Origin of the sequence: Variovorax sp. E3 (genome assembly GCF_016082275.1) — a bacterium.
In the GTDB taxonomy this organism is placed as follows: Bacteria; Pseudomonadota; Gammaproteobacteria; order Burkholderiales; family Burkholderiaceae_C; genus Variovorax.
Genome location: NZ_MOWM01000029.1, coordinates 1 through 54745 on the forward strand (window position 1 = coordinate 1; position 54745 = coordinate 54745).

At 63.2% G+C, this 54745-nt stretch carries 53 protein-coding genes and 7 pseudogenes (1 of these 60 cut by a window edge); 41 read left to right on the top strand and 19 right to left on the bottom strand.

Annotated features, from left to right (window positions below; translation table 11 throughout):
• On the top strand, window positions 1-214 hold a 214-nt coding region (locus tag BMG07_RS13000), incomplete at its 5' end, for a cupin domain-containing protein (protein ID WP_198084919.1).
• Window positions 215-446: 232 nt separating this feature from the next.
• On the opposite strand, the gene BMG07_RS13005 is transcribed toward BMG07_RS13000, so the two are convergent.
• Entirely contained in the window at window positions 447-800 is a 354-nt protein-coding gene (locus tag BMG07_RS13005) for a hypothetical protein (protein ID WP_198084920.1), read from the bottom strand.
• Between the two features lie 207 nt (window positions 801-1007).
• Here BMG07_RS13005 and BMG07_RS44855 point away from each other — a divergent pair.
• Window positions 1008-1414, top strand: a pseudogene (locus tag BMG07_RS44855) (tripartite tricarboxylate transporter substrate-binding protein).
• A gap of 71 nt (window positions 1415-1485) precedes the next feature.
• On the opposite strand, the gene BMG07_RS13015 reads toward BMG07_RS44855, so the two are convergent.
• From BMG07_RS13015 to BMG07_RS13035, 5 genes are read right to left on the bottom strand one after another with little or no spacing between them, the layout of a single operon-like run.
• Window positions 1486-2013, bottom strand: a complete 528-nt coding sequence (locus tag BMG07_RS13015; protein WP_198084922.1) for a DUF4286 family protein — start codon at window positions 2011-2013, stop codon at window positions 1486-1488.
• 14 nt (window positions 2014-2027) lie between these two features.
• On the bottom strand, window positions 2028-2555 hold the full coding sequence (locus tag BMG07_RS13020; RefSeq protein WP_198084923.1) for a carboxymuconolactone decarboxylase family protein: 528 nt from the start codon (window positions 2553-2555) through the stop codon (window positions 2028-2030).
• A complete protein-coding gene (locus tag BMG07_RS13025; RefSeq protein ID WP_198084924.1) occupies window positions 2555-3511 on the bottom strand; it encodes a tripartite tricarboxylate transporter substrate binding protein in 957 nt (318 codons plus the stop codon). Before BMG07_RS13025 ends, BMG07_RS13020 begins: the two co-directional genes overlap by 1 nt.
• A 36-nt stretch (window positions 3512-3547) precedes the next feature.
• Window positions 3548-4348 (bottom strand): SDR family NAD(P)-dependent oxidoreductase, encoded by an 801-nt coding sequence (locus tag BMG07_RS13030; protein ID WP_198084925.1) that lies wholly within the window; start codon window positions 4346-4348, stop codon window positions 3548-3550.
• Window positions 4345-5184: an amidohydrolase gene (locus tag BMG07_RS13035; protein ID WP_198084926.1), complete on the bottom strand. Its 840-nt coding sequence runs from the start codon at window positions 5182-5184 to the stop codon at window positions 4345-4347. The genes BMG07_RS13030 and BMG07_RS13035 overlap by 4 nt, the downstream gene beginning before the upstream one ends.
• 70 nt (window positions 5185-5254) lie before the next feature.
• Between BMG07_RS13035 and BMG07_RS13040 the strand changes: the two genes are divergently transcribed.
• Both BMG07_RS13040 and BMG07_RS13045 read left to right on the top strand, forming a co-directional pair.
• Complete coding sequence (locus BMG07_RS13040) at window positions 5255-6139, top strand: LysR substrate-binding domain-containing protein (RefSeq protein WP_198084972.1); 885 nt, start codon at window positions 5255-5257, stop codon at window positions 6137-6139.
• Window positions 6140-6263: 124 nt separating this feature from the next.
• Window positions 6264-7121: an alpha/beta fold hydrolase gene (locus BMG07_RS13045; protein WP_198084927.1), complete on the top strand. Its 858-nt coding sequence runs from the start codon at window positions 6264-6266 to the stop codon at window positions 7119-7121.
• A gap of 42 nt (window positions 7122-7163) precedes the next feature.
• Here the strand turns inward: BMG07_RS13045 and BMG07_RS13050 are convergent, their stop codons facing one another.
• Entirely contained in the window at window positions 7164-7910 is a 747-nt protein-coding gene (locus BMG07_RS13050; RefSeq protein WP_269758915.1) for an IclR family transcriptional regulator, read from the bottom strand.
• 247 nt (window positions 7911-8157) lie between these two features.
• Between BMG07_RS13050 and BMG07_RS13055 the strand changes: the two are divergent.
• The 4 genes and pseudogenes from BMG07_RS13055 to BMG07_RS13070 all read left to right on the top strand — a co-directional run bounded on the left by BMG07_RS13055 (window position 8158) and on the right by BMG07_RS13070 (window position 13476).
• A pseudogene (locus tag BMG07_RS13055) lies at window positions 8158-9164 on the top strand (tripartite tricarboxylate transporter substrate binding protein).
• Between the two features lie 20 nt (window positions 9165-9184).
• Complete coding sequence (locus BMG07_RS13060; protein WP_198084929.1) at window positions 9185-9985, top strand: enoyl-CoA hydratase/isomerase family protein; 801 nt, start codon at window positions 9185-9187, stop codon at window positions 9983-9985.
• A gap of 5 nt (window positions 9986-9990) precedes the next feature.
• Entirely contained in the window at window positions 9991-12084 is a 2094-nt protein-coding gene (locus BMG07_RS13065; protein WP_374221273.1) for an acetate--CoA ligase family protein, read from the top strand.
• Window positions 12085-12142: 58 nt separating this feature from the next.
• A pseudogene (locus BMG07_RS13070) lies at window positions 12143-13476 on the top strand (MmgE/PrpD family protein).
• Window positions 13477-13616: 140 nt separating this feature from the next.
• Here the strand turns inward: BMG07_RS13070 and BMG07_RS44860 are convergent.
• The 3 genes from BMG07_RS44860 to BMG07_RS13085 all read right to left on the bottom strand — a co-directional run bounded on the left by BMG07_RS44860 (window position 13617) and on the right by BMG07_RS13085 (window position 15259).
• Entirely contained in the window at window positions 13617-13877 is a 261-nt protein-coding gene (locus tag BMG07_RS44860) for a type IV toxin-antitoxin system AbiEi family antitoxin domain-containing protein (protein ID WP_374221274.1), read from the bottom strand.
• Window positions 13878-14120: 243 nt separating this feature from the next.
• Window positions 14121-14585 carry a hypothetical protein gene (locus tag BMG07_RS13080; RefSeq protein WP_198084930.1) on the bottom strand — a complete coding sequence of 155 codons (465 nt, stop codon included), beginning with the start codon at window positions 14583-14585 and terminating at the stop codon, window positions 14121-14123.
• A gap of 356 nt (window positions 14586-14941) precedes the next feature.
• Entirely contained in the window at window positions 14942-15259 is a 318-nt protein-coding gene (locus tag BMG07_RS13085) for a type II toxin-antitoxin system ParD family antitoxin (protein ID WP_198084931.1), read from the bottom strand.
• Between the two features lie 820 nt (window positions 15260-16079).
• Here BMG07_RS13085 and BMG07_RS13090 point away from each other — a divergent pair.
• Complete coding sequence (locus tag BMG07_RS13090; RefSeq protein ID WP_198084932.1) at window positions 16080-17759, top strand: bifunctional 3-(3-hydroxy-phenyl)propionate/3-hydroxycinnamic acid hydroxylase; 1680 nt, start codon at window positions 16080-16082, stop codon at window positions 17757-17759.
• A complete protein-coding gene (locus tag BMG07_RS13095; RefSeq protein ID WP_198084933.1) occupies window positions 17756-18829 on the top strand; it encodes a S9 family peptidase in 1074 nt (357 codons plus the stop codon). Before BMG07_RS13090 ends, BMG07_RS13095 begins: the two co-directional genes overlap by 4 nt.
• An 883-nt stretch (window positions 18830-19712) precedes the next feature.
• Here BMG07_RS13095 and BMG07_RS13100 read toward each other — a convergent pair.
• From BMG07_RS13100 to BMG07_RS13115, 4 genes are all read right to left on the bottom strand, one after another.
• Window positions 19713-20312 carry a tyrosine-type recombinase/integrase gene (locus BMG07_RS13100; protein ID WP_198084934.1) on the bottom strand — a complete coding sequence of 200 codons (600 nt, stop codon included), beginning with the start codon at window positions 20310-20312 and terminating at the stop codon, window positions 19713-19715.
• A 163-nt stretch (window positions 20313-20475) separates the two neighbouring features.
• Complete coding sequence (locus tag BMG07_RS13105; RefSeq protein WP_307866948.1) at window positions 20476-21510, bottom strand: beta-propeller fold lactonase family protein; 1035 nt, start codon at window positions 21508-21510, stop codon at window positions 20476-20478.
• Window positions 21492-21734, bottom strand: coding sequence for a hypothetical protein (locus tag BMG07_RS13110; protein WP_198084936.1), 243 nt, complete (start codon window positions 21732-21734; stop codon window positions 21492-21494). The genes BMG07_RS13105 and BMG07_RS13110 overlap by 19 nt, the downstream gene beginning before the upstream one ends.
• A 259-nt stretch (window positions 21735-21993) precedes the next feature.
• On the bottom strand, window positions 21994-22170 hold the full coding sequence (locus BMG07_RS13115; RefSeq protein ID WP_198084937.1) for a hypothetical protein: 177 nt from the start codon (window positions 22168-22170) through the stop codon (window positions 21994-21996).
• 218 nt (window positions 22171-22388) lie between these two features.
• On the opposite strand from BMG07_RS13115, the gene BMG07_RS13120 reads away from it, so the two are divergent.
• The 4 genes and pseudogenes from BMG07_RS13120 to BMG07_RS44865 all read left to right on the top strand — a co-directional run bounded on the left by BMG07_RS13120 (window position 22389) and on the right by BMG07_RS44865 (window position 25151).
• Entirely contained in the window at window positions 22389-23504 is a 1116-nt protein-coding gene (locus BMG07_RS13120) for a serine hydrolase (protein WP_198084938.1), read from the top strand.
• A complete protein-coding gene (locus tag BMG07_RS13125) occupies window positions 23504-24079 on the top strand; it encodes a hypothetical protein (protein ID WP_198084939.1) in 576 nt (191 codons plus the stop codon). Before BMG07_RS13120 ends, BMG07_RS13125 begins: the two co-directional genes overlap by 1 nt.
• Window positions 24080-24446: 367 nt before the next feature.
• Window positions 24447-25088 (top strand): annotated as a pseudogene (locus BMG07_RS13130) (IS3 family transposase); the annotation flags it as partial.
• Window positions 25089-25091: 3 nt separating this feature from the next.
• Entirely contained in the window at window positions 25092-25151 is a 60-nt protein-coding gene (locus BMG07_RS44865; RefSeq protein WP_374221275.1) for an IS3 family transposase, read from the top strand.
• A 72-nt stretch (window positions 25152-25223) separates the two neighbouring features.
• Here the strand turns inward: BMG07_RS44865 and BMG07_RS13135 are convergent, their stop codons facing one another.
• The 3 genes from BMG07_RS13135 to BMG07_RS13145 all read right to left on the bottom strand — a co-directional run bounded on the left by BMG07_RS13135 (window position 25224) and on the right by BMG07_RS13145 (window position 29652).
• On the bottom strand, window positions 25224-26213 hold the full coding sequence (locus tag BMG07_RS13135) for an alpha/beta hydrolase fold domain-containing protein (RefSeq protein WP_198084940.1): 990 nt from the start codon (window positions 26211-26213) through the stop codon (window positions 25224-25226).
• Window positions 26214-26347: 134 nt separating this feature from the next.
• The gene (locus tag BMG07_RS13140) at window positions 26348-28171 is read right to left on the bottom strand and encodes an FAD-dependent oxidoreductase (RefSeq protein ID WP_198084941.1); all 1824 of its coding nucleotides are present in this window, start codon (window positions 28169-28171) and stop codon (window positions 26348-26350) included.
• Window positions 28172-28257: 86 nt separating this feature from the next.
• The gene (locus tag BMG07_RS13145) at window positions 28258-29652 is read right to left on the bottom strand and encodes an MFS transporter (RefSeq protein ID WP_198084942.1); all 1395 of its coding nucleotides are present in this window, start codon (window positions 29650-29652) and stop codon (window positions 28258-28260) included.
• A 102-nt stretch (window positions 29653-29754) separates the two neighbouring features.
• Between BMG07_RS13145 and BMG07_RS13150 the strand changes: the two genes are divergently transcribed.
• The 3 genes and pseudogenes from BMG07_RS13150 to BMG07_RS13160 all read left to right on the top strand — a co-directional run.
• Window positions 29755-30225, top strand: a complete 471-nt coding sequence (locus BMG07_RS13150; protein ID WP_198084943.1) for a MarR family winged helix-turn-helix transcriptional regulator — start codon at window positions 29755-29757, stop codon at window positions 30223-30225.
• A 205-nt stretch (window positions 30226-30430) separates the two neighbouring features.
• Window positions 30431-30853, top strand: a complete 423-nt coding sequence (locus BMG07_RS13155) for a transposase (RefSeq protein ID WP_269758916.1) — start codon at window positions 30431-30433, stop codon at window positions 30851-30853.
• Window positions 30854-30908: 55 nt separating this feature from the next.
• Window positions 30909-31298 (top strand): annotated as a pseudogene (locus BMG07_RS13160) (enolase C-terminal domain-like protein); the annotation flags it as partial.
• Window positions 31299-31435: 137 nt separating this feature from the next.
• Here the strand turns inward: BMG07_RS13160 and BMG07_RS13165 are convergent.
• Complete coding sequence (locus tag BMG07_RS13165; RefSeq protein ID WP_269758917.1) at window positions 31436-32338, bottom strand: LysR family transcriptional regulator; 903 nt, start codon at window positions 32336-32338, stop codon at window positions 31436-31438.
• A gap of 144 nt (window positions 32339-32482) precedes the next feature.
• Between BMG07_RS13165 and BMG07_RS13170 the strand changes: the two genes are divergently transcribed.
• From BMG07_RS13170 to BMG07_RS13180, 3 genes are all read left to right on the top strand, one after another.
• Window positions 32483-33235 carry an SDR family oxidoreductase gene (locus BMG07_RS13170; protein ID WP_198084945.1) on the top strand — a complete coding sequence of 251 codons (753 nt, stop codon included), beginning with the start codon at window positions 32483-32485 and terminating at the stop codon, window positions 33233-33235.
• Between the two features lie 42 nt (window positions 33236-33277).
• Window positions 33278-33898 carry an isochorismatase family cysteine hydrolase gene (locus BMG07_RS13175; protein ID WP_198084946.1) on the top strand — a complete coding sequence of 207 codons (621 nt, stop codon included), beginning with the start codon at window positions 33278-33280 and terminating at the stop codon, window positions 33896-33898.
• A gap of 64 nt (window positions 33899-33962) precedes the next feature.
• Window positions 33963-34646: a glutathione S-transferase family protein gene (locus BMG07_RS13180; RefSeq protein WP_198084947.1), complete on the top strand. Its 684-nt coding sequence runs from the start codon at window positions 33963-33965 to the stop codon at window positions 34644-34646.
• A gap of 519 nt (window positions 34647-35165) precedes the next feature.
• On the opposite strand, the gene BMG07_RS13185 is transcribed toward BMG07_RS13180, so the two are convergent.
• Window positions 35166-35939, bottom strand: a complete 774-nt coding sequence (locus tag BMG07_RS13185; protein WP_269758918.1) for an IclR family transcriptional regulator — start codon at window positions 35937-35939, stop codon at window positions 35166-35168.
• Window positions 35940-36035: 96 nt separating this feature from the next.
• Between BMG07_RS13185 and BMG07_RS13190 the strand changes: the two genes are divergently transcribed.
• The 21 genes and pseudogenes from BMG07_RS13190 to BMG07_RS13280 all read left to right on the top strand — a co-directional run.
• Window positions 36036-36947 carry a citryl-CoA lyase gene (locus BMG07_RS13190; protein ID WP_198084976.1) on the top strand — a complete coding sequence of 304 codons (912 nt, stop codon included), beginning with the start codon at window positions 36036-36038 and terminating at the stop codon, window positions 36945-36947.
• A gap of 75 nt (window positions 36948-37022) precedes the next feature.
• The gene (locus BMG07_RS13195) at window positions 37023-38201 is read left to right on the top strand and encodes a thiolase family protein (RefSeq protein WP_198084949.1); all 1179 of its coding nucleotides are present in this window, start codon (window positions 37023-37025) and stop codon (window positions 38199-38201) included.
• Between the two features lie 11 nt (window positions 38202-38212).
• Window positions 38213-39129 (top strand): annotated as a pseudogene (locus BMG07_RS13200) (SDR family NAD(P)-dependent oxidoreductase).
• A 30-nt stretch (window positions 39130-39159) separates the two neighbouring features.
• Window positions 39160-40248 carry an acyl-CoA dehydrogenase family protein gene (locus tag BMG07_RS13205; protein ID WP_198084950.1) on the top strand — a complete coding sequence of 363 codons (1089 nt, stop codon included), beginning with the start codon at window positions 39160-39162 and terminating at the stop codon, window positions 40246-40248.
• Window positions 40245-41381 carry an acyl-CoA dehydrogenase family protein gene (locus BMG07_RS13210; protein ID WP_198084951.1) on the top strand — a complete coding sequence of 379 codons (1137 nt, stop codon included), beginning with the start codon at window positions 40245-40247 and terminating at the stop codon, window positions 41379-41381. The genes BMG07_RS13205 and BMG07_RS13210 overlap by 4 nt, the downstream gene beginning before the upstream one ends.
• A gap of 45 nt (window positions 41382-41426) precedes the next feature.
• Window positions 41427-42218, top strand: coding sequence for an enoyl-CoA hydratase/isomerase family protein (locus BMG07_RS13215; protein WP_198084952.1), 792 nt, complete (start codon window positions 41427-41429; stop codon window positions 42216-42218).
• Window positions 42219-42270: 52 nt separating this feature from the next.
• Window positions 42271-43470, top strand: a complete 1200-nt coding sequence (locus BMG07_RS13220) for a CaiB/BaiF CoA-transferase family protein (RefSeq protein ID WP_198084953.1) — start codon at window positions 42271-42273, stop codon at window positions 43468-43470.
• Between the two features lie 13 nt (window positions 43471-43483).
• Window positions 43484-44220 (top strand): annotated as a pseudogene (locus tag BMG07_RS13225) (nitroreductase).
• Window positions 44221-44356: 136 nt separating this feature from the next.
• Window positions 44357-44632: an acyl-CoA dehydrogenase family protein gene (locus BMG07_RS13230; RefSeq protein ID WP_269758919.1), complete on the top strand. Its 276-nt coding sequence runs from the start codon at window positions 44357-44359 to the stop codon at window positions 44630-44632.
• Between the two features lie 396 nt (window positions 44633-45028).
• Window positions 45029-46030 (top strand): tripartite tricarboxylate transporter substrate binding protein, encoded by a 1002-nt coding sequence (locus BMG07_RS13235; protein ID WP_198084955.1) that lies wholly within the window; start codon window positions 45029-45031, stop codon window positions 46028-46030.
• Window positions 46031-46148: 118 nt separating this feature from the next.
• Window positions 46149-47144 carry a tripartite tricarboxylate transporter substrate binding protein gene (locus BMG07_RS13240; RefSeq protein WP_269758920.1) on the top strand — a complete coding sequence of 332 codons (996 nt, stop codon included), beginning with the start codon at window positions 46149-46151 and terminating at the stop codon, window positions 47142-47144.
• Entirely contained in the window at window positions 47120-47242 is a 123-nt protein-coding gene (locus tag BMG07_RS42010; protein WP_269758921.1) for a hypothetical protein, read from the top strand. The genes BMG07_RS13240 and BMG07_RS42010 overlap by 25 nt, the downstream gene beginning before the upstream one ends.
• A 95-nt stretch (window positions 47243-47337) precedes the next feature.
• Window positions 47338-48396 carry a dipeptidase gene (locus BMG07_RS13245; protein WP_269758922.1) on the top strand — a complete coding sequence of 353 codons (1059 nt, stop codon included), beginning with the start codon at window positions 47338-47340 and terminating at the stop codon, window positions 48394-48396.
• A 25-nt stretch (window positions 48397-48421) separates the two neighbouring features.
• Window positions 48422-48988 (top strand): DUF2889 domain-containing protein, encoded by a 567-nt coding sequence (locus tag BMG07_RS13250; protein WP_198084957.1) that lies wholly within the window; start codon window positions 48422-48424, stop codon window positions 48986-48988.
• Between the two features lie 31 nt (window positions 48989-49019).
• Window positions 49020-49853 carry an enoyl-CoA hydratase/isomerase family protein gene (locus BMG07_RS13255; RefSeq protein ID WP_198084958.1) on the top strand — a complete coding sequence of 278 codons (834 nt, stop codon included), beginning with the start codon at window positions 49020-49022 and terminating at the stop codon, window positions 49851-49853.
• Between the two features lie 45 nt (window positions 49854-49898).
• On the top strand, window positions 49899-50870 hold the full coding sequence (locus BMG07_RS13260) for a nitronate monooxygenase family protein (protein WP_198084959.1): 972 nt from the start codon (window positions 49899-49901) through the stop codon (window positions 50868-50870).
• Window positions 50852-51856, top strand: a complete 1005-nt coding sequence (locus BMG07_RS13265; protein ID WP_198084960.1) for an aldo/keto reductase — start codon at window positions 50852-50854, stop codon at window positions 51854-51856. The genes BMG07_RS13260 and BMG07_RS13265 overlap by 19 nt, the downstream gene beginning before the upstream one ends.
• A 41-nt stretch (window positions 51857-51897) precedes the next feature.
• Complete coding sequence (locus BMG07_RS13270) at window positions 51898-52533, top strand: nitroreductase family protein (protein ID WP_198084961.1); 636 nt, start codon at window positions 51898-51900, stop codon at window positions 52531-52533.
• Window positions 52530-53972 carry a carboxylesterase family protein gene (locus BMG07_RS13275; RefSeq protein WP_198084962.1) on the top strand — a complete coding sequence of 481 codons (1443 nt, stop codon included), beginning with the start codon at window positions 52530-52532 and terminating at the stop codon, window positions 53970-53972. The genes BMG07_RS13270 and BMG07_RS13275 overlap by 4 nt, the downstream gene beginning before the upstream one ends.
• Before the next feature lie 291 nt (window positions 53973-54263).
• Window positions 54264-54395, top strand: coding sequence for a hypothetical protein (locus BMG07_RS42015; RefSeq protein ID WP_269758923.1), 132 nt, complete (start codon window positions 54264-54266; stop codon window positions 54393-54395).
• Between the two features lie 207 nt (window positions 54396-54602).
• Window positions 54603-54745: the 5' portion of a hypothetical protein gene (locus BMG07_RS13280; protein ID WP_198084963.1), read on the top strand. The gene runs 100 nt beyond the window's last position; 143 of the gene's 243 nt are visible here — the first part of the coding sequence; its start codon is at window positions 54603-54605; its stop codon lies beyond the right edge, outside the window.

Here is a 54745-nt window from a genome sequence, read left to right on the forward strand (position 1 = left end):
ACCCGGGGCCCAGCCCTACGTGACTTTCCAGCATCCGGGCCTGAAGCTCATCTACCTGCTGTCCGGGTCGGTGACGTACCGCTACGGGTCCAGGGTGGTGTCGGCGAGGGCCGGGGACTCGCTGCTGTTCGATGCGACGGCGCTGCACGGGATCGAGGCGATTGGCGAGGAACCCGTACGCTATCTGTCGGTGGTGTTTACGCTGCGGGAGTGACTGTGCGGTGGTGAGGGTCGCATGGGGCTTCGGGCTGGCTCGCTGAGGAGCGTCGTTGCGTCGGGCTACTGCGCCACGTGAGCGCCGCTCACCTCAAGTTCGAGACGCACCAGCATCGCCGTCTGACCTGGATGAATCGCCGGCTTTCGCACCCCACTGGATCTTCTCGCGCGATGGCGGCGGTGCGGTGGGGGCACGCATGTATCGAGCGCCGATCGGGGCCCGGTCGCGTTCACACCTTTGCAGTGTTCCAGACGTCGCGCGGCGCTGGGCCGCTGCGCGCGCGGTGCGAGGCCGTTGCGAGACCTCGACCGAGCACGTCGGCCCAGTCCCGTGTGGCTGCGATGCCGAGGAAGGGGGCGAAGTCGTCGGCGTTCAATCCCGCGCGTCGCGCGGCTTCCTGGCCCATGTAGGCAGGACTCGAACTGCCGGTGGCGAGCGCGGCGCGCTCCGCTCGCCGGTGCACGAAACCCACCTTGAAGGCTCTGAGCAGGGTCTCGTTTTCTTCGTCCGACAGATCGATGGGCGCCTTGTCGCCCGCGCGGTATCCCCGCTGGAACATCTCTGGGTTGGCGGTGGCGTTCATTTTTCTTTCTTTTCTTTCTTTCGTGGGAGGGGTCGCGAGGGGCCATGCGTGGGGGCGCAAGTTCTCGCGGGCGGCGTTGCTCCGCGCGGGCGTGGCCGCCGGCAAGGGCGCATGCAGGAGGGGCAGCAGTTTAGCCGCGCGGTGCACGCGGGCTGGGCGCGCAGCCCGCCTGGAGGCGAGTTGCTGAACCGCGAAGCACGCATCGGGATGTTGCATGTCCCTTCCAAAAGAGGTGCGCCGGCGCTAGCCGATGTGATGGGCGGCCACGTGGCGGCCTACTTCGCCAACGCCGGCTCGGCGCTGGGCTACGGGCAGTCGGGGCAGTTGCGGGCTCTGGCAATCACTTCTCGCAAACGCATGGCCGCACGACCGCAGGCCCCCCCATTTCCGAAAGTGGTTTCCCCCACTTCGAAGTCCTCGAGTGGAACGGCTTTTTTGTGCCGAAGGGCACGGCGCAGGCCATTGTCGACCGCCTTTCATCCGAGATCCAAGCGGCAGCGCGAGACCCGAAGACGCGCGCTCGACTCGTCAAGTCGGGCGCAGATCCGGTGGGCGGGACGCCCGCAGAGTTCGCCACCTTCATTGCGGGCCCAACCCGGCACTGGGTCAACTGATCCAATCCGACAAGATCTCCGCCGACTGAATCGTCTTCGTCTTGATCGAACGCGAGTGAGTCGATCTCTGTTCAGCGCTTGAAGAACATGGTCCTTCGCGTATTGCGAAACGCAGGCCGAACCCGCGAGCTCCATGCCGTTGCGCGCACCGCCAGCCAAGCCGGGCTGTCGAGTGCGTCTGGACTTTCGAGGTCGTAGCAGGCGTAGTACCGGGGAGAGCCGGAAGCAACGACATAGCGCGCGGCCCGCACCGTTCCTTTGACGGCTGCCAGCCCGGGCAGATGCTCCTGCGCATACCAGGCGTTGAAGTCTTGCTCGAATTCCGGAAGTACGTCCGTCTCCACAACATAGTGGAACGAGGCCGCCAGGCCATGCGAAGCACCTGCGATCTCCTGCATGCAGTCAAGACGATGCCTTCCAGAGCCGCTGCACGGCAACGTATCGACCGGCGATACGTCGCCCGGCAGGTAGAGGTAGCTTGCGCCGCCGTCCACGGCCTGCCAGTGCCGGACTTGCGCAGAGCGCTGGCGCAGTTCGGCCATGAACGATTCATCGGGTGCGGCAGATGCGTCTCTCTTGAGCAGCCAAAGGTCTTGCATGGCTCGGCTCCGGTTCAGTGCGCGACGTTCAGCGCCACGAGGAGCCGTGACACCATGTTGTAGGCGGCCACAGTGGCCACGAGCTCCACGACGCCCTTGGCATCGAAGTGCCGCTGCACCTGCATCATGAGGGGCTGCGGAACCACGATCTGGCGGGTCATGGCGCCGGTGAGCTCCAGCACCAGGCGTTCCACCGGTGTGAAGACCTCCGGCAGTGCCTCGTCGCGAACGGCCGCGATCTTCTCGGGGCTGACACCCGCCTTCTGCGCGTGGGGCACATGCGCGTCGAACTCGAAGCTGGCGCCATTGAGCACGGCAACGCGAAGAATGATCAGTTCGCGCAGATCCGCCGGCACGCCGGTCTGCTTGCGCACGGCCGTGAGCAAGCGCTCCCAGCCCGAGGCGATCGGCTCGCTGTTGAGCAGCACCTGGTAGAGCAGCGAGACGCGGCCGCGCTCGGCCATGATGCGGGATTCGACGTCGGCCAGTTCGGGCATCGTGCCGGGCTGCACCAAAGGGACACGGATATGAGAGGTGGTCATCAATCGATCCTGATGTTCTTGTCTTGAATCAGCCTGGCCCACTTCTCGGTGTCGTGCTTCAGCAGCACGGCCAGTTCCTGGGGCGTCGATGGGGCGGGCTCGGTGCCCGCCTTGAGCAGCTTTTCGCGCACCTGCGGATCGGCCAGCGTGTTGCGCAGGGCCTTGTTGAGCGCTTCAACAACGGCCACCGGCGTTTTGGCGGGAGCAAACATGGCGTACCAGTTGTTCGTGTCCACGCCCTTGATGCCTTGCTCCTCCAGGGTCTTGACGTCCGGCAACGACGGCAAGCGCTTGGTCGACGCGACGCCAAGTGCCTTGAGACGGCCGCCTTGCACGTAGTTGAGCAACCCCGGCACATCGCCGAAGAAGCCGCGCACCTGCCCACCCATCAGATCGGTGATGGCGAGTGCTCCGCCTTTGTAGGGAACGTGCAAGAGCCTGGCGCCGGTGGCGTCTTTCAACTGCTCAATGGCCAGGTGCGGAATGCTCCCGATGCCAGACGACGCGATGGCGGTGGCTTCGGCGCGGCTTTTCGTTCCTGCCACGAACTCGGCGGCATCCTTCGAAGGTTCGTCCTGGTTCACGACCAGCAGTTCAACGTTGTTGACGACCACGGAGACAGGCGCGAAATCGCGCTGCATGTCATAGGGCAAGGTCTTGTAGAGCGCAGGGTTGATGGCAGCGGCGCCCACGCTGGTCAGCCACACCATGCTGCCGTCGGGCGGGGAGCGCATCACGCTGATAGCACCGATCGCGCCGTTCGCGCCCGGCTTGTTTTCGACGATGACGGTGCGCCCCAGTTCCTTGCCGAGCCGTTCCGCCATGATGCGCGCGACCAGTTCGACCGGTCCGCCCGGCGCGAAGGTGACGATGATGCGCACAACTTTCGGTTGGGCCATTGCGTGGGTCGTGAGGGAAAGGCCGAGCGTTGCGGCGAGAAGGAAGTGTTTGATCATGAATTTGTCTCCGTCAGGTAATTTGTTGGATTGAGTTCAATCGCAACGCGCGGTCATTCCGCCGTCCACGACCAGCTCCGTGCCGGTGATGAAGCGTGCCTCGTCGCTGGCCAGGAACAGCACGGCGCTCGCGGTGTCGCGGCCGTCGCCCATGAAGCCGAGCGGAATCCGCTTCTGGCGTTGAGCGAGCAGCGCTTCGACGTCACCGCCCGAGCGCTGCTTGGCCAGCCGCGTCTCGACCATCGGTGTATGCAACTGCCCCGGCACCACGCTGTTGACCCGCACACCCTTCGCGGCGTGTTGAACGGCAATGACGCGCGACATTTGAATGACGCCGGCCTTGGTCGCCGCATAGGCCACTTGTGCGCTGCCGGTCCAGCGCAGGCCCGAGGTCGACGAGATGTTGACGATAGAGCCAGCACCCTTGGCCAGGAGTGTGGGCAGCACGTGCTTGCAGGTCAGAAACACGCTTTTGAGATTGATGTCGATCTGCGAGTCCCAAGCGTCTTCGGCCAGTTCCACCGGCCCGCCAGCAGCAGAGCCTCCGACGTTGTTGACCAGGATGTCGATCGTGCCGTAGGCCTGCAGGCAAGCCGCCGCCATGGCTGCGACGCTGTCGCTGTCGGTCACGTCACAGACCCAGGGGGTGATCGAGGTCCGCGCCGCGCCGGCGAGCTCCAGGGTTTCATCGAGCCGCGCACGGTCGCGGTCGACCGCCAGCACCCGGGCGCCTTCTTCTGCCAGCCGCACCGCAATGGCGCGGCCGTTTCCCCAGCCGGCACCGACGCATCCGGCGCCGGTCACGATGGCCACTTTGTTCGCAAATCGCAAGCTCATGGGTTGTCTCCAAATTGATAAAGTCGTTCGGGGTTGCGCACGAGCAGGGCTTCGCGCGCGGCCGGGTTCGGCGCGATGGCGGCAATGAGATCGACCAGTTGCTGCTCGTCGGGGATGAGCCCGGCGTGATTGGGGTGAGGCCAGTCGTTGCCCCACAGCACGCGGTTGCCGAACTCCGCAACCAAAGTCCTGGCGAAGGCTTGTGCGTCCGCGTAAGGCGGGCCCAGGCGCGTGATGCGATCCATGCCGCTGACCTTCACCCAGAAGCGCTCGTCGGCCATCAGCTGGAGTAGCGCCTGGAAATTCGGCTGGTTCTGGCCGAGGGCCGCGTCGATCCGGCCGATGTGGTCAATCACCACAGGCGTCGGAGAGCGTCGCAGCGCCGGCGCCAGATCGGTCAGCAGGGCAGGGTCGCCGTGTATTTGCAGATGCCAGCCCAGCGGCGCGATGCGCGTGGCCAGTGCAATGACCTCTTCGATCGGCGTATGCCGGCCCAGATGCCCCATGAAGTTGAAGCGAACACCCCGGAAACCGGCCGCGTGGAGGCGTTGAAGCTCGGCATCCCGGACGTGCGTTGGCAACAGGGCAATGCCGCGATAGTCGCCGGGACGGGACGCCAAGGCGTCTTCTGTCACGCGGTTGTCGAAGCCGTGACAGCTCGACTGAACCACCACACAGCGCGACAGGCCCAGACGGTCGTTCAGCGCGTACAGGGCCTCCTTGGGTGCATCTTCCTTCGGAACGAAGGTGGCGCCGCGCGCATAGGGAAAACGTGAGCGAGGGCCGAAGACGTGGCAATGTGCGTTGCATGCCGCGGAAGGAAGTATCAATGTCATGCCGCGAGTGTTGCAACCCGTCAAACGCGACGATACGGTGATACAGCTATATCAGCTATGCTGGTCTGCTATGGAACTGCGGCAACTTCTTTACTTCGTGACGGTGGTCGATGCTGGCAGTCTCAGCCGAGGTGCCGTGGTCCTCGATCTCGCTCAGCCCAGTCTGAGCAGACAGATCGCGCTCCTCGAAGCCGATCTCGGGCAACGGCTGCTCGTGCGAACGGGGCGGGGCGTGGTGCCGACCGAAGCAGGGGAGGCCTTGCTGGTTCATGCCCGCGCGATGCTCGATATTTCCCGGCAAGCGCGCGACGCGTTGCGCGACATGGATGAGAGCCCTGCCGGTCGAATCATCGTCGGCATGCCACCCCGTGTGGCGTTGGGGCTGAGCACGCCGCTTGTTCAGCGATTCAGAGAAAGGTTCCCACGCGCCGTGATCACGGTGCTTGAAGGACTGAGCGTGGCACTGCGCGAGTCGTTGATTGCGGGAAGACTGGATCTTGCGCTTCTGTTCGACCCTGGGGCCTCACCTCAGTTGACGTTCCAGCCGCTGATGCGAGAGAAGCTGCTCCTCGTCGCACCGCCTGCGAGCCGATTGCCGGCCAAAGTAAGCTTGGCCGCGTTGGCGAACTACCCGATGGTGCTGCCGAGCGCACCGAATGCGATTCGCCATTTGCTCGACTCCGTGTTGATTCCGCGTCGAATCCAATTGCAGGTTCTTGCAGAAGTCGGAGCCGTCCAGACCGTGCTCGCGTTGGTGGCGACGGGTGTTGGATGCACGATCCTGCCGGAAAGCGCACTCCGGGCGAGCGGCAACGAGACGCTGCGGCATGCGCCCATCGGTCCACCCACGATCTGGAATGCACTGGTACTGGCGACGCCGGTGGCGCGTCCCGCGACGCGCTTGACACGCGGGACCGCGCAGCTCTTGCAGGAACTCGATTTCCGTCGGCGCTAGCTGGGCCAGGCCTGCGACCGGGGAGTCCAGGCGGGCCAGCTCAAAGGAGCATAGCCAGTAGACATAGCTGATATAGAAGCAAAGCGCTTACGAGTGCGGGTATCGCGATGCAGACTTCGCCACCATGTTCACCGAAACCCAATCAAGTCCTGCTGCCGGGCCGCTTTCGCAAAGCAAGCTGGTCTCGTACCGGCCGAGACACGCGAGCGCAGATGTCCAGATCGAGTTCAACGACGAGGGTACGGGGCCCGTGATCTGCATCCTGCCGTCACTGGCACGGTCGGGGCGAGACTACGACGTTGTTGCAGCCCACCTCACAGCATCGGGCTTTCGCGTGATTCGGCCCGAGCCGCGCGGCATCGGTCGCAGCAAGGGGCCGATGGAAGGGCTCGATCTGCACGACCTCGCGGGCGATGTGGCCGCAATCCTCGACAGTGAGAAAGTCGGTCCGATCGTGATCGTCGGCCATGCATGGGGCAGCCAACCCGCCCGCATGCTGGCCGCGGATCGTCCCGACCTCGTACGCGGCGTCGTCATGGCGGCGGCCTCGGCCGGCAAGCTTCCGCCTGGCTCGACCGAGAAGCCCTACAGCCGGTTGCGCAATGAAATCGATGGCGCGGGCGACCTCTCCCTGTCGGAGTCCCGAAGGCTCGAGTGCCTTCGCAGGGCTTTCTTCGCGCCGGGGCACGATCCCAGCGTGTGGCTTGGTGGCTGGTTTCCCGAGGCCCACGATGTACAAGGCCGCGCGCGGGAGATCACCCCGGTAGATGACTATTTCTCCGCAGGCGACCGAGTACCTATCCTCGACCTTCAGGCCGAGCATGACGCCGTGGTCATCCCCAACATCATGAAGCCGATGCTGGGCGATCGCGTCACCGTCGAGATCGTTCGCGACGCCGGGCATGCCATGGCACCTGAGCAACCGCGTGCGATGAGCGATGCAATTGCGTCTTTCGCCCGCAAGCTGTATCTCGCGGCCTGAGCGACGACCAGGTTCGCGCTCAGGGTCAAGCCAAAGGCCCGCTCAGCCGGATGCCAGAAGAGCGGCGGTCGCTTTCTCCCCCAGGGACAGCAGGGGGCCACTGAGTTCCTGTTCCACATCGGCCATGTGGGCTGCCGTGGCAACACTGACATTGAGCACATAAATCGGGCGGTCCGCCAGCACGATCGGCGCCGACAGTGCGATCACTTCCGGCTGCCATGCCGCGCTGCAGTAGCCGCGCTGCGCGACGCTCAGCTTCGCGGACTGGATCTCGTCTCGCAACCGGCCCCATCCGGTGGGGCGTCTGCTGCGGAACTGTGCCAGCAGCGCTCGCCTCGTGGATTCCGGAGCGACCGCCAGATAGGCGCGGCCCAACGACGTGAGCTCCATCGGCACCCGCTGACCTGCAACCACATGGCGCAGCGCAACGCGGCGGTTGTAGCGAACGGATTCGAGGTAGACCATTTCGTCGCGGTCCGGCACCGCCAGGCCGACGTTGATATGCATCTTTTCGGCCAGCGCGCGCATCAGCGGGGCGACGGTATGGAGCACCGGCGAGCCCGCGCGCATCGCATGCGCCAAGCTCAAGACATGTGCAGCAAGACGGTAGGCCCGGTGGGCGCGATCGTGCTCGAGCAAGCCGGTTTCCACCAGCGTTTGCGTCAGGCGGCTCACGGTGGCGCGAGACAGTCCCGTGCGTTCCGCGATCTCGCCGTTGCCGAGCAGATCGGCGCCTGGCCTGAACGCCCTGAGCACTTCGACACCGCGCACGAGCGACCGGTTGAGCATCGGGTCTTCGTGGTGTGAGCGGCGCGTTGTTGCAGGAGGCGTTTTTGACATGGTTCGCGGATGGAGTGGGGGCTGAGACCCGGGAAGGGGGCACTTCGCAGCGTATCACCTGTTTCCACCTGTTGGAAATCAGGGGGTGTGCGAATCGCTTCGCAAACCTAAGCTTCACCCATTCGACGAGCAACGCAGTCAATGCGGCCGTCGACGGGGCTTCTCGTACTTCCCTTGTCAAACTGGAGACAAATTCATGCAGATTACGCCGACCTTGGCTCGCGCCAAGCGCGCCATCTTTTTCTCTTGCGCCACTGTGGCGGCAAGCCTGTTGGCCTTTCCCGCTTCCCCCGCCTTCGCGTCCTTTCCGGACAAGGCCGTGAAGATCGTGGTGCCGTTCGCGCCGGGCGGCGGCACGGACCTCGTGGCGCGCACCATGGGCATCACCATGGGCCAGGAACTGGGCCAACCGGTGATCATCGACAACAAGCCTGGTGCAGGCACCCTCATCGGAACCGACACAGTCGCCAAGAGCCGGCCCGACGGCTACACGCTTGTCATGGCGACCGTCGCGCACGTGGTGAATCCAAGCCTTCTGTCAAAGCTTCCCTACGATTACGAGAAGGCGTTTGCGCCTGTCATGCTGGTGGGCATTTCGCCGAACGTGCTCGTCGTTCGCACTGAAAGTCCTTACAAGTCCGTGGGCGATGTCATCGCCGCCGCCAAGGCCCATCCCGGAAAGCTCTCGTTCGCATCGCAGGGCGCAGGCACCTCCGCCCACCTCGCGGGCGAACTCTTCAAGAACCTCACCAAGACCGAGATGACGCACATCCCTACCGGGGCGCCGGTCCGGCCATCACTGATTTGCTGGGCGGCCAGGTCGATGTCATGTTTGCCACGGCAGCCGCAGTCGGCACGTTCATCGAAAGCGGCAGGCTGCGGGCGCTGGCCGTGACCACCGCGCGGCGCTCCACGGCGCCCTCGCTTGCCAAGGTGCCGACCGTCGCGGAGAGCGGCGTGCCCGGTTACGTGGCGGACAGCTGGTATGGGCTCTACGCGCCGGCCGGAACGCCACGCGACGTGATCCTGACGCTGAACGCTGCTGCGAGGAAAGCCGTCCAGACCGAGGCCTTCCGCCAGCGCGTGGAAAGCGAGGGCCTCGTGATCGACGCGGGTTCGCCGGAGGCGTTCGACCAATACGCCAGGGGTGAGGAAGCCCGCTGGCGCAAGGTCGTCAAAGAAAACCACATCACCACCGACTGAGGCCCGAGGGGCAACACACCATGACTGAAAAACTGATTGAGCTCGACATCGTCGACGGCGTTGCCACGCTGTGGTTGAACCGCCCCGAAAAGCGCAATGCCATGAGCGACGCCATGCGCACCGAATTCATTGCGGCCCTGGAACACGTGGCGAACGACAAGGCGATTCGCGCCCTGGTGCTGACGGGCAAAGGCAAGGGCTTCTGCGCCGGCGGCGACATCGCCGGCATGGAGCGCCGGATGCAAGCGCCTGCGGGCGAGGTTGGCTTCAACGGTTGGAGCCGCCAGCAACGCGTGCACCACACGCAGTCGCTGCTGCACACCATGCCCAAGCCGACCATCGCTGCCGTCAATGGCGCTGCTTCGGGCCTGGGTGCCGATACGGCGCTCGCCTGCGACTTCATCATGGCCTCGGATGCGGCGAGCTTCACCTGGTCCTATATCAACCGAGGCATCATTCCAGACGGCGGCGGCATGTACTTCCTGCCCCGCCGCGTCGGCTTGACCAAGGCGAAGGAGCTGATCTTCAGCGGCCGCAAGGTCGAAGCCGAAGAGGCGCTTCGTCTGGGCATCGCCGATCGCAAGGTCGATGCGGACAGCCTGGTTGCGCAGGCACAGCGCTGGGCCGCCGAGATGAGCCATGGCTCCGCCACGGCGCTGGCCCTGGGCAAGACCATCCTCAACCAGAGTTTCGAGTTGTCGGCCCATCAGGTATTTGCCCAAGGTAGCCAGGCCCAAGGCATTTGCTACACCAGCACCGAGCACCGCGAGTCGGTGATGGCTTTCCTGGCCAAGACCGCCGCCCCGGCCGCCAAGGAATGAACGCCATGAGCGCCATGAACGCCATCTCCCGACTCCTCAAGCCACGCAGCGTCGCCGTCATCGGTGCATCGGGCGACGCCACCAAGACTGCTGGCAGGCCCATCTCGTACCTCGTGAAGCATGGCTTCTTGGGTGAGATCTATCCGGTGAACCCGAAGGCCGATCGCATCGGCGAGCTGACCTGCTATGCGGACGTGGCTTCGCTGCCGGCGGTGCCTGACGTGGGCATCGTTCTGCTGGGAGCCGAGCGCGCGCACCTGGCGGTGCGCGACCTGGCCGCCCGCGGCACCGCGGCAGCCATCGTGCTGGCCAGTGGCTACACCGAGACCGGTGAAGAGGGGGCGCGCCGCCAGCGGCAGTTGATGGAGGCGGCCGGGTCCATGCGCATCCTGGGGCCGAACACCATCGGCCTGGTCAACCTCACCGACAACATCGTGCTGTCGGCCTCGGGGGCGCTGGAGATGGCGCATTTTCCCGTCGGTGGCGTCGGCGTGGTGTCGCAGAGTGGCGGCATCCTCGGCTCATTGCTGTCTCGCGCTGCGGTGCGCGGCATCGGCCTGTCCAAGCTGATCTCGACCAGCAACGAGGTCGATCTGGAGCTGGCGGACTTCATCGATCACCTCGCCGAAGACGAGGCCACGAAGGTCATCGCGCTGTACGTGGAGACGGTGCGCAATCCGCAGAAGTTCCGCGCTGCCGCGCTCAAGGCAGCCCGCGCGGGCAAGCCGGTGGTCGCGTTCAAGATCGGCCGCTCCGAGGCGGGCGTCAAGGCTGCGGTGTCGCACACCGGCGCGCTGGCCGGCGCCGACCGCATGTACGACGCACTCTTCAGGCAGGTGGGCGTGATCCGGGCCCAGACATTCAATGACCTGCTGGACATTCCCGCCGCACTGGCCACCGGCCGCAAGCTGCGCGGCAACCGGGTCGCGATCTTGACCTCCACCGGCGGCGCCGGGACGCTGGTGTCGGATGACTTGGGGTTGTCCGGCTTCGATACGCCCGCCCCCGATGCCGCGACGGCCGAAGCATTGCGCGCGCTGCAGACCGGCGACCACGCCGTGCTTGATCGAAACCCGATCGACGTGACCCTGGCAGGCCTGCGGCCTGACCTGTTGCGCGGCGCCATCGACGTGCTGCTGAAGAGTCCCAGTTATGACGCCTTGACCATCATCGTCGGCTCGTCCAGCCTGGCCATGCCCGAATTGATGGCCGGTGCGATCCAGGACTGCCTGCCGACTTCGGACAAGCCCGTCATTGCCTACGTGAGCCCGCATGCGCCGGAAATCAGCGCGCTGTTGACCCAGCGCGGCGTCCCTGCCTTTGCTGCGGCGGAAAGCTGCACCGCCGCGCTTGGTGCCATGCTGCGGGCCGGCCAATGGCAAGACCCCGGCGATCCGACGGCCGCCGCGCGTCCGGTCGCGGTGGGTGATCTGCCGGCGGGCTCGCTCGACGAGGCACAGGCCAAGCAGCTCTTCAGTCGCTTCGGTGTGTCGTGCGCGCGCGAGCTTGTCGTGACCACACCCGCAGAGGCCGAGGTAGCCGCGCACGAGCTCGGCGGTCGGGTCGTGCTGAAGATCCTGTCCGCCGAGATCACGCACAAGAGCGACGTGGGTGGGGTCGCCGTGAACCTCACGCCCGAAACAGTGGGCACGCGCCTGCTGGCCATGGCCTCCGAGGTCGAAGCCAAGGCCGGCATGAGGCCGAAGCGCTTCCTGGTGCAGGAAATGGTGGGCGGGGGTACTGAACTGATCCTCGGCACGCACCGCGATGCGCTGGGCACGGCCATCCTGCTGGGAATGGGCGGCATCACCGCCGAGCTGTTCAAGGACACGGCGATGCGGCTTCTGCCGGCGCAAGGAGGCCTGAGCCGCGATGAGGCGTTGGGCATGGCCCGGGAGTTGAAGACATGGCCGCTGCTGGATGGCTTTCGCGGTCGGCCCAAGGCCGATGTCGAGGCGCTGGTGACGGCCATCGTCGCTTTCTCGCACATGGCGGCCCAACTGGGCGACCGTCTGCTCGAAGCCGAGATCAACCCGGTGTTCGTGCTGCCGCTGGGGCAAGGCGTGCGTGCGGCCGACGGCGTGGTCGTTCTCGCCTGAACGCTTGCACGCGAATGGCCAAATGAAGAAATTGACCCTTTGAATCAGGAGAACCCGGATGCATGCAACGGAAGTATTTGCGCGGTACGCGGGCGAGTTTTACCGACAGCCACTCCATGCGGAGGTCGTACATCACGCCAAGCGGGCAGTGATCGACTGGTACGCATCACTTTTCCCAGGCCTGGATGCGACACCCGTGCGCCTGTTGGAGCAAACCCTGGCCGACGACCTTGATCGGGGTGGCGCATTCCTGGCGCAAGGCGCCCGGCCACCGCGCGTGCGGCTGCGCTCATCAACGGCACGGCTGCGCATGCCGCAGAGGTCGATGACAGCTTTCGCGAGGCCATGTACCACCCGGGAGCCGCCACCATCGCGGCTGCACTGGCCGCAGGGCAGGACTTGGGAGTCTCAGGACTTCAGTTTCTGCGCGGCGTGGTGCTCGGCTACGAGGTGTCCACACGGATTGGCGTGGTGATGGGCCGGTCGCACTACAAGTTCTGGCACAGCACGGGGACGGTGGGCAGCTTCGGTGCCGCCGCTGCTGCGGGTGGGTTGATGGAACTCGATGAAGCGGCCTTCGCGCATGCGCTTGCCACCGCCGCAACCTTCACGTCAGGCCTGCAGCAGGCGTTTCGCATGGACTCGATGTCCAAGCCGCTGCATGCGGGGCGTGCGGCCGAGGCGGGCCTTTTCGCGGCTCAGTTGGCGCGTCGGGGCCTGACAGGCTCGCTGGATGTCCTCGATGGTGAAGCAGGGCTCGGCCAGGCCATGAGCAACGGTCCGGATTGGTCGCAGGTCGGCGCGACGCTGGGGCAGGACTTTCACATCACCCGCCTGACGTTCAAGAACCATATCGGCTGCGGCCACACATTTCCCGCGGTCGATGGCGCGCTTGCGCTGCAGTCGATGCACCACGTCGCGGTCGAAGACATCGTCCGCGTTCGTGTCGGCACGTACCGCCCCGCGCTGGACATTGCCTGCTACGAGCGGCCGGCCTCCGCCAACGAGGCACGCTTCAGCCTGAAGTACATGGTGGCGTCGGCCCTTGTGCATGGCAGCGTACGCATGGCGGCCTTTGAGTCGGCGCGTCTCGAGGATCCCGCAACCCGCGCCCTGATGGAGCGCATCGAGGTCTCGGTGGATCCGGCGCTCGACGCGGCGTTTCCGGGCCAGCGCGCCGCACGCATCGAAATCGATACCGCAGACAGGCGTCGACTCAGCCATCTGCAGCCCAACCGGAAGGGCGATCCCGAGGAGCCGCTCAGTGACGCCGATCTAAAAAGCAAGTTTCTCGAACTGTCCACGCCGGTGATCGGTGCCATGCGGGCGCGTGTGCTTCTTGAGCGGCTTTGGCGTCTGGAGAGCGCGAGCAGTCTTGCATACGAATCCTGATAGGGCAGGGGGCGCTGAGTGCACAACTTCGTGCCGAGCGCCTCAATGATCGGGTGCATTGATGGCGTGAATCAAGCATCGATCCAGTGCACAAGTGCGGTCGATACGAGCCGCGAATGACGGCAGCAACGCAAGCGATTTTATTGATGTCCGGATGCCGCATATGGACTCGTTGACCGCGCCTTGATTGCACGGCAGCCCCAATGCCATGGCACATCGCGTGCAAAGGGCGCACGCTGCGCATGCGTGAAGTCACGACGCTCGAGCCTGGCTGCGGCGACCAGCCGGCTCAGCGCCATCGTAGGAAGGCCGTGCTCCGCGAGATCGCGCGCGCGCAGCAACGGCCGCTGTTCGGCCAGTGCCAGCACGGCTTGTTCGAGTGCCGAGATAGGAGGCCCCATGCCGGAATACGTTGCATTTATTAGTTATTTGTCTATATAAAGAAATAAGAAATGCAACCGCGCTTCGCCGTGCGGGGCTTATTCCCAATTGGCCGCAGGGCTTTTTTTGGTCCTGTACGCGGGATTTCGGCGGCGGTGGGCGCGCGGGGCGTGGGAGGGGGGGCGCTGGTTACAAGGCCGCTCCTCGCCCGAACAGAATCTGCTCGGCCGCGGCGCGCGCCAGAACGCGGCCCGCACCGACGCTCAAGGGGCAGCTTGCGGCGCTTTCGGCGACGGAGCGAACACCAAGGGATCCACATCACCCTCCGCCAGCGCTGCAGCAGCGTCGGCGAACGAGGCACCGACCACCACCCATGTCTCTGGGGACGCCTGAGCAAGAGCGATGGGGTCCACCTGTGCGACGACTCTCAGCAGCCTGATCGCTGACGGATTGACGATGGAGCGCGACACGAATGGCCCGCTTTGCCAGGGGAATGCTTGCAAGCAATGGGGATGCGCAACGAAATCAAGCGTCAAGCAGCCCCCCTCGAGGTGGCGCTCGACCCAGGCATCCGACTGCAAGACGTACCACGCGTCGTTGCTTTCGTAGCTCGAGGACCCGAGGTGTTCAACCGCGTGTTCCTCGACAGAGGCTGTGGGATCAATCAACACAACCACCACGCGTGAGTCGGGGGCATCTGGATGAGCAATGAGCGAAACCAAGGCCATGCAAGTCTTCTTTTGGGTGTGAACAAACGGAAAGAGCTGGTGCACCGGGCGTCATCTTGACGCAGTGATGAAGCTTCGCTGCCACGTTGGGGCGCCAACGGGGGGCGGCAATAGACGATCACGTGGTCGCTGGGCAGCTTCCATGAACGCAGGCGTGGCATCGCCGGTTCGGCCTCCAGGCGCGGCGAGCTCGCGTCCGGGTTGCGCTGGATGAGCTGGTCGGCCTCCTGCAGTTCATTCACAAAGCCTTGGCGCGGTCGGCGCTTGCATGGTGACCGCGTCGTCCAGGATCGCGGCGGTGATTTGCGTACTGGCACACGGGCGGACAGGAATCGCTTGGCGCCCTTGCCTCGCGCTCAAGTCGCCTTCCTTCTCACCGCCTTCGTGGGTGCAGCCTTGGCCTTGCGTGGCGCGGAAACCTTCGACGCGCGCGCGTTCTGCGCGTCAAAGTGTGCGATCTCCGCGCGCAATCCGTCGAAGTGCGCGGGCGTCCACTCGACCGCGGGCCCGGATTCGAGGCCCGCAAGGATGGCCGTTCGAAACTTCGCCCGCGCCCAGTTCCGCCGAACGAGGTCCTGCATGTATTCGCCGGCGTTTCCGTCACGGCGATCAGCGGCCTGCGCGTCCACGAACGCCTTCATCTCGTCTGGAAGAGAAATGTTCATCGTCGTCATGAACGACGTTGTACCGCGCGATGGCAAACTTTGCCATCGTCTGCATCGCGCCTGCAGCCTTGGCTGAGGCGCCCCGGTGCCCCTGTTCACTGATGTGCAGCGCGGAGTGCGGCTTCGGTCGATCTTCATTTTTGGGGGCGGATTTCTTTACGGGGAATGAAACCGTGATTCCTTGGAAATCAACGGTTTGAAAGTGTCTTTGGGTTCGGTCCGACGGCCAGGGCGCGAAGTTGCCGCTTTGCTGAGCATTTGCTCGGCGGGCCATGCCGGCGCGTGACTGGCCAAGTCAAGCAACCGATCGAAGACCGGCGCGTGGCTCGTCCCGGCCGGCGCCGTTTGCGCCGAACCGCCGCCAAGGCCGCCCCGTCTGCGCCGAGGGCAGGGCGCCGATGGGGGCGTCCAGAAGATGGAACTACTGATCGCGTGGGTCGAGTGCTGGCCGGGTCGCGAGCGGGGCGACGGTGATGTCCAACACCCGCGGGATCGTGTGAGGCGTTCCAGCCCCTGAGGACTTGCACGAGAAGTTCGATCTGTCCGTGGCGTTCCGGGGCCAAGGATTCTTCCATCTACAGGAAATGAGATTTCATGTTTGGCTCTTTTTCCCCGCTCAGTGACGGTTCATCATTCGCCCATTGAGGGCCGGCTTGCCAAGCGGGCTTGTTCCCCGAGGCTGATCCTTGCAAGCCGGTCACCGTCACTGGCGACTGCCCGTGCTGGAACCTGCAGACCGCCGGTCGCACAGGGGAGCGCAGTGCAGCTGAAGGCCTTCGATGCCGTGAGACCCGACTGCATCCTTAAAAAATATCCCAGGAGACAAACAATGAATTTCCCTTCAGCCCCTACACAGCAAGGCGCGCCAGCTTCCTACGACGTGGCGGTGATCGGCTACGGCCCGACCGGCCTGGTGGCCGCATCCTTGCTGGGGCAGGCCGGCCACCGGGTCGTGGTCGTCGAACGCTGGCCCACCATGTACGGCCTGCCGCGCCTGACGCACATCGACGGCGAGGTTGCGCGCATCGTGCAGGCGTGCGGCAATGTCGAGCAAGCCATGCGGGATTCCATCCCGCTGCACACCTACCACTACGTGAATGCCGCGGGTGAACTGCTGCTGGAACTGGAGTGGAAGGGCAAGCAATGCGGCTACGCGGCGCACAACTCGATCTACCAACCCGACATCGAGGACGCCATTCACGACCGCGTGGCCACGCTGCCCAACGTCGAGCTGTTGCGCGGTTGGGAGGCCGTGTTCCTGAAGCAGGACGCCGAAGGGGCGACAGTGGCCATTCAACGCACGAACAGCGGAAAGGACAACTCGCCCGAGGCCCGGGATGGGCAATGGGCCGAGCCCGCGCGCACCTTCACTGCCCGCTACGTGATTGGTGCCGACGGCGCCAACAGTTTCGTGCGCCGCGCGCTGGGCATCGAGCGCAACGACTACGGGCAGAAGCACCGCTGGCTGAATCTCGATTCCGAGAACACATCGGACGCGGCCGAACGCTTCAAGCGCACCACCATCTTCTGTGACCCGGCACGCGGCCACATGTACATGCCGATCGGCGACAACCGCACACGCTTCGAGGTGCGCCTGCTGGACGGCGAAAGCATCGACGAATGGGAAGACCCGGCCAAGGGTTGGCGCTGGCTGAACGAGAAGTACGGCGTCGGGCCGACCGACTTCAAGTTCCTGCGCAATGTGGTCTACACCTTCCAGACACGCATGGCAGAACGCTGGCGTGAAGGCAATGTGCTGTTGGGCGGCGACGCGGTTCACGCCATGATGCCCTACATGGGGCAGGGCGCCTGCTCGGGAATGCGCGACGGGATCAACCTGGCCTGGAAGCTGGACCTGGTACTCAGCGGCCGCGCCGCGCCCTCGCTGCTGGACAGCTACGAGGCGGAGCGCCGCCCGCATGCACAGCAGATCATGGAGATGTCGCTGTTCCTCGGCCAGGTGACCAATGAGGACGACCCGCACAAGGCCGCTGCGCGCGACGAGGCCTTTCGCACCCACACCATGCCACCGATGCCGCCCTTCCCGAAGGTGGAAAACGGCGTGCTGCACCGCGAGGCCGACGGCAGCCTGCTGCCTTCCACGGGCGTGCCGGGGCCGCAGGCCGTCGTGCGCCACGGCGATGCCGAAGGCCTTCTGGACGATGTCGTGGGCCGTGGCTTCCTGCTGGTGACGCTGCAGGACCCCGCGCCTTTTCTGAGCGCTGGCCAAAGAGAATTCCTGACTCGACTGGGCTGCCGCAACGTGGTGCTGACGCACGAACAAGTGCCGGGTGCGGTCGTCGAGTTGGACGGCGAGATCTCCCGGTTCATGGCCGAACACGGCCTCCAGGCCTACATCGGTCGTCCGGACTTCGTTGTCTTCGGCTCCGCGCCGCGCATGGAAGAACTCGCGGTCCTGGTGGACGATCTGCGTCTCAAGCTGCACTGGCTCGAAGGTGATGAGTCGGGCGGGCGGGCCTCCTCGGTTCCCGCGGAGCAGCCCGCATGAGCGGCGCGCCATCGTCCTCCGCCACGCTGGCTTTCCAGCGAGCCATGCCGATGACCCGGCTGCTGGACTGCGGGATGGACTTCGCCGATGCCCAGAGCCTCTTCCAGCGCACGAGTGCCGGCGAGGCCTGGGACCAGGTGGCCGACGCGCTGGCGCAGACGCAGCTGGATCGCGCCCGCCAAGCCGCGGCGGCGGGACATCGCGTGACGGCCACAGAGGCGCAAGCTGCGGCGCTGGCGGACCTGCTGTTCGCCCAGATGGCTTTCAATCACGACATCCCGCGCAAGCGCGCCCTCTACAGCCAACTGGCCATGGCGACGCGCCAGCTGTGCGAGTGGTCCGAGGGGTGCATGCAGCGGGTCGAAGTTCCCTTCGGCCCCAGCCATCTCGTCGGCTGGCTGGTGCGGCCACGTGCGGCACCAGCGCGCGGCACGGTGTTGGTGTTCGGCGGCCAGAGCGGCTGGGGCGTGGCCTATCTGCCCGTCGCCCGCGCTCTGGCTCGACGCGGGCTGGCCACTCTCCTGGCCGAAGGGCCGGGCCAGGGCGAGACGCGCCTGAACCAGGGCATCCATGTCGACGTGGACATGGAGGCCGCCTACAGCCAGTTCGTGTCCTTCATCGCGAGCGATGCCTCGCTCGGCGCAACCGGCATCTGGGGCAACAGCGTCGGAGGCCTCTGGGCGGCGCGGACGGCCGCTGCCGACGCGCGCATTCAGGCCTGCTGCATCAACGGCAGCCTGGCTGCTCCGACGCTGTTGCCCTTTCGGACCTTTGCGGAGCAGGCCGCGGCCATGCTTGGCACCGATGACGAGCGGGCCATCCAGCAGAACTTCGAGCGCATGCGCTTTCGCTCGGAGCGGGATCGCATCGCCTGTCCTTTGCTCGTGCTGCACGGGGGGGCCGACCCGTTGGTGCGCCTGGAAGATCAGCAACCCTTTCTCGACGCCGCAGTGAATCCCGATGTCACGCTTCGCGTGTGGGACGACGGCGAACACACGATCTACAACCACGCGGCAGAGCGGACGGCATTTGTCGCAGACTGGTTCAGCGACAGGCTTGCGCGAAGTTGACTTCGTGGCACTTCGAGCGAAACGCAGCCTTGAGCCAGGACGCGTCGAACCACCGATTTCGGAATTCAGCTGCTGAATTCTCCCGATTGCAAGGAGGCACGATGGCACGTAGTAGTTGCAGGTATGGACACGCACACAGCCGTTGATAGACCATGGACATAGAAATCATAGCGTGCGGCCTCGTGACCATCCACTCGCGCTGCAAGCCGGTGGGCTCGCCCTTGATTCCCTATGCGTTGAATGCCGCCAAGATTTGACCCGGCTCGCGCAGTAATTTCCGTTTAAGTCGTGACCTACGTGCAGGTTCTCGCCGACCTGCCGTCGTTGCTGGGCCGTGCGTGCAAAGCGGACAAGCCAGCGAAGTTGATGCATTACAGGAGATGCATCCGATCGAGCAATGCGCGATGCTTCGGTGGCCGCACGAGAAGGTTTACTTGGGCGCACAGCTGACGCCGCCCACCCATCTTCGACAAACTTGCGCAAGTGATCCACGGTAGAACACCCACCTTGATTCCAAGGATGCAGATCATGGAGGCGAGCACCTTCGATTCGCGCGCACACGTCGAATCTGGGATGCGACAAATTCAGACGCTTCTCGTCCATGAATAACAGCCCAGTCGCGCGCCGTTTGCCGACGCACAGGGCCTCGCGCTACCCCTGTCGATGAGGGCATGTTGCAGATTTTCCTGCCGTGGCCGCGAGACCGATGAGGGAAGCCCGTTTAGCCGCCTTCGCGGCAGGCCCGCTTCAGACTGGTTGCTGTCAGTCGGCGCGGCCCGCTGAATGTCTGCTGTGCGCCGCAGTCGAGCCATCCGGCAGCGCATTGATCCGCCTCACCGCCGCAGCAAGGCGGACGGATCTGCGCTGCTCAATCGACGCTCGCTCAGATTTCAGCCTGCTCCGAGATCTCCAGGGCGTCATCCACCTCGATGCCCAGGTATGTGACGGTCGATTCGAGCTTCGAGTGGCCGAGCAGCAACTGCACCGCGCGGAGGTTCCTCATCCGCTGGTAGATCAGCGTCACCTTCGTCCGTCGCATCGAGTGCGTTCCGTAGTCAGCGGGATCTAATCCAAGCTCTCTGACCCAGCCACCAAGAATCCTAGCGTACTGCCGGGTGCCGAGGCGCGGCGAGTCGTGCATTCGGCTCGGGAACAGGAAGTCGTCCGATCGCAGGCCGGTGCGGTGGATCCACGCATGGACAGCCTCTCGGGTTCCAGTCGTGAGCTCGAACTGCACCGGACGCTGAGTCTTGTGCTGCATCACCGTCGCCCGTGGCGCAACCTGCTCCCCATGGCAGACATCCCTGACCTTCAGGCTGACAAGATCGCAGCCGCGCAGCTTGCTGTCCAGGCCCAGGTTGAAGAGAGCCAGTTCGCGCACTCGGCCCTCCAGTTGCAGCCGCACCCGCAGCGCCCAAATGTCCTTGAGCTTGAAAGGCGCCTTCTGGCTATCTGAATAGTAGATTCTTGGTCGCCGCTTCATCTGCAACACTCCTTCCGCCTATGCGGTGGTTAGTGTGTTGCATCGACCGGTTGAATCCGCCGCCAAAAGCGGGCGTTCGCCGGCGGCGAATACGGCGCAAAGCTGCACCGGCCGGCCTACTGGGCCGCATTCGTGCTCTACGGGGCCTGATCCAGAGCCCGCGCTACTTCGTGAGCGCGAAGAACTGCGGCCCGTTGGCTCCGGCCGCGTGCGCGGTTTGCAAAGTGAGCGCGCCGGTGCTCCGGTCGATCGTGAAGATCGAGATCGTGCTGTTGCCTTGGTTCGCCGTGTAGGCGAACCGGCCTGTGCGATCCACGGTCACGGAGTTGGGCGTGTTGGCGCTGACGGAGAACGGCTGGCCCGGCACTGCCGTCAGCGCGCCGGTTCGTGGGTTGATGGCGTAGGCCGAGACGTTGTTGGAGTTCCTGTTCGCAACGTACACGAAGCGTCCGGTCGGATCGATGGCCATGCCAAAGGGCGTGTTGCCGGAGGGCACCGAGCCGATCGAAGTCAACGCGCCCGTGGTCTGGTCGATGGAATAAGCGAGCAGGGTGCCGGGGTTGTTGCCAGCGCTCACGTAGACGAAACGTCCGCTGGGCTCGGCCGCGACGTCGACGAAGCCGCCGACCGGCAGCGCGACCGACACGGGCGGCGAGATCGGAACGCCGGTGCTTTGATCCAGGCGGAACACCTCGATGGACGTGACATTGGGCACGAACGCGAATCGCCCGTCGGGATCGAAACCCAGCTTGCGGCTGTTGCCACCGTTCACGGCCACGGCCGTGCTGCCGTCGAGGTCGCCCGTGGCGGCGTCGATATTGAGCCGATGGATCTGCCCATCGCCGATCACGTAGGCAAAACGTCCCTTGGGTTCGACGCCGACAAAAACCGGGCTCGCGCCGACGCCGGTGGTGATATTGAGGTTCTGCGACAGCGTACCGGCGGGGTCGATGGTGTACTGGGCGACGCCTTCGGTCCCGGTGTAGACGCTGGCGTAGAGTTTTTTCCCCGAGGGATGCGCGGTCACGTGCTGGGGTCTGCCTGCCAAGGGGTACGAGGTGGCTGCCGACAAGCTGCCATCCGGAGAAACGGTGTATGCAGTCACATTGTCCGCCCCCTCGTTGGCCGCAAAGCCGAAACGATCGGCTCCGACCTCCGAGCAATTGACCGTCACCGAGCTCACCGCCGCCCCCGCCACCGTCCCGAGGCCCGTTTCGCAACACAGACCTGCAGCGCCGTGGGCTGCGTCTTCACAGTCACGCCGTAGTCGGCACCGTCGTCCAGCGAAGTGGCGAAGCTGAAGCTGCCGTCGGCTCCTACGGCCAGGTCGTCACCTGCGTTGTTCTGCAGCACCAGCCCGCTGCCTGCCAGGCCGGTGACAGTGCCGCCGATGGTGAACTTCGGCGCGCCCGGGGGCGGCACAGGGGGAGGAGGCGGTGGCGGTGCGTTGCCTCCGCCGCCGTTGGCCGTAGGAAAGGGCACAAAGGAGAAGCCTCCGCCCCCGCCCCCGCCGCACGATCCAAGCATCAAGGGCACGACGATGGCCAGGGCGAGACTCAGACGGGTGCGCGAGGGCAGTGGCGGCATTTTTTTACTTTAGGAAACAAATGTGGCGGCGATGTTATCGGGACGCGCTTTCATTTGCACGCCCCGCGGCTGGCCGCCTGCTTCGCACGACGACTCAGATCCAGTTGAATTCAGCCACTTCGTCCAGCGGCGCACGTTCCGTCTGCAGCGCGCCGAGCGGCTTGCTGCGGTGCACATGCCCGATGGCCATGCCGATGAACAGCAACCGCTGCGGTGCCCAAGGGTGCGAGGTCAGGCCGTGATTCAGCAGGAGCGATTCGCGCTTTTGCATACCGGAAACCGTCGGCTCACTCGTCTCAGCAAGGAAGACGGATCGAATCGGGCTGAAGCGCCCATGTGAACGTGCCAGTGAGGGCCGGTACGACGCATCGGGTGCGAAGCAGCGCGGCTGGGCGGCACCGGCGCAGGGGCGAGAACGCGGCCCGGGCTTCCCTTTTGCATCCCTCTTCGACTTCTCCACACTGCGCCCACCTCCCATGCGACCGCGACATGCCCTCTGCCATCCCTCCCACTTCGACAGACATTCCAACCGGCCTGGCAGCCGTCGACGCCTTGCTGCAACCCTTCAATCGCGGCGACGGACCCGGCCTCGTCGTCGGCATCGCGCGCAACGGCAAGACCCTCTATCGCCGTGGGCTCGGGCTAGCGAGCATCGAGCACGGCATCGCCAACACGCCGCGCACTCGAATGCGCATCGGCTCGACGTCCAAGCACTTTGCCTGCTTGGCCGCGTTGCTGCTGGCAGAGGAAGGCAGGCTTTCCATCGACGATTCGATCCATGCGCATTTGCCGGAACTACCGCGGCTGTCCAAGGTCGCGCCCACGCTGCGCCAGCTGATGAACCACACGAGCGGCTGGCGTTGCCACATCGCTCTGTCGTGCAGTAGCAGCGGCGACGCTGTTCAGCCCAAGGGCGCGGGCCTGGCGTTGCTGACGCGGCAAGGCGAACTCAACTTCGATCCAGGCACCCGCATGCTCTACTGCAATGGTGGCTATCACCTGCTGACGCACGTGATCGAACGCATCAGCGGGCAGCGCTTTGAAAGATTCCTCGCCGAGCGCATCTTCGAACCGCTAGGCATGCACGACACCGAGTCGGTGCCGAGCGATTTCGACATCAAGCCCGGCATGGCCACGCTGTACCAGGCCTTGCCCACGGGCGCCGCAGGAAGCGACGCCGAATGGCGGCGTGGCATCTTCCCTGTAGAAGACATTGGCGGCGAGGGCGCGATCGTCTCGACGGTCGACGACATGCTGCGCTGGATCGCGCATCTGCGCGGCAGCGACAAGCGCGTAGGAAGTGCTGCGAGCTGGGCGCAGATGACGGCGCCGACAGTGCTCGTCGATGGCGCGGTCACATCCTACGGGCTTGGGTTAATGCGGCATTCGTACCGGGGCGTCGAGGTCGTCCGCCATGGCGGGACGGTGATCGGCGGCACGTGCCAGATGCTCACGGTGCCGGCGCATGCGCTGGACATCTCGATCATGACCAACGGCGCCAAGACGTCACCGCGCGCGCTGGCGTGGAAGATTGTCGATGCCTTGTTGGCGGCGCATCTCGGCCCACCGCCCGCGTATGTGCCTCGGCGGAGCGCCCGGCGCTGATGGACCAGCCCTACTATTCGCCCGCCACGGGTGTGCTGGTCCGCTTCGGCGATGCGGAAGGTCGGCTCGGGCTGTCATGGCTGGGATCGCCGCCCATGCCATTGCGATCGGAACTCGGCCGGCTGTCGCTGGCGAGCGAGGACAGCATGATGGCGCCGATCAGCATCAAAACGACGGGCCTAGACGGCGACGTCGCACCCGCCTTCATCACGCTCACCGTGGGCGGTTCGGTGCATCGGTTCGCACACATGAATGCGCCGGCTCCAAGTGCGGCCGATCTCGCGCCGCAGCTGGAGGGGCGCTATCGCGTGCCCGACATGGATGCCATGGCATGCATCGTGCACACGGGCGACACGCTGCGGCTGCACGTCCAGGGCCCGTACGGCAGACGCACCTTGCGGTTGCAGCCACTTTCGACGGATCTGTTCATGATCGCGAGCGACGGCCAGCCATCGTCCACGCCCACCGTCGGGGTGATCCGCATAGATCGCGACGCCGACCGGGTCTTAGGCTTGCGCCTGGAGGAGGGACGCACCCGTGGACTGCGCTTTATCCGCGAGTACCCGGATGCATGAGGATTACTATCCGCACCCCCGACCTGACGAGCGGGCGCAAGAGCGCGCGATGGTCGCCAACCTATCCGCCTTGTGAAGTTTTCACACCTGCGTGGCTCACTTTGTCGTTACGTTCTCCAGCGACGCTGTAGGTGGGCCCCAGTTCCAAGACGACGAGCTTCCCGTACCCGCGCGCGAAGGTCCACAAGGCGCCCGCAAGAAAAAAAAGAGCTTGATGAACCATGAACGACTCCTTGGAAGCAGGCCGAGCGACTATGGATGAACAGCTCTTCCGGAGACGCGACCTGCACAAATCGGTGCGTGGCCTTCTGAGATCTTATGCAGCCACCGCCCTTTTCGATTAGCTTCCGGATGAGCCGTTACCGGGGACAGGCATGCCCGCCTGAAGGCGAGCATCAAGGCTGTTTACGATCTGCACAAGGGCCGCTACGGCTATCGACGCGTCACCGCACAGCTTCGCCAGGCAGGTCAGGTCGTGACCCACAAGACCGTGCAGCAGCTGATGAACAACCTTGGCTTGAAGTCACTGGTGCGCCCGAAGAAATATCGATCGTTTCGCGGCGAACACGCCTCATCGCCCAACGTGCTCAATCGTCAGTTCGATGCGCCACGGCCAAATGAAAAATGGGTGACTGACGTGACCGAGTTCAATGTCAGGGGCGACAAGCTCTACCTTTCACCAATCATGGACCTTTACAACGGGGAAATCGTGACCTACGAGATGCATACACGTCCGCTGTACTCCCTCGTCGGAAACATGCTCGACAAGGCATTGCGCAAGCTAAATGGGCGGCACGACGGGCTGCTTCTGCACTCCGATCAGGGATGGCACTATCAGATGCCTGCCTATCGCAAACAGGTCCGCGAGCATGGGCTGACGCAAAGCATGTCTCGCAAAGGCAATTGCCTGGACAACGCCGCGATGGAGAGCTTCTTGGGAACGCAATCTGAGTTCTTCTACCTCAACAAGTTCGGTAGCATTGAAGAACTGAAGGCAGGCCTACGTCGCTAAATCTACTACTACAACTATCGACGCATAAAGCTCAAACTGAAAGGTCTGAGTCCGGTGTAGTACCGAAATCAGACAATGATCTGCTAACTTCAACTGTCCAACTTCTGGGGGCCAGTTCAAAGCCTCGGCGATTCATCTTGCAAACAGGCAGTCGCCCAATGTGTGCGTAGCCTTAGATTGGTAGCCGCTCGCCGAGGAATGCTGCAATATCGCCCACGCAATCGGACGCACGCTCGACGGTACTGCTGAAGCCGAAGAACAGGTGGGACATGCCCGGGTAAACTTTGTAGGCGTGCAGCCGACCGGCTTTCTCCATTCGTTGGGCAAGAGCAGCGGACGCGTCCCGAAAACGTCGTACTCGGCCGCAGCAAGAAAGGTCGGGGGCATCAAGGACGCATCGGCTAGCAGCAGATTTGCACGTGGATCGTCCCAATCGCTCTCGCGCGGCAGGTATTCGGTGAACATTGGCGCCACTTCAGCCGCAGACGGAAACAGGCCCACGTCGCCATAGTTACGCATCGACTGGCTGTTCGGGTCGGCCCCGAAGGCGCCCGCGACCGCGACCGCAGCGCCCAGCCAAGGTGGGCCGCCGAGCACGACGGCAGCGCCGAAAGCCACCACGGCTCCTGCCGACGTACCGCCCAAAGCGATGCGTTCAGTACTGATACCCCAAGAACCGCCGTTCAGATGCAGCCATGTCAGCAAGGCCGCTGTCTCCTCCACCGCCAATGGAAAGACGTGTTCTGGTACGTGCAGGTAGTCCGCACTTATCACTACACCGCCCCAAGCCTGCGCCAATTCACGCATTTGTCGGTCGTTGGACCACTCGTCGCCGACCCGAAAGCCTCCGCCGTGCAGGTAGACGAACACCGGAAGGGGACGGTCGGAGGCATGCGGCCGGTATACGATGACCGGGATGTCGCGCATAGTTCCTGGGATGGTGCGCGCCTCGTGTGGAACAGCGGGACCGCCTTGGTTCCAGTGACGGCGACTGCGTGCGGCGTGTTCGCGTACGCCGTCCATGCCCGGAGCCGGCCGCCCGAACAGATCCGATAATTCGGCCGCTTCGATGAGGGCGGCACGCAGTTGTGCGTCGATTTCGCAAGATGGAGAAGTGTTCATGCGGTTACGGATGGTTTGTGGGGCGTTGACTGGGCGGCGGGCGTGATAGTCCCTCGACACATGCTGACCCAATGCAACGAAAGCCCGAGCGCCCCTAGTTGGTTTGCTCAAAAGCTCCTTGTTCGGCTATCAGATCAATGGGCAGCCGAACCTCGCACGTCCTCTCGTTGCTTCGAAATCGCTCCATCCAGTTGGGCTCTTATGAGGAGAGCGGTATACCGAGAGTACAGCCGACACATGGTGATGGTGCCGCCAGCGATATAAAGTCCTGGCTGGGCTGTGCGCTTCCACATGTTTCGAAGCTCGAGATCATCACCGACGCCCCAAATTGGGCCGACTCGCTTGCCAACCTCCGCGCCGAACATGGAACTTACCGCCTCTTGCAGAGGCTTGTAACCGGTGCCCAAAACGATGAGGTCAGCTTCGGCAATCGTGCCATCACTGAACTGAACTTCCTGGGGGCCGATACGCTCAATGTCTACGCCAGCCTTGAGTGCGATCTGCCTCTCAGCGATCAGATCGGACGCTCCAACGTTGATGTAGTACCCTGACAAATAGCGGATGAGCTTCATGAAGAAGCCGGTATCGTCTTCCCCGTTATCCAGCAAGAACCCGACTTTCCGTAACCGATTGAGTAACGGAGCATCCTGCTGCGCCATCCAATGACTTAGCGGGCGATGTAGTTGGCGCACCAGGTCGAACGGTATCGATGCTGACATCAAATCTATATCTTCAGTCGGCAGCGCTCCCTCTAATTCGCTGTACATGGCGACTGCTCGTGTGGCACTGGGGTGCAGACTAACGACGGTCGTCGATGATCGTTGAAGCATCGTGACTATTGCTCCGCGGAGATAGAGATCTTGGGCGATGTCGTGAGCGCTTGTGCCAGAGCCCACTACCAGGACGCGCTTTTCCTTCACGTCAAGATCGTCGGTGTGGCGGCTCGAATGAATGATTTGACCGACAAAAGATTCCTGACCCTCGAACTTCGGAATGTTCGCGATCCCGCTCACTCCGATGGCAAGTACTACGTGCTTGGGACGCATCAAGCGTTCCGAACCGTCCGCCTTTCTGACTCGAACTTCCCACACATTCTCCTGGTCTATGTACCGACCACCAAGGAACGCCGTATTGGTCCAGATGTTGAGTTCCATCGTATCTGCGTAGAACTCAAACCAGTTGGCCAGTTTGTCCTTCGGGATGTATACAGGCCAATTGTCCGGGTACGAAAGGTACGGCAAGTGATTGGTGCAGATCTCGTTGTGCAGAGTGAGAGAGTGATAGCGTTTGCGCCAGTTGTCGCCCACTCTTTGCATAGTGTCGACGACAAGGGTGTCAACCCCCAATTGCCCAAGGCGAGCAGCGACTGCCAATCCGCTTTGGCCCGCGCCTACGATCAAGACATCAGGATCCCTATCCTCGAAAGCAACAGTCGCCTTGCGGCGATCAAGCCAGTTTTCGCGGGCTCGGTTTCCACCACTGCCATGCTCACGAGAGCGGTTGTGGATCGACGGTTCCGGATTGGACTTGAGCGATTGCATACTGCTCAAGAGAGTCACTGCGACCCATCGTCCTGGCGAGGCCTTGCTCTCGATCAGCCGCACGTAGCCTTTGCACATTGCAAGCTTCGTCTCAAAAGAAAGGAACGATTCCATCGTCTTCGGCCCCTCCATTCCCAATACACCGGAAGTTGCACTACCAGTGATTCTCAGAGCCGTCATGCCGCAAGCCACTTGGTATTTAGCCAGTGCGAATTCAATCGCCTCGCGGCCTTTAAAAGTTTGAATATCCCAGGTCAGCGCAAGAAGGTCTCGCCAGTACCCATCCTCGGCAAAAAGCGCCGCCACTCGGCCAAGGTCGCCGCTGTCCATCGCCCCATTGAATTCTTGGATCCAAGAAGCGATCTGCTGGTCCGGAGATACGGGGGGGGGGACTAAGAAGTCAGGCAGTTCATTCATTAGGCATCCTTGCTCTTGCTCATTGGTTAAAAGGCTGGGGTTATTGCTGCTTGTCCTAGCCGCAGCAGGCGACCGGCGAGTTCTCACTAGTGAACGGGATCATCGACAGTGGTTGCCGAGTTCGAGGTGTGCAACTGTTGGCGCCCGCCGTCCTGAAATCCTGTGCCGAATTGCCGGGCCATGGCGACGCTCGCGACCGTCCCGATGCCAAGCGGAATAAGCAGCAACATAAAGATCTGGTGGAGCGGGAGATCTCTCGCGAGTAGGAGTCCGCCGAGAACGGGACCGCTCACGGAGCCGATACGCCCGATCGCGAAGGCCCACCCTGAACCGTTGGCGCGAAAGGCGGTCGGGTAGATGAGCACGGAAGCAGCATTAAGTCCAAGCTGCAGGCCGAGCAGGCAGAACCCAGCAAAGAATACGGCGGTCATGAGCGCGGGCTCCATGCTGGTGAGGAAGCCCAACGAACCGACGATCGGCAGCGACAGCGCGAAGAGTACTGCTACGGGCGTGAAACCGACTTTGTCGAGTGGTCGAGCGAGCGCGAGACCCCCGATCATCCCGCCGATCTGAAATATTGACGTAGCCAGCGCTGCGTGGGAGGCCGGCACGTGGGCTGCCGCGAGCACCGTGGGAAGCCAGCTGTTGGTGAAGTAGAACGTCATCTGACAGCAGATAAACATTGCCCAGAGAAGCGGTGTGAGGTACGCAAGCCGGCCGGCGAACAGCAGCTTCGGTGTGAACCCCGAATAGCCCGCCTCCTCCTTGATCACGAATGCTGTCCTCGGTCCGATGCCAAGCGCCGGGTTGAGCGAGCGCACGATGCTAACGATGGCCTCACGACTGCCATTCTTCAGCACGAGGAACTTTAGGGACTCCGGCAGTAAATAAATCGCAAGGAACGCAATCATGATCGGGGCCACGCCGCCGATGTGAAACAGGACCTGCCACCCGTAGTGCGGTACAAGCGTGGTGGAGATGAGGCCAGGCAGTGCACCGCCGAAGGCGATACCAGTAAACATTACGATGATCATCGTCGCGCGGATCCGGCGCGGCGCGAACTCGCCATTCAACGCCGTAATGTTGGGGAGTAAACCGCCAATGCCGATGCCCGCGAGGAAACGCAGATAGAGCAACTCCGACACTGCGCCTGCCTTCGTGCAAGCGAGGGTGAAAGCTCCAAACATGAGGCACGAGGCGATGATTGCGACCTTCCGTCCGAACCGATCACCGATGTAGCCGAAGAGCGGCGAGCCGAAGAAGACGCCGAGTAGGCTCGCGCTGAAGACGGGGCCAAGAGCGGACATGCTCGTGATGTGCCAGTCGCTCACGAGGTACGGCGCCGCAAACGCCGCAGCGGTTATGTCGTATCCGTCTAACAGTACGAGCAGAAAAGAGAGCAGCAACAATTTGATGTTGAAGGCGTTGATGCGGCGTTCGTCGATTAGGCGTGATACGTCGACGGTTTGAAGTTCCACCATGTCCATCTCCTGTTTGTGTGCTGATCATCAGTGAACTGACGATCAGTGTAGGCCTACAATTTGTATGCTTAGTTGGTAAAAACCCTATAAAAAGTGTCGCGTATGACTGTTGAGATCCAGAACCTGCCTGGCTATCACGTACGGCGCCTGCACCAGATTGCAGTAGCCATGTTTTTCGAAGAAACGAAGGCTCAAGGCCTTACTCCTGTGCAGTACGGCGCGCTGGCAGCCGTGGCTGTCCAACCCGGGACGGACCAACGCAGATTGGCCCGTGCGATCGGCATCGACACGTCGACGATAGCCAGCGTTGTGGACCGCTTGGAGGCGCGTGGCCTTATGGCTCGCAACGCGAGTCCGGACGACCGGCGAGTTCGCTTGCTAACACTTTCCAAGGAAGGCGAGCGCCTCGTTTCGGAGATCGAACCCAGCATCTTGCGAATACAAGAACGCATCCTTGCGCCCTTGCCCGTCGCACAGCGCGACCAGTTCGTCGCCATGTTGAGGACGCTGGTAGAGGGGAATACGACCGGGAGCTCTGCTTCCAGCGAGTCAAAACGCTCAATGGGCGGATAGCCGCGGCCAGGCCGGCAAACCGCGGCGTCGAGCACGCGTTCGCTCGTCACCTACATCGTTAACAATCCTGCTCAGCGTCTTGTCGGAGGCGAGTGCCTTCGCCGCCGCATCGGCCGGCCAACTCATCGCGTCCTTGAATTGCTCGCGGCGAGCTGACAGCCTACGTTCCCACATAGATCAACGTGGGAACGTAATGACAGACGAAATGGAAGACCTCAAACGCCGGCTGGTGTTGGGTCGCAAGAGCGTCGGGCGCGGCGTGTACGACGAGGCGGCGAAGTCGGAACTGGTGGCACTGTGCCGCCAGCCGGGCGCCTCGGTGTCGCGCCTTGCGCGCGAGTGCGGTGTCGACGCCAACCAGGTCAGCCGCTGGCTTCGCGAGCATGGCGTCGGCGGGCGTGCGCACAAGACCAACAGCGTGGTGACGCCTGCGTTTGTGGCTGTCGCAGAGCAGCCATCGTCGTTGGTGAAGGCGCGTTCGGGCGAGGACACGGTCGCCGTGATGGACGTGCAGGCACGCTTGCCCAACGGGGTGGCGATCGATCTTCGCGGGGTCGAGCTGCGCATCGTCGGCGAGGTGATCGAAGTGCTTGAGAGGCTTCGGTGTTCCGCTTCGACGAAGAGCTGAGGGTCTACCTGCACCGCGATCCGGTGGACTTCCGGCTGAGCATCAATGGCTTGGCTGGACAATGCAGGGCTCGGTGCGCGTGGCGCAGCTGTGCCAGGCCTGGGGCCTGACCTGGGGCTCGCATTCGAACAACCACTTCGACGTGTCGCTCGCGATGTTCACGCACGTGGCTGCCGCCGCACCCGGCAACGTGAGGGCCATCGACACGCATTGGATCTGGCAAGACGGCCAGCGCCTGACGAAGGCGCCGCTGCAGATCGAGGAAGGCTTCGTGAAGGTGCCCACGCGCGGCGGCCTCGGCGTCGAGCTCGACATGGACGAGGTCGAGAAGGCGCACCAGCTGTACTTGAAGCACGGCCTCGGTGCGCGCAACGATGCGCAAGTCATGAAGTACCTGATTCCCAGCTGGACCTTCGATAACAAGCGGCCCTGCATGGTCCGTTGACGAGGAAGGCACAAGCTTGCGGAACCGGGCTTGTTCAAGTCAGCCGTCGTCGGCTGATGGGGATGTCACGACCCACCTCAGGGGCCGTCTCGGTCGATGCGTGTCGGCGGTGGCGCCAACTACCAAGTTCATTTCGCTTAAGGCAACTCATCGCGGACGTTCAGTGCCGGTATCTTCGAAAATGCATCGGCGATGAAATCCATGAAGACGATGGCCCGCTTCGGAAGCAGCCTGTTCGCGACATAAACAATTTGTATGGGCACGGGCGGGGTGGCATAGGCCGTCAGCAGCAACTGCAAATTGCCGTTCTTCAGCCCTTCCTCGAACAGCCATTCCGGCCCGTACCCGATGCCTAGCCCCGCGTTGACGGATTCGCGTGCGGCCTCAGGTGAGCTGACCCGAAGCCTGCCGGTGACCGGAACTTCGGCATCCCGGAAGCGCCAGGTGGCACCGGACGAGAGCAGGGTGTAGACCACGCAATCGTGCCCGCGCAGGTCGTTGGGCGTGCTGGGGACTCCGCGTTGCGCCAGGTATTTCTTGCTGGCAACGCACACGCGATCGAACAAACCGATGCGGCGCGCGCGCAATGCGCTATCTGCCAGATGTCCGATCCGAATCGCTAGTTCGGCCCCTTCATCGACCAGATTCACATATCGGTCGTTGGTCTGGAGATCCAGCGTCAATCCCGGATAGCGCTCCAGGAATGCGGGCACATGCGGCAACACGAAGGCATAGCTCAGCGCGGTCGGACAGGCAACGCGCAGCAATCCCGACGGATCCACGTTCTCCTTGAACGACGACTCCGATTCGTGCACGGCGTCAAGAATCCGCCGGACTTCCGCGTAGTAGCGCTCGCCCTCCGGCGTGAGGGAAAGCTTGCGCGTCGATCGGTGCAGCAGCCGGGTCTGCAGATGGTCTTCCAGTGCCGCCACGTACCGGCTGACATTCGGCTGTCCCAGGCCCAGGTCGCGGCCCGCGGCGGAAAAGCTGCCCGTCTCCACGGCGCGAGCGAAGCAAGTCATCAGCAGGAATCGATCCAAGGCAAACCTCCGATTCATGCATGTGGGGCATGAATCATATGCAAAGAGACGATCTTATAAGGATCGAGGCATGAGCGCATAGTTCTTCACACGGCAGGTCGGCCAAGGTGGGCCGACCACGAACAAACCTACTGGAGAATTTTCATGTCCCGCTTGCAAGGCAAACGTACTCTCATCACCGGCGGCACCAGCGGCATCGGCCTGGAAACGGCCAGGCAATTCCTCGCCGAAGGCGCGCGTGTCATCGTCACCGGCGTCAATCCGGATTCCATCGCCAAGGCGCAGGCGGAATTGGGCAGCGAGGTCCTGGTGCTGCGCGCCGATTCGGCCAGCGTGGCCGCGCAGAAGGCGTTGGCGCAAGCCGTCCAGACTCGCTACGGTCAACTCGACATCGCTTTCCTCAACGCCGGCGTATCCGTCTGGATGCCGATCGAAACGTGGACGGAAGAAATGTTCGATCGCTCGTTCGACATCAACGTCAAGGGGCCGTACTTCCTGATCCAGGCCTTGCTTCCTGTCTTCGCGAGCCCCGCATCGGTGGTGCTCAACACGTCGATCAATGCGCATGTGGGCGCGGAGCGTTCGTCGGTCTATGCCGCGACCAAAGCTGCGTTCCTGAACATGTCGAAGACGCTTTCGAGCGAACTGCTCGGGCGCGGCATTCGTGTCAACGCCGTCAGCCCCGGCCCGGTCGAAACGCCGCTGTACGACAAGCTCGGCATTCCCGATGCCTACCGCGAGCAGGCCAACAAGGACATCGCCGCAACCATTCCGTTCGGGCGTTTCGGCACGCCGGAAGAGGTTGCCAAGGCGGTGCTGTACCTGGCTTCGGACGAGTCCCGATGGACGGTCGGCTCCGAAATCATCGTCGACGGCGGCCGCACGCTCAACGGCTGATTGCAGACCACTCTCGAACCAGACTTAAAAGGAAACTCTCCAATGAACACGCTTTCCGCCTCCGTGCAGGCCAGCGAATCTCGCAAAAGTGCGCTGATCCTCATCGAATATCAAAACGACTGGGTGGCATCTACCGGCAGCATCAATCCTCAATTCCAGGATCGCAAGCAGTTCGACGACGCGGTCGTGAATTCCAGGAAAGTACTTGCCGACGCCCGGCGTCGCAACCTGGAGGTGATCCACGTCGCCATGGTGCTGGAGCCGGACTACAAGGCAATGGGGCAGGGCAAGTACGGTCTGCGCACCATGATCCCCGCCTACAGATCCTTCCTCGGCGAGCAGACGGGGTTCTTCCCAGGCTTCGAGCCGGTTGCCGGAGAGCATGTCATCACCGAGCGCACCGGCGGCAGCAGCGCCTTTGCCGCCACCACGCTGGACAGCTATTTGCGCAACAACAGGATCGAAGACATCTACCTGATGGGCTTTGCCTTGCGCCAGTGCGTGGAATCGACGCTGCGCAATGCGCACGACCTTGGGTACCACACCAACGTGATCCACGACGCGTCTGCGGCTTTCACGAAGGAGCAGCAGACCTCGTTCCTGGCGGATATCTTGCCTTTCTACGGCAATGCGGTTTCGACTCAAGACTTCTTGAAGTCATAAACCCAAACGATCTGTTATGCGACCGCCCCCATCCGTGGGGGTTTTTTTTACTGAGTGCCTTTCGATGCCACAAACACAGTGGATACTTATCAGCCATCCCTTGTGCCCCTTCGTTCAGCGAGTCGCCATCGTGTTGCACGAAAAAGGGATCACCTTCGAGCGGGTCAATGTTGATCTTCACGACAAACCAGACTGGTTCCTCGCAATCTCGCCAACGGGCAAGGTTCCATTGCTCAAGGTTCAACATGCCGATGGGGGTGGGTCCGTTCTATTTGAAAGCGTCGCGATCTGCGAGTACTTCGAGGACCTGCAGCCCAGTCCAGCATTGCATCCGCAGGATGCGCTGCTTCGTGCACAACATCGTGCGTGGGTTGAATTCGCTTCCGCCACGTTGTCGGATGCATGGGGACTGCTGAACGCTGCCGACCATGAGACGGCCCGTGCCACGGCTGCTGCCTTCAGGAAAAAACTGGAACGGTTCGAAGCCGATATGTCGAGCGGCCCTTACTTCGCGGGAAATAGCTTCAGCATGGTGGATGCCGTCATGGCACCGATCTTTCGCTGCTTCGACATCCTCGACTTCGACTTCGAGCCCACCCATCATGTGTTCGATGGGCTGAAACGGGTGGCAAACTGGCGTCTCGCCTTGGCTCTGCGTCCGAGCATCCAGGCAGCCGTCACGCCAGACTATGCCATTCTGTTTCGCGAGCAGTTGCGGGAAAAGGACGCACTTTTGGCGACTGTATAGAGGGGCGCCCGCTTGTCTCAAGGACGGATTGAGCCCTAGCCCAGTTGTCGAATGACTAGCGAAGCCGCCAACGTATCAGGAGCGGGTCTGTGGAAATGCCTTGTTCCAAAGCAGCCTTATGTTGCAAGGACATAGCCTCGATGTAGCGAGCGGAGGCTCGACTGGACATCGTGGACTGGATCGAGGGCTTTTAAAGCCGCGGGCGCGCTCACTGGCAAATGGATACCTCGCACTGATCACAAGGGAATGCAGCCTCTTGGCTGCTTGACTTGATGTACGTGAAAACGAGGCAAGGTCAACCGAACCACAGGCACAGGCCCGACGGCGCAGAGTTCACCTCGACGGCTCTCGATGGAGGGATTTGGCGACGCGGGGTGAGGCTCGACTACCCGTCCTGGAAGGCACGGACAAACGGGCTGGCGCTTGTGACCTACTCCAAGGTCTGTGGCGGAGCACCAAACGACCGCGCGAGCAGCTCCACGAACAGTGCCTCCATGACCCGCAGAGGCCTCGCGGATATCAGAGGATGTCCAGCGAAGATTGAATGTGCGCAATGTTCCGCGCAATTGAGGTGGCGGCAACTTGTTGATCTTCCCTCGACATGCGGCTGTCGATCGAAGACGTGGTGATCGCGCCCAAGACGTTGCCGCTCGCGTCGCGCATCGCCATTCCAATCCCGACGACGCCCGGCACGTTGTAGTGACCGATGACGGCATGACCTCGGCGTTGGGTCGCACGAATGAGCGCGCGCAGCGTCGACTCGGTCAGCGAACCGTAACTGCCCAGCCGCTTCGCGTTCGCGCGGATGCATTCGCCTTGCTCGGGCACGGGTAACGTCGACAGGATGGCGAGACCACCTGCGCCTACGCCAAGAGGGTTCCTAGTGCCGACATTGACCGTCAACACCTGCACCGGGTATGAGCCAACCACACGGCCCAGACAGATAGATTCGTACCCCACGCGACCAATGAGGAACGCGCTGTTTCCCGTCTCCTCCGATATCCCCCTTAGTGCTGGTTCGCACACTGTCCTCAGATCGGCCCGGTCAGCGAAGGCGGCAGCCATCTGGCGGCAGTAGTCGCCCAGCACATAGCGCTTCGACCCAGCGGGACGCTTCAACAAGCCTTGTCTTTCCAGAGCCTGAACGATGCGGTGCACCGTCGGACGCTCGAGTTCGCAGATTGTCACGAGTTCGGCCACCGTCAAGCCGTGAGCTCCATGGGCAACCACTTGCTTCAAAACACCGAATGTGCGATCGATGCTCTGGGTCCCGCGTGCTTCCGTACTGGTCATGGTTCTGATCATAGCGTGGACAGGGTAGGACGATGAAATGGGATATAGCCGAATACTTTGCTGATGGGTTTCGGTAAAAACATCCATATGGTGGACATGCGGGTTTGGCGCTCAGGCCTCCGAATCTACGATTCAAGCCGACAAGTTCGAGATCTCATCTCGATCACATTCACCCCCTTCGCTGAAATGGAGCATTGCATGACCGACATGACCAAGACCGCCGACCGCAAATACTGGCGCACCGCCATCGGTGACCCGACTCCCCATGAAGGCACGATGGTCAGGGGCTACGACGTCCTCACGGATCTGGTGGGCAAGATCGACTTCGGCGCCATGGTGTACCTGCTCTACAAGGGCGAACTACCCAAGGGCAACGAGTCCAAGATGATCAACGCCATGTTCATCTCGGTCGCGGACCACGGCATTTCGCCATCCTCGACGGTGACCCGTTTTGTGCAGGCAGCTGGCGTGCCGATCCAGTGCGCGGTGGCAGCCGGGGCCATAATGTTTGGCGACGTGCACGGGGGCGCCGGCGAAGAGTTCACCCGCTACATCCAGGAGTTGGTGGCATTGGCTGCCTCGAGCGGTCGCGGCTATGAGGACGTGGCGACGGAGTACGTGGCCAACCACAAGCGGCTCGATGGTTTCGGTCACCCGCAGCATGCCGAGGGCGATCCTCGCAGCAAAGTGCTGTTCGCTCTGGCCGAAGAGTACGGGACCGCTGGCGATCATGTCCGCATGACGCGCGAACTGGAGAAGGCGCTCATCAAGAAGAAGAACCGCCCGCTGCTGGCGAACATCGATGCGGCGGTGGGCGCCCTCATTTCGGACATGGGCTTCGACTGGCGGTTGGCGCGTGCCTTCATCGTCGTGCCGCGCACGGCGGGCCTGTTCGCTCACGCATTCGAAGAGAAGGCGCGTGAGCCGGGCTGGCGCCAGATCACCCTGGACCAAGTCGAGTACGACGGGCCCGCCCGTCGCAAGAACGAAAACCCCAGCGCGATCTGATCGCGCCCGCTTCGACAACCGCCGCAGTCGTCGGCGCTCCCCTTTGACATTTTTATTCCCTGGATTGGAAAGACTATGAACACCCGCGTCGCAATCGTCGGCATTGGCATGACCTCGTTCGGAAAGTTTATGGACCGTTCGGTCAGGACTTCCGCGGAAGAGGCTGTAAAAAATGCCTTGGCTGATGCTGGCATCGGAGCCGAGCGCGTTGACCGCGTCTTTTTCGGCAACGCAGCAGCCGGACTCATCACGGGCCAGGAGATGGTGCGCGCGCAAGCCGCCCTGAGGCATACCGGTCTGCTCGGTAAGCCCATGGTCAGCGTGGAGAACGCCTGCGCCACCGGCAGCACAGCCTTCCACCTCGCCTGGCATTCCGTTGCCAGCGGCCAGTCTGATGTGGCCATGGCCGTCGGTGCGGAAAAGCTGAGTCACCCCGACAAGGCCGTGTCGTTCGGCGCGTTCGGCGGCGCGGTGGACAAGGAAGATGTCATGCCGGCGCACATCGGTTCCGGCAGCGGATCCATCTTCATGGACATCTATGCGGAACGCACGCGGCGCTACATGAAGGCGACCGGCACGACGCCGGAGGACTTCGCCCGGATCACAGTCAAGAGTCGGCGTGCCGGCGCCCTGAACCCGTACGCACAGTTCCGCAAGGAAACGACGGTCGAGGAGGTCTTGGCCGCTCGCATGATCAGCGAGCCGCTCACGCTGCCGATGTGCTCGTCGATCGGAGACGGCGCGGCAGCGATCGTTCTCGTCTCGAGCCGTGTCGCGGCGCAGCTGACGGGGTGCAGACCGGTGTGGGTTGCAAGCTCCGTGCTGCTGTCCGGCATGGCGGACTCTACCAAGCCGAGCGCTTCGGTCAGCGCCGCGAAGGCGGCCTACAAGGAAGCGTCCATCGGGCCTGACGAGGTCCATGTTGCTGAGGTGCACGACGCATCGGCTCCCGGCGAGCTCATCAACTACGAGGTCGTGCAGTTTTGTCCTGAGGGACAGGGTGTCGAGTTGCTGCGCAGCGGTGCAACCGACATCGGCGGCCGCATCTCCGTCAACCCGAGCGGCGGCTTGCTCAGCAGGGGCCATCCGATCGGTGCTACCGGTGCAGCCCAGATTGCCGAGCTGGTGCAGCAACTGCGCGGCGAAGCAGGCGAGCGGCAGCGCCCGTCTGCCAAGGTCGCCTTGGCACAAAACTCGGGCGGCCAAGTCGGCCACGAGTCCGCCGTGGCGGTGGTTTCCATCCTCACCGCATGAAGGAGACAGCAATGACGCAACGACTCCAAGGCAAAGTGATCGTGGTGACCGGCGCGGGCGCGGCGTGGGCAAGGAGATCGCACTCGAGGCGGCGCGCCAAGGCGCGAAGGTTGTCGTGAACGACCTGGGTGTGAACATGGAGGGTGACGGCGCCCGCAGCGCCGGACCGGCCCAGCAGACAGTCGAACAGATTCGCGCCGCAGGTGGCGAGGCCAGCGCCAACACCGATAGCGTCGCCGAGTGGAACTCCGCACAACAGATCGTGAAGCATGCGCTCGACTTGTACGGGCGTGTCGACGGGCTGGTCAACAACGCGGGGAACCTGCGGGACGGGATCTTCCACAAGATGTCGGAAGAGGACTTCGACGCTGTCGTGAAGGTGCACCTGAAGGGCTGCTTCAACATGGCCCGCGCCGTCGCGCCGCATTTCAAAGGTCAGGAGTCCGGTGCCATCGTGCACATGACGTCGACCTCAGGCCTGATCGGCAACGTAGCGCAGGCCAACTACGCCGCTGCAAAGATGGGCGTCGTCGGCCTGTCGAAATCGATCGCGCTCGACATGGAGCGTTTCGGCGTGCGGTCCAACTGTATTGCGCCGTTTGCATTTACCCGCATGGTGAGCTCGATCCCGACCGACACTCCGGAGGGGATGGCTCGCACGCTGGTCAACCAACGGATGGAAGTTGCCAAGATCGCGCCGTTCACCTGCGCACTGCTCACCGACGAGGCCAAGAGCGTTTCAGGTCAGATCTTCGGCGTACGCAGCAACGAGATCTACCTGTTCTCCCAGCCGCGCCCGATTCGGACCGCACACCGCAGCGAGGGCTGGACCGTCGATACCTGCCTCGAAGTGGCGCTGCCCATGATGAAGTCCTCGTTCTTCCCGCTGGACAAGTCGCGAGACATCTTCTCGTGGGATCCCGTCTGACGTGACGAAGACAACCACCAGGAGCAGGCAATGAGTGAAGAGACGCGCGACATGCTGCATGAAGCGGCCCTTCGGATATTCGCGGACAAGCCCGCAAATCTGTGGCTAGTGCTGCAAGAGTCCGGATTCGACAAGACCTTGCTGCCCGAGAGCAAGGGTGGCGCGGGTGTAAGTTGGGCGGATGCATGCGGGCTTCTGATCCTCGCCGGTGAGCATGCCTCGGACGCACTTCTGGCGGAGGCGATGGTCGGCCACTGGCTTTTGGACCATGCCGGCGTCGGGGGCGCATCCTTGCCGACCATTGCGTCGTCAGCGTATCCCGAGCAGATCAGGCTGGTTCGCACCCACGACGGCTGGCGCGTCGATGGCAAGCTCCCGCGTGTGCCATGGGGCGACGCATGCACGCATGTCGCGTTCATCGTGGGTTCCGGCACAGCCGCTCAACTGATCGTCCTGGCTCGGGATGCAGCCGGCATCTCCATCTCTTCAGGCCGCAATCTGGCGGGCGAACCGCGCGACACGCTGATGCTCGAAGGAGTCGTTCCGCAGGCGGTAGTCTCCGCGCCTTTAGACGCACGTGAGTTGCTTTCCCTGTCAGCCATCCTGCGCAGTGCGCTCATGGCCGGAGCGATCGAACGGTCCCTTGCGCTTGCGGTCGAGTACGCCAACCTTCGCGTGCAGTTTGGCCGGCCGATCGGCAAATTCCAGGCGGTGCAGCAGAACATCGCACTGCTCGCAACGCAGGCGGCAGCAGCGCGTGCGGCTGCCGAAGCCGGCAGCGAAGCCATCGATGAATGGCTCGCTGGGGTGGGCGAACCCCTGACGCACAGCATTGCGGCTGTCAGCGCGAAGATCCGGACCGGTGAAGCAGCGGGCCAGGCCTGCGCGATCGCGCACCAGACCTTCGGCGCCATCGGCTTCACCGAAGAGCACGAACTGCACCATTTCACCAAGCGGCTCTGGTCCTGGAGAGACGAGTACGGCAACGAGGCGTTTTGGTCTCGCGCGCTGGGCGAGCGCATCCTGGCTGGTGCCGCGGAGCAGTCGCTGTGGCGCGCCATGGTGCCCATGGCAACGGCTGCGGGTGGCGCAGCAGCACAGGCAGGAGCCGCACGATGAACAAGCTTTCTTTTCCCCGCCCGCGGCAGTCCGAAATCGGTGAGGCGCTGCGTGCCGAAGTTCGAGAGTTCCTCGACGGCTGGCACGGCAATCGTCACGGAGCCGCTTCCTTCGGCGGCTTCGATCCCGAGTTCAGCGAGGCGCTTGGTCGCCGCGGCTGGATCGGCATGGGCTTTCCAAAGCACTATGGCGGCGGTGGCTACGGCTTGATGGAGCGCCTGGTCGTCTTGGAGGAACTGCTCGCCGTGCGCGCACCGATCTTTGCGCATGCGGTGGCCGAACGCCAGAGCGGTCCGCTACTGCTGCGCTTCGGCAGCGAGCGCCAGCGCGAGGAGGTCATTCCTCGGATCGCCGCTGGCACGTGCTACTTCTGCATCGGCCTGAGCGAGCCGGACTCCGGGTCAGACCTCGCGTCTGTGCGCACGCGTGCCACCAAGGTGGACGGTGGCTGGCGGGTCAATGGCGCCAAAATCTGGACCTCGAGCGCGCACCGCGCGCACTACATGATCCTGCTGTGCCGGACGGCGCCCGCAGGTGAGGTGCGGCAAGCCGGCTTGAGCCAGTTCCTGGTCGACATGAAGACGCCGGGCATCACCTGCCGGCCGATCGTCAACATCGCCGGCGACGCCGACTTCAACGAGGTCCATTTCCAGGACGTGTTCCTTGCCGACGACGCTCTCATCGGCGTCGAAGGGCAAGGCTGGCAGCAGGTCACGAGCGAGCTGACGTTCGAACGCAGCGGCCCTGACCGGTTCATGTCCCACATGGGTGCGGTCGAGGAATTCGTTGCCGCGCTCAAGCAGCAGCCGTCGACCGAAGGCGCCCGGACGATAGGGCGCCTGGTCGCCCACCTCTCGACGCTGCGGCGAATGTCGCGTTCGATCGCCACGATGCTCGCCGACGAGCAGGATGCCCCACTGCATGCGGCCTTGGTCAAGGACCTTGGCTCCTGCTTCGAGCAGGAGATTCCTGAGACCCTTCGACTGGCGCTGCCGACCGAGCCTGACACCGGCGCCAGCGGGTACAGCGCCGCGCTGGCCAACGTGATTCTTCACGCACCGTCCTGCACGATCCGCGGCGGTACGAAGGAAGTGCTGCGCGGCATCGTCGCCAAGTCCCTTGGACTGCGCTGAGCAGATCCGATCCAACTCTCAACACCCAATCCTCGAAGGCTGCACATGGAAACCGCACTGAAAACAGAAGAACTCGATCAACAACGGCGCGACGCGGTGCTGTGGTTGAAGCTCAACCGGCCCCAAGCGTTGAACTCGCTGACCCTGTCGCTCGTCAATGCATTGACGCAGGCAATCGAGGATGCCCAGGGTGACCCGGAAGTCCGCGTCATTGTTCTGACGGGCGAAGGCCGAGCCTTCTGCGCCGGCGCGGATCTGAAGGACCCGGCCCGCAGCCGTCCCGAGAGTGGTGCCGAGTTCGTGAAGGCGATCGGCGGTCTGACCGAGCTGATCGAAGCGTCCACCAAGCCTGTCATCGCGGCCATCAACGGGATCGCGGTGGCGGGTGGGCTGGAACTCGTGCTCGCCTGTGACCTCGTCATCGCTGCCGAGTCCGCCCGCCTCGGCGATGCACATTCGAACTACGCCCTGTTTCCGGGCGCCGGCGCCACCGCGCGCCTGCCGCGCAAGGTGGGATTGAACAACGCCAAGCTTCTGATGTTCACGGGCGACATGCATCCAGCCAGCGAATGGAAGGCCCTCGGCCTCGTCAACCTGGTGGTCGCCGACGACGGCTTCATCGGCGCCGTCGAGGCGCTGGCCAAGAAGCTCGCGGCCAAGAGCCCGTTGGTGCTGGGCCGCATGAAGCAGGCGCTCAATGATGCGCTGGATCAGCCGCTGTCCATTGGGCTGCGCTATGAGCGCGCCCTGAGCAACTTGCACCATTTCTCCGCGGACCGGGTCGAAGGGCTGACGGCGTTCAAGGAAAAGCGCGCTCCTCGGTTCACCGGCAAATGAGCCTTCACCGATGTGCGGTGACTTGATATCGACGACTTGAAGGAAACAGAGTATGGAACCGAAAGACAAAGGGCCTCTGGCCGGCATCCGCGTGATCGACATCGGCACGATGGTTGCGGGCCCCGTTGCCGCAACGCTGCTTGCAGACCTCGGTGCCGACGTGATCAAGATCGAGCAGCCGGGCCGCGGCGACTCTCTGCGTCATATCGGGCCATCGGTGGAAGGCGAAAGCCTTTGGTGGAACGTCGAAGGGCGCAACAAGAAGTCCGTCACGCTCGATCTGCATCATCCCGAAGGCCAACGGATCCTAAAGGAGATGTTGAAGCACGCCGATGTGCTCGTGGAGAACTTCCGCCCCGGCATCCTGGGCAAGTGGAACCTCTCGTGGGAACACCTGAAGCAGGTCAACCCAAGGCTTGTCATGCTGAGTGTGTCCGGCTATGGCCAGACCGGCCCGTACGCGAACCGCGCGGGGTACGACCGCATCGCCCTGGCGATGGGCGGTACGCTGAACGCCACCGGCTATCCGGACCGCGCTCCGGTCAAGCTGGGCACGGCGATGGCCGACTACTCGACCGCGTTGTTCGGCGCTTTCGGAATCATGGTCGCGCTCTACCACCGGGATATGCGCGACGGCGAAGGTCAGCAGATCGATCTCTCGTTGTACGAAACGGTGTTCCGCTTCACCGACGTGATGGTCACGGCCTACGACAAGATGGGACTGCCGCGCGAACGTACCGGAAACCTTCACTTTGCGGCAGCCCCGGGCGACCATTTCGAAACCTGCGATGGACGCTACATCGTCCTGACCGTGTCCAACGACCGCATGTTCGGCCGCTTGTGCGAAGTCATCCCGGCCCTGGGCGAGGAAGAGCGCTATTCGACCCACGCGAAACGCACTGCGTGCGTCGAGGAGCTCAACGTCATCGTCGCGGCGTGGATCAAGTCGCTGCCGGTGCTGGAGGTCTGCCGTATCCTCGAAGAGAAGGGCCTGGCTTATTCCTTGATTTACTCGATCAAGGACATCGTGGCAGACCCGCACTACGAGGCCCGGGGCACCATTGCCAGCGTCGAGCACCCGCAGATCGGCGAGCTGAAGATGCCTGCAGTGCAGCCACGGTTCAGCGGGACGCCGTCCCCGCAGATCAAGCCAGCGCCAGCACTGGGCGCGGACACCGATGAGATCCTGCGCGAACTGGCGGGGCTCTCGGTCAGGCAGATTGCCGAGCTGCGCCAGGCGGGCACGGTCTGAGGTGCTGAACGCTATGGAGACACCCATGACCATGTCCCAGGTCGATGCAGCCGTTCGGGATCCGGCCAGCGTGGTAGCGGCCATCGAAAGCCGCTTCTCGTGCCGCGCGTTCTCGCCCGACAGGCCGGTCTCGCGCGAGCACGTCGAGGAGATTCTGCGGATCGCGAGTTGCACGGCGTCCAGCACGAACACTCAACCGTGGAAGGTGTACGTGCTGCAGGGCGAACGTCGGGATGCACTTGTCGCACAAGTGTGTGCTGCGCACGATGCGACCCGTGCCAATTCCTCCCTGACCGCCGAGTACGGCGAGGTGGACGGCTACTACCCTTCAGAGTGGGTCTCGCCCTACATCGACCGGCGACGCCAGAACGGCTGGACCTTGTACGGCCACCTCGGCATCGAAAAAGGCGACAAGGACAAGATGCACGCCCAGGGACAACGGAACTACCGCTTTTTCGACGCGCCGGTCGGCCTTATGTTCACGATCGACCGCGTCATGGGCCGTGGTTCGCTGATCGACTACGGCATGTTCCTGCAGACGCTGATGCTGGCGGCGCGCGCGTCGGCCTGCACACCTGCCCCCAGGCAGCGTGGAACAACTGCGCAAAGATCGTCCTGCCATTCATCGATGCGGGCGCCAACGAAATGCTGGTGTGCGGCATGGCGCTGGGCTACGCGGACGAGTCCGCGCCGGTGAACACCTACAGAACCCCGCGAGAGCCAGTGGAGAGTTTCACCCGATGGATCTGAGATGGCCGCCTGCCTAGGTCTTCAACCCGTTCAACGAACGCACCGAGGAAACTCATGGACTTCAAGCTCTCCGACGATTCGCTCGCCATGCAGGCGTCGACGCATAAGGTGGTCAACGACTTGCTCAGGTATGGCAATGGAGCACCATGCCGCGCGAATGCTGCTGCTGGAAGCTGCATGGGGCCTTCAGGCCGGCGTCGATGTGCGCTTGAAGTCTTCTTACGCCAAAGTGTTCTGCACAGAAGTCGCAAACCGCATTGCGGACAAAGCCTTGCAGATTTTCGGAGGCGCGGGCTACATCAAGGGCATGGTGGTCGAGCGGGTCTACCGCGAGTTGAGGGTCATGCGGATTTTCGAGGGCGCCAACGAGATACAGCGAAACATGATCGCGAAACAGCTGTTGAAGACGTAGGCTCCACCGTCACATTGTGGACGAATGGTTGCAACGTGCGATGCCGAAAAACACGTTTTCGATGTCGGTCGTGAAGGTGATTGTGTTGCATCAAGGCCCGTTTGGATGGGTGGAGGGAAATGCAGGCGCGCAGCGGCATAGGCGTCCAGAGATCGTCTTCCTGTTCGGCGACATGGCCTGCCCACAGAGAGGGTCCGCTACTCGGCATTCGCTTCTGCTGTCGTCGAGCCAGACATCGAATTCCTTCAAAAATGGCCACATTATGGACACTTCACTTTCAAATCGCGCCGCCGAAACTACGATTCACCGACTCAGTTTCGGGCTGACTGCTGTGACCTGAGCGCCACCCCACGTCGTTCGACGATGGTCCCAGATACAACAACGAAAGTGAGACAAATGAAATTTCAGAACGCTTGTTCGAGCCGCCGCAACTTCCTCCTGGGCGCTGCAGCCGTTTCCCTGTCGCCCCACTTGTCCTTCGCCCAGGCGCCGGCTTGGCCTACCCGAGCAGTGAAGATCGTGGTGGGAACCGGCCCCGGTTCGGGGACCGACACGATCACGCGCCTTCTCGCGCCGAGGTTGGAAGCGATCTGGAAGCAGCCCGTCATCGTGGAAAACAAGGCAGGCGCAGGCGGCATCATCGGCACCGAGTACGTGCTGGCCGCAAACGATGGCCACACGATTCTCATGGCCAGCCCGAGCATGCTCCTGGCGAAGTACACGACACGCCACCTCCGCTTCGACCCCCTGACGGACCTGATCCCGGTCTACCGGGTCTTCAACACGCCGGTTGTGTTCATCACCAATGCGAAAACGGCGCAGCGCGCGAAGACGATGGCCGAGTTGGTGGCGTTGAGCAAGTCCTCGCCGCAAGGAATCTTTTTTGCCGGAGCCGGACGCGCGTCGTTCTTTAACCTTGCGATGGCGGTTGTGGCGAAACCGATGGGGCTGCGCTATACGGCGGTCGACTTCACCGGCGTGGGCCCACTGACCATGGCACTCATGCGCGACGACACGCAACTGGCCATCAGCGCACATATCTCGGTGAAGGGCCAGCTTGACTCGAAGGAGTTGCATGCGCTCGCGGTGATCGACAGCCATCGGCTCGCCGCTCTGCCGGACGTACCTACGCTCGAAGAAGCAGTGGGCTACAAGGGCTTCCTGCCCATATCGTGGGGCGGGATCTTCGCGCCCAAGGGCACGCCTGCAGAGGCGGTCAACACCATCGCGCGCGCCTTCGGCACCTTGTATGCGGACGAAGCGGCCCGCAAGGCGTTGGAGGCTCGCCTCTCAGGCACCTTGCTCCAGTCGTCGCCGGCACAGTTCGCCAAGGAGTACGCGGAGGAAGCGAATGGGTGGAAGAACACGTTTGCGACGGTGGGGATCGTTCCGGAGTAGGGGCAAATGCACGACGGTCTTGCGCGCCGTAACCCACGGCGTTCGGTCTCTCTCTTCGGGGCGCCCACCACGGCCGATGCGCAGCGCGCCAGGGGCTGACGCCACTTCGAAGGTGATCTTGCTGGTTTCGGCCGGCACTACTACACCCCTGATCCAACGGCTTTCCGTCTTGAACTGTTTCAGTCAAGGTGCGCCGTACAAAACACCTGAACACGCCATCGAACCTCACCTGAACGGAGACAACATGATTTCTCGACGTCAACTGACGCAAGCTGGCCTTGCGGCACTCGCACTTCCATCGATCGCCGTGGCGGCTCCCTTCACGTCACAAACAATCAAGGTGATTGTTCCGAATTCGCCTGGCCCAGGCACCGACGTGCTGGGACGCTTTTTCGCGACCTACATGGCGAAGCAGTGGAATACTCCCGTTTTTGTTGAAAACAAGGTGGGCTCCGGCGGCCAACTCGCGACTGACTTTGCCGCCAAAGCTCCGGCGGATGGCACTGTGATCCTGATAACCACGAGTGCGCATTTCACCTACCCGTATCTCCATGCGAAGTTGCCGTTCAATCCCCTGACCGACTTCACCCCGGTCGCCCAATTCGTTCAGGGTGCATTTGCGGTCGTGGTGGCGACGGATTCACCTTTCAAGACGATACAAGACCTCATCAACGAAGCCAAGCGCAACCCGGGAGTGATCAGTTTTGCTTCGGCTGGTGTGGGCTCGCCCACCCATATGGCGGGCGCGCAATTTGGGCACGCGGCTGGCATCAACATCGTTCACATTCCCTATAAAGACGCCTCACAGGTGATGACTGATGTCATAGGCGGGCAACTTCAAATGGGACTCACCGGCACCTCAACTGCCATGTCGATGATCCAAGCTGGAAAGTTGCGGGCCTTGGCCGTCACTGCTCCGAAACGCGTTCCGGCACTCGCCAATGTGCCGACCTTGGATGAGTCGGGCCTGCGCGGCTACGATGTGACCTCGCCCATATTCGCACTCACGCGGCTGGTACGCCACCAGCCACAGTCTCAGAAATTTCTCGGGTCATGCTCGAGGCTGCCAACACTCCTGAGTTCAAGGAGGTGGCCGACAAGCTGGGTTATGTGATGGATCTGCAAGACGCGGCAAAGATGCGCAGCAATATGCCGAGCGAATTTGCCAAATGGAAGCGAATGGTCGACATCTCTGGCGCAAAGCCGGGCTAAGTGCGACCGTTACCGTCACCGTCTGACAAGCTATGTGCTGCGGTCATTTCCATACGTTTGGCACCTCTTGCCGTCATTCGATCTGGAGCACCCCGATGGCGTCGGTGCAGGCCATGGTCAGTGGCGGTGTTGGACCCGACGGTTCAACGAATGCTGCCAGAGTTGCCGAGGATGGTGTGAAGGCGCTCGAGGTTTTGCGCAGAGTCATCTCGGTGGATGTCCACACGCATGGCGGACCGCAAGGCATCTACTCACCGGCTCCTCCCAACGGCACCCTTGCAGCCGGCATGCGGGCAGGCTCCCTTGCTGCCGTGTGCCTGTCGGAAATCCCGGATGAACCGCTTCTCGGCAGGAATACCGCCGGGATCACCGGCGTCTCCCGTTCGCCAGGGCCGAATGAGCTCTACAGGCACCACCTGGTACGACTCGCCTGGACCGACGACATGGTTGCGCACCATGGCTTGCAGCGCGCACTGACGGCAGCCGATCTGGCATCGGCCCATGCCGCAGGACAGCCGGCGCTGATCGGCGGCGTCGAGGGGCTGGACTTCCTGGAAGGAAAGCTCGAGCGGCTGGAAGAAGCCCACCAACGCGGCATCCGCTCAGCTCAGCTTGTGCACTACACCCCGAACGATATCGGTGACTTCCAGATGGGCGCGGTGACGCATGAAGGGTTGACCGCATTCGGCGCCGAGGTGATCCGTGGCTGCCATCGCTTGGGCATGGTCGTCGATGTTGCACACGCCACTGAGACCACGGCCAAGGCCGCGGCGAACGTCTCTACCAAGCCGCTGCTGCTGTCGCACACGGCACTCGCCGGTTCCCGGGCAATGGCATCGACCCGGCTGGCCGCTCGTTGCGTGAGCCAGAACCATGCGAGGGCGATTGCAGAGACCGGTGGCGCCATCGGGATCTGGGCCATCTTTCCTGATCTCGACAAGTACGTCGAGGGACTGAAGGAAATGGCCGACGTCGTCGGCGTGGACCATGTCTGCGTCGGGACCGATCAACAGGTCGCCCCTGGTGTGTTGCAAGACTACGCGCAGTGGGTCAACCTGATTGCGGCGATGCTGCGCGGCGGGTTCACTTCCGAGGAGGCGGGGAAGATCGCAGGCGGCAACTACATGCGCATCTTCCGAGCTGCGGTGGGCTGAAGCACGCACAAGGCCGGAGAATTTCATGAGCACCAATGCAGTGACCCGCGAGGAGTTGCACCACCGCGCCGTGGACATGCGCTTCTACCGTCGCAGTGACGGCCTGTTCGAAGTCGAAGGCCGCCTGGTCGACACCAAGACACACCCGTTTCGTCGCCTGCTGGCGAAGGAAGATGCTCCGCCCGGGCACCATCTGCACGACATCACCGTTCGCCTCGTGCTGGACGCCGAACTTCAAGTTCACTCTGCGGACGCAAAGATGTTGGCAACGCCCTTCAGCATTTGCCCGGGGGCGGCTGCTGCGCTGCAAGCGCTGGTAGGGCTCAGCATCGGGGCAGGCTGGAACAAGCGCGTGCGCGAACTGCTCGGGGGCGTAGCGTCCTGCACGCACATCGTGGAGCTGTTGGGGCCCATGGCCACGACCGTGCTGCAAGGCATCGCGCCGCTGCGCATCGTCTCTACTGATGATCCTGAAGAAGACGCGCTGCGCCGCTTTCGTGTGGACAGCTGCTACGCGTTCGCGGCGGAACGCGAGGTCGTGGTTCGCCTGTTGCCACACCTGCAGCGCGACAAGCCTGGGGCGTCGATCTGACCACCCCGCTATCAAACTCAGAGGTACGTGCATGACTTATGAAGCGATCGAGTTCGACATCGAAGACGGCATTGCCTTTCTTCATTTGAACCGCCCGGAGGCCAAGAACGCGCTCGACGATGTCATGCGGGTCGAGATCGCCGATGTCATCCAACGCTTGCGCAATGGCATCGACCACAAGGAACTCGATGTCAGAGCACTGGTGGTCGGCGGGCGCGGCGGCGCCTTCTGCGGCGGTGGCGATGTGAAGGGCATGGCCACCAAGAAGACCAGTCAGATGATGCACAGCCGCATGACGAACGTTCAGGACTGGTTTCGCGACCTCCTCAAGCTCGAGATGCCTGTCATCGCGGCGGTGGACGGGCCTGCTTTCGGTGCCGGGTTCAGCATCGCGCTCGCAGCCGACTTCATCATCGCCACGCCGAAGACGAGCTTCTGTGCAGCGTTCGGCCGCATGGGACTGGTGCCGGACACATCCATCGTCTTCACGCTGCCTCGCATCGTGGGCTTGCAGCGCGCCAAGGAGTTGATCTTCTCGGCGCGGGTGCTAGGTGCCGAAGAGGCCAAGGCGATGGGCATCGTGTACGGCTTGGTGCCAGAAGGCGAAGCCATCGAGGCGGCGACCGAGCTCGCGCGCAAGATGAAATTGGCGTCCGTGGCCGCTGTGGGGCTTACCAAGCAGTTGCTCCATCAGACTTTCGAGTCGAGCCAGACGGCGATGGCGCAGGCCGAGGCGCTCGCTCAGGCCGTCGCCATCGGCACGGATTACCACGCGGATGCTGTTCAACGTTTCGTTGGCAAGTCCCCGCTGTTGTTCACGGGCTTCAGCGAGCGGAACTGGCGCAAGCCAACGCAGCCAACGTAGCCCATTACCCGTTCATTTTTCTCTCTGGAAAAAGCCACATCAGCCATGTTCGACCGCTCCAGCCTTTCGCTTCCCGTCATCTGCGCACCCATGTTCCTCGTCACCGGGCCCAGCCTGGTGCGGGAGGCTTGCCTTGCGGGACTGGTGGGTGTTCTACCGCGCCACAACGCGAGAACCCTCGAACAGTTCGAGGAATGGCTGGATGCGATCCAGACCGCGCGCAAGGAAGCGCTGGCCCATTCCACCAAGGTGGGCCCGCTCGTGGTCAACGTTTCCGCCAAGCTGCCCGCGGCTGAGTTGGAGGAGACCTTGGCGCTTGCAGGCCGCTATGGCGTGCAGACGGCCATCAGTGTGGGCGGCGGGCCGCGCGAGGTCGTGCGCGTCGCGCATTCGAAGAGCATGGCCGTGCTGCACGATGTCATCAGTGTGGAGTTCGCGAAGAAGGCGATTGGCCAGGGCGTGGACGGCCTGATCGCCATTGGTCTGGGCGGTGGAGGCCATTCCGGGCTTCTGTCGCATCTGACGTTGATCGAGAAAATTCGCACGATATTCAAAGGGCCCTTGGTCATGGCGGGGGGCGTCTCGACGGGTGCCGGCGTGCGGGCCGCGGAGGTTCTGGGCGCCGACTATGCGTACATGGGGACGCGCTTCATCGCCACCAAGGAAGCCGATGCGCCTGCCGACTACAAGCAGATGCTTGTTGAATCGACGTCGGAAGACTTGGTCTACACGCCCCACGTCACTGGCGTGTCGGCGAACTGGTTGAAGCCCTCGCTGAAGCGTTGCGGGATCGACATCGAAACGCTCGTGAAGCCCGGCGCCGGGCGTTTCGACCATTTGCCGAACGACATCCGACCGTGGCGGGACATCTGGAGCGGCGGCCAAGGCATCGATCTCATCGATGACATCCCCGACGTCGCCTCGCTGGTCGCACGGCTCGTCGGCGAATACGAGGCGGCCTGCGCGCGCCGGGATTCGCTTTTAGCAATAGAGAACACATGCGCAACAGCCACCTGATCCCTCTCGGCAACACGGGGCTGCAGGTCTCGCGCCTGTGCCTTGGCACGATGACCTTCGGATCCAGTGCCGACGAGACCGAGTCGATGTCGATCCTGAATGCCGCCGCCGATGCAGGCGTCAATTTCATCGACACTGCGAATCGATATCCGAGTGACGCGTCGGACGAGCGCAAGGGAGCCACAGAGCTAATCATCGGCAAATGGCTGAAGGGCCACCGCGAACGTTTCATCCTCACGACCAAGGCCGGGGGGCCCATGGGGCCGATGCCATGGGATGCCGGCACGTCGCGCAAACACCTCCTGAGCGCCATTGACGCATCCCTGACGCGACTCGGCACTGACTACGTAGACCTGTTCCAGTTGCACCGGGACGATCCCACTACACCGCTCGACGAAACGCTCGAGGCACTTGACACCATCGTGCGCACCGGCCGGGCGCGCTACGTAGGCGTCTCGAACTGGGGCGCGTGGCGCATCGCGCGCGCACTTGGGCGGAGCGAGGCACTGCACTTGGTGAAGCCCGTCACCGTCCAGCCTCGGTACAACCTTCTGTTCCGGCAGTTCGAGCGCGACCTGTTCCCCATGTGCGTCGCGGAGAACCTCGCCACGCTCTGCTACAACCCCCTGGCCGGTGGCTTGCTGACGGGCAAGTACCGCGGCAAGACACAGGCCGATGCGTCCACGCGCTTTGGCGCAGGAAGCACCGCAGCCGCATACAGGCAGCGGTACTGGCACGACAAGGAGCTCCAGGCAGTGAGCCGCATCACGGATGTGGCTCGGCTTGCTGGCCTGGCGCCTGAGCGACTTGCAGGGGCATGGGTACTTGCACAAGCTGGCGTCACTTGCATGGTCCTCGGGGCAAGCCGTGCGTCGCAGTTGCCTGAAGTGCTACGGGCCGTCGATACGTCGCTCGACGATCAAGTCTTGCAAGAGCTGGACGCGATCACGCGGGAATTCCGGCTCGGTGACGCACCGCCATTTTGATCGTGCTCGTTTTCATTCAACCAAGGACCTGAAAGCGCTTTATGCAGTTCGACGACGTCATCGGCGGCCGCCGCAGCATCCGTGGCTGCAAGCCTGACCCGGTTCCCAAGACGTTGATTGCGGAAATCATTGAGTTGGCCATGCGGGCCCCATCGTCCAACAGCACCCAACCGTGGAACTTCTATGTCGTCACCGGTGAGTCGCTGGCCCGCATTCGCGCCGACGATACGGAGAACATGATGACCGGTGTGCTGCAATCGCGAGAGTTCCGGGCCGGCCTGGTCTTCGCCGGCCCAGCCGTGAGAGGAAGGGTGGGGCGCCAGGCAGCTGTTCTCGGGATGGGCATCGCGTGCAACGACAAGGAGGGCGCCACGATTGGGTCATGCGTGGCATCCGCCAGTTCACGCGCCGGTCTGCATCATCGTTACCTACGACCACCTGCTCGATGGCAGCGGCGATACCCCACTCGTGGCTTGGGCTGCGCGCTCAACAGCCGGGGCATCATGCAGTCGCTGGTGGTGCGCGAGCATGCCGGCATTGCGGAAAGCCACGTGCTCATTAAGAGCAATGGGCTCGGCTGGCCTGACGATGCCTTTCCCTCCAACGCGCTGATCTCCGAGCGCAAATGCGTCGCCGAGGCCGGCGTCTTTATGACCTTTGATGAACCGAACACATGACCGATACCCCTACCAATACCCCCACCGCGGCCCAAGCGATTCGCTCCTGGCTGGGCATCCCTTACGCCACCGCAGAACGCTTCCGCCGACCAATCCTGCTGCCGTTCAACCCGGACCTGTCCTACGACCAGAAGGGACCTGCCCCGATGCAAGCCGGCGACACGAGCTGGCTCGAGGCCGACAACGGCTTGAGCGAGGACTGCCTGAATCTCAATGTCTGGGCACCTGAGGACGCTGGAGATGAACCGCTCCCCGTGATCGTCTACATCTTCGGCGGCGGCTTTGAAGTCGGAGCCAACACCCAGACCACCTCGAATGCCTCTGGCCTCGCCGCAACCGGTCGCGCCATCGGCGTATCCCTGAACTATCGGCTTGGCCCGTTCGGGTGGCTGTCGCTCTCCCAGTACGGGGGCGTGTTCGCGGACGCCACCAATCTTGGCCTGCAGGACATCATCACCGCGCTCAGGTGGGTGCAGGAGAATATTGCCCGGTTCGGCGGCGATCCTCGGAACGTCACCGTCACCGGTCACAGCGCCGGCGCGTATTCCACGATCGGGCTCCTCGCCGCACCGACGGCCGACGGCCTCTACCAGCGCCTCGCTGCATTCTCCGGTGGCGCATCCCGGATCGTTCCCGCTTGGTGGGCCGAAGAACTCGCGATCACGTTCCTCACCGAACTCGGCATCGCGGGCGATCCCGAACAGCTGCTCGCTCTGGATGCGAAGCTCCTTGCCGAGACACTCATCAAGGTCAGTCCGCGCGACATTGGCGACCGGCACGGCATCGACAACACGACAATCGGCATCGTGAACGACCATTCTCAACCCGGTGCCGTTCTCGCCGGCACCCCGCTGCGTGTCCTCGAAGCCGGACGTCGCCGCGACATCGACATCCTCCTCAGCACAGCGACAAATGAGGCGGACTGGTGGGTCATCAACGCCACCAAAAAGTTCGACCCGGGCAGCATCGACAATCTCGTCGACGAGCTCGTCAAGAAGTCGCGGATAGCCCGCAGCCGTGCCCGGCGCATCGTCGCGGCGTACGACGTCAATGGACGCACGCCGGTCGAGGTTCGCGGAGCGCTTTTCACCGACTACTTCTTCACCTTGCCAGCCACACGCGCGGCACTCGCCCACGCCGCCGCGGGCGGCAACGCTCACCTGCTAACCGTGGGCCGTGTCGAGGGTGCGCCAGCCGTCCACGGCACGGAGATGTACGGCATCGTCGGACAGCAACGCCCAGGACAAAGCGACGAGCAAACCATCCGGGACACCTTTGTCCGCGACGCGCTCCTCGACTTCGCCGCGGGCGATCATGGCCGGCTTTGGAACGCCGTGACCACGGCACCCACCTCGCACGGCATCGGCAACCCACCCTGTGACCCCACCACCCATGCAGCCGAGCTCCTGTGCACCTTTGCGGGCATCGAGAGAACCTGACTTGGACCCGATGGGCGCGCGCGGATGCGCGGCGTGGTTGGCGGGGGAATCTCTGTTCGGCGATAGAGCGGGCAGCCGACCAAGCTTCCGGCTTCCACAGATGGTCAGACGCGACGCGGTGAATCTCAACACGCGCGACGCTTTATCAGAATCGAGAGGCCTTCATGACCACTGATATTCCTCTGCTGCTTGAGCGCGACGGCGCGGTGGCCTCAATCTGCTTCAACCGGCCGTCGGCCCTCAATGCCGCCGACCTGAGCGTGTGCGCCGTGATCATGCGCCGCGCTGGAAATGGCTTCATGGCCGGCGGCGACCTGGCCGTGCTCAGCGCCGACCCCGCAGCGCGGGGCGGACGAGCTGATCGGCCCGCTGCACGAGGCCATGACCACGCTCGACGCCATGTACGCGCCCGGGGTCGACTAGGTGCATGGCATGGCAGCTGGCGCGGGGCGGAGCCTGATGCCGGAAGCCGACTTCGTGCTGGCCGCCGCCGGCACGCGCTTTTAACCTCGCGTACGCGAACATCGGCGCCAACTGCGACGTCGGCGCATCGTAGGCTTTGCCGCGCCGGGTGGCCGAGCGCATCGCGTTCCTTCTTGAGGCGAGGGGCGTGACGGAGGAGGGCATGGGGTGGTCGTGCGCTCCTTCCACAGCTGGTGCGAGGCCATGGTACGCACCTACCAGTTGCAGGTGAACGCGCCGCGCAGTCCTACGGATGCCTATTTCGCCGAGCTTGCGGCGACGGTCGAACGGGCCTTGGCCAGCGGCTTCGT

Coding starts and splice junctions, on each gene's coding strand:
- BMG07_RS13185 (WP_269758918.1), bottom strand. CDS start 35,939: ATGACCAGTACGGAAGCACGCGGGACCCAGAGCATCGATCGCACATTC.
- BMG07_RS13090 (WP_198084932.1), top strand. CDS start 16,080: ATGAATTTCCCTTCAGCCCCTACACAGCAAGGCGCGCCAGCTTCCTAC.
- BMG07_RS13190 (WP_198084976.1), top strand. CDS start 36,036: ATGCGGGTTTGGCGCTCAGGCCTCCGAATCTACGATTCAAGCCGACAA.
- BMG07_RS13195 (WP_198084949.1), top strand. CDS start 37,023: ATGAACACCCGCGTCGCAATCGTCGGCATTGGCATGACCTCGTTCGGA.
- BMG07_RS13140 (WP_198084941.1), bottom strand. CDS start 28,171: ATGAATGAACTGCCTGACTTCTTAGTCCCCCCCCCCGTATCTCCGGAC.
- BMG07_RS13205 (WP_198084950.1), top strand. CDS start 39,160: ATGAGTGAAGAGACGCGCGACATGCTGCATGAAGCGGCCCTTCGGATA.
- BMG07_RS13025 (WP_198084924.1), bottom strand. CDS start 3,511: ATGATCAAACACTTCCTTCTCGCCGCAACGCTCGGCCTTTCCCTCACG.
- BMG07_RS13150 (WP_198084943.1), top strand. CDS start 29,755: ATGACTGTTGAGATCCAGAACCTGCCTGGCTATCACGTACGGCGCCTG.
- BMG07_RS13050 (WP_269758915.1), bottom strand. CDS start 7,910: ATGCTCAACCGGTCGCTCGTGCGCGGTGTCGAAGTGCTCAGGGCGTTC.
- BMG07_RS13265 (WP_198084960.1), top strand. CDS start 50,852: ATGCGCAACAGCCACCTGATCCCTCTCGGCAACACGGGGCTGCAGGTC.
- BMG07_RS44860 (WP_374221274.1), bottom strand. CDS start 13,877: ATGGGGCCTCCTATCTCGGCACTCGAACAAGCCGTGCTGGCACTGGCC.
- BMG07_RS13030 (WP_198084925.1), bottom strand. CDS start 4,348: ATGAGCTTGCGATTTGCGAACAAAGTGGCCATCGTGACCGGCGCCGGA.
- BMG07_RS13255 (WP_198084958.1), top strand. CDS start 49,020: ATGACTTATGAAGCGATCGAGTTCGACATCGAAGACGGCATTGCCTTT.
- BMG07_RS13095 (WP_198084933.1), top strand. CDS start 17,756: ATGAGCGGCGCGCCATCGTCCTCCGCCACGCTGGCTTTCCAGCGAGCC.
- BMG07_RS13100 (WP_198084934.1), bottom strand. CDS start 20,312: ATGAAGCGGCGACCAAGAATCTACTATTCAGATAGCCAGAAGGCGCCT.
- BMG07_RS13045 (WP_198084927.1), top strand. CDS start 6,264: ATGTTCACCGAAACCCAATCAAGTCCTGCTGCCGGGCCGCTTTCGCAA.
- BMG07_RS13170 (WP_198084945.1), top strand. CDS start 32,483: ATGTCCCGCTTGCAAGGCAAACGTACTCTCATCACCGGCGGCACCAGC.
- BMG07_RS13275 (WP_198084962.1), top strand. CDS start 52,530: ATGACCGATACCCCTACCAATACCCCCACCGCGGCCCAAGCGATTCGC.
- BMG07_RS13230 (WP_269758919.1), top strand. CDS start 44,357: ATGGAGCACCATGCCGCGCGAATGCTGCTGCTGGAAGCTGCATGGGGC.
- BMG07_RS13175 (WP_198084946.1), top strand. CDS start 33,278: ATGAACACGCTTTCCGCCTCCGTGCAGGCCAGCGAATCTCGCAAAAGT.
- BMG07_RS13260 (WP_198084959.1), top strand. CDS start 49,899: ATGTTCGACCGCTCCAGCCTTTCGCTTCCCGTCATCTGCGCACCCATG.
- BMG07_RS13115 (WP_198084937.1), bottom strand. CDS start 22,170: ATGCAAAAGCGCGAATCGCTCCTGCTGAATCACGGCCTGACCTCGCAC.
- BMG07_RS13060 (WP_198084929.1), top strand. CDS start 9,185: ATGACTGAAAAACTGATTGAGCTCGACATCGTCGACGGCGTTGCCACG.
- BMG07_RS13035 (WP_198084926.1), bottom strand. CDS start 5,184: ATGACATTGATACTTCCTTCCGCGGCATGCAACGCACATTGCCACGTC.
- BMG07_RS13215 (WP_198084952.1), top strand. CDS start 41,427: ATGGAAACCGCACTGAAAACAGAAGAACTCGATCAACAACGGCGCGAC.
- BMG07_RS13015 (WP_198084922.1), bottom strand. CDS start 2,013: ATGCAAGACCTTTGGCTGCTCAAGAGAGACGCATCTGCCGCACCCGAT.
- BMG07_RS13085 (WP_198084931.1), bottom strand. CDS start 15,259: ATGACGACGATGAACATTTCTCTTCCAGACGAGATGAAGGCGTTCGTG.
- BMG07_RS13040 (WP_198084972.1), top strand. CDS start 5,255: ATGGAACTGCGGCAACTTCTTTACTTCGTGACGGTGGTCGATGCTGGC.
- BMG07_RS13210 (WP_198084951.1), top strand. CDS start 40,245: ATGAACAAGCTTTCTTTTCCCCGCCCGCGGCAGTCCGAAATCGGTGAG.
- BMG07_RS13080 (WP_198084930.1), bottom strand. CDS start 14,585: ATGGCCTTGGTTTCGCTCATTGCTCATCCAGATGCCCCCGACTCACGC.
- BMG07_RS42015 (WP_269758923.1), top strand. CDS start 54,264: ATGGCTTCATGGCCGGCGGCGACCTGGCCGTGCTCAGCGCCGACCCCG.
- BMG07_RS13020 (WP_198084923.1), bottom strand. CDS start 2,555: ATGACCACCTCTCATATCCGTGTCCCTTTGGTGCAGCCCGGCACGATG.
- BMG07_RS13145 (WP_198084942.1), bottom strand. CDS start 29,652: ATGGTGGAACTTCAAACCGTCGACGTATCACGCCTAATCGACGAACGC.
- BMG07_RS13245 (WP_269758922.1), top strand. CDS start 47,338: ATGGCGTCGGTGCAGGCCATGGTCAGTGGCGGTGTTGGACCCGACGGT.
- BMG07_RS13235 (WP_198084955.1), top strand. CDS start 45,029: ATGAAATTTCAGAACGCTTGTTCGAGCCGCCGCAACTTCCTCCTGGGC.
- BMG07_RS13220 (WP_198084953.1), top strand. CDS start 42,271: ATGGAACCGAAAGACAAAGGGCCTCTGGCCGGCATCCGCGTGATCGAC.
- BMG07_RS13065 (WP_374221273.1), top strand. CDS start 9,991: ATGAGCGCCATGAACGCCATCTCCCGACTCCTCAAGCCACGCAGCGTC.
- BMG07_RS13250 (WP_198084957.1), top strand. CDS start 48,422: ATGAGCACCAATGCAGTGACCCGCGAGGAGTTGCACCACCGCGCCGTG.
- BMG07_RS13005 (WP_198084920.1), bottom strand. CDS start 800: ATGAACGCCACCGCCAACCCAGAGATGTTCCAGCGGGGATACCGCGCG.
- BMG07_RS13180 (WP_198084947.1), top strand. CDS start 33,963: ATGCCACAAACACAGTGGATACTTATCAGCCATCCCTTGTGCCCCTTC.
- BMG07_RS13135 (WP_198084940.1), bottom strand. CDS start 26,213: ATGAACACTTCTCCATCTTGCGAAATCGACGCACAACTGCGTGCCGCC.
- BMG07_RS13270 (WP_198084961.1), top strand. CDS start 51,898: ATGCAGTTCGACGACGTCATCGGCGGCCGCCGCAGCATCCGTGGCTGC.
- BMG07_RS13120 (WP_198084938.1), top strand. CDS start 22,389: ATGCCCTCTGCCATCCCTCCCACTTCGACAGACATTCCAACCGGCCTG.
- BMG07_RS13155 (WP_269758916.1), top strand. CDS start 30,431: ATGGAAGACCTCAAACGCCGGCTGGTGTTGGGTCGCAAGAGCGTCGGG.
- BMG07_RS13125 (WP_198084939.1), top strand. CDS start 23,504: ATGGACCAGCCCTACTATTCGCCCGCCACGGGTGTGCTGGTCCGCTTC.